Raw genomic sequence first — 43,743 nt, forward strand, 5'->3', positions numbered from 1 at the left:
GTCATGGCACTTACCCTTCCACGGGAATCGGTGATCGCAACGTCACCAGCGTGCCATGGCCGCCCCTCGCCTCAGAGTAAGGGCTGCACTCTCTCCAGAGCTTTTTGCAGAACCTTCAGGACACTATCGGGCATTGTTCGTTTCTCCATCGGCCAATCAAGGCCCAAGGAGAACGGAAATGGGTACTCTCAATACGATCCTGCAATTCAAGGACGCGCTGCTTGGAATGCCGGAAAGTCAGTAGGCACGAAGCGGCCTTTCACACAAAAGCAAATCTGGGCGATCCGCTTCTTCCTCGATCGCGAAGGACGCCTTCGTGACAGGCCGCTGCTGTCACGCGATCGAACTGAACGCAGCCTATGTCGATGTCGCGGGGCTGCGTTGGCAGGACTTCACCGGCCAGGCAGCAGTGCTGGAGGGCGACGAACCGACCTTCGCCGAGATCGCTGCGGCAGAGCTGGAGGAGTGGCATGACCAGGAGGGAGCTTGCCCGGGTTTGGCCACCGACTCGCGATGCTGCTGGCCTTGCCGGCCATAAGCCAATGAGCCCGGTCGAAGCGATTCGACGCGAGTGCCTGGACTGCTCATGGCCAGCATCTGGACGAGGTAAAGCTCTGCGAGACGGTGACCTGTCCGCTCTGGCCATTCAGAGCCGGCCGCCATCCCTACACCAGAAAGTGCCTCCTGGAGGTCAATTCTGAGCAACGGCCCTTTCACCGGCACTCCGGTGGCCCAAAATCGCTCTTCGTCGGGAATTGACCTCCAGCAGCATGATTGCCGGGAAGGCGAGGCCAAGGCAGGCTAGGCGGTGAGTGTGGTACCTGGTGAGGCAGGCTGATGGCCCACCCCAGCCATCAGCCCGATGCTTTTCATCGCCGTCAGGTAGAGGCGCTGGCAGGCTAGGGGCAAGGTTGCACGCCGGCTCAGCCGGTTGACCCAGGTCCGCAGATTGAACACGTCGACTGAACGGCATCAGCCGAACACCCCGACTACGAAGGTGATCGCGGATCCGCGGAGAAGGTTGGATTTCAGGTCCTCTCCCTCCGCCAACTCGTCACATTTCGCATTCCATCGACACCAAGTACCCGGAAAACCGCGCGTATCGGGAGCGAAGCGATCATGACAGCGTTGGTTGATGCGCCTGTTCAGGGGGAACTAATATTGCCTCGGGGCGCGGCGGATCCGCGCCGCGTTCCGGATCCCGGCCGGACAAGCAGGGTCGCGTCCAGATACTCAAGGTCCACATGAAGAAGGCTAAGCTGGCGGCCGATGTCGATGCCGAAAAAGTCGCCGCGCTGACGCCGGGTTTTACCGGCGCCGATCTCGCCAACCTGGTCAATGAGGCAACCCTGCTCGCCACGCGCCGGAGGGCGGATGTCGTCACGATGGACGATTTCAACAATGCGGTCGAGCGCATCGTGGCCGGGCTCGAGAAGCGCAACCGACTGTTGAACCCGAGGGAACGCGAGGTCGTCGCCTATCACGAAATGGGCCATGCGTTGGTGGCCATGGCGCTGCCCGGAGTGGACCCCGTGCACAAAGTATCGATCATCCCGCGCGGCGCAGGCGCCTTGGGCTACACGATCCAGCGGCCGACCGAGGACCGCTTCCTCATGACGCGCGAGGAAGTGGAGAACAAGATGGCGGTGCTGCTCGGCGGCAGGGCGGCCGAGTGGATTGTGTTCGGGCATCTGTCCACGGGGGCCGCCGATGACCTGGCCAAAGTGACCGATATCGCCCGCGCCATGGTCACGCGTTACGGCATGTCGGAAAAGCTCGGCCATGTGGCGCTGGAAAAGGACCAGCGCTCCTTCCACTTGCCGGCGGTCCGCGCGAGCACGATTACGGCGAGGCCACCGCCGAGGCTATCGACGAGGAGGTTCGCAGCAGCGTCGACACAGCTTTCGCGCGAACGGTCGGGCTCCTCACCGAGCGACGGGACCTGCTGGAGAAGACGGCGCGCAAGCTGCTCGAGATCGAGACGCTCAGCGAGGCCGAGCTCGCATCGCTCGTCGGAAACGTCGCGGCACCGGATCGCACGGAGGCATCCGAACCGCAATCGGGGAAGCGACCGATACGACGAGGCAAGGCTGCGGCGACAAACGTCTCGCGCCGGGCCGAGTGACGGCCTTCCTGTCCCGACGTGGTCCGGAGTCGACTGCCGAAAGCCGCAGCCCCACATGAGAGATACGCACGTTGCAACAGGTAGGCCGATCAAAGTCGCCATCGGTCTTGTGGTTGAGCCGGCCGAAGGAGGACGCAATGACCGAAGAGAGCAACAACACGCAGCAAGTACCGCAATGCCTGACAACCGAGCACTTCGTGCTGCAGACCGCAGCGCAGCCGGCCCGCCCCTACGCCGGTTGCAGCTGCCTGCGGCGGGAAGGCGACCGCGGCAAGCAGAATCGCAATCCCTCATCAATCCATTGATTCATGCTGGTAAAGCTCATCCATGCTGAGCGTCGCCAGAGCGGCGAAAGGCGCCTGCTTTTTCACGCGACCGCCGCTGAGGATCACCACGTCGTCGCAGAATGAGATGGTGCTGTGATGATGACTGATCACTATGGTCGTGCGGCGGCCTGCCCTCGACTTCAAGGTCTCGACGATTGCCGCTTCCGACAGTCCGTCCACCGCATTGGTAGCTTCGTCCAGGATGAGGATATCGGGATCGCGCACCAATGCTCTCGCCAGTGCGATCCGCTGCCGCTGTCCCGCTGAAAGATTGACGCCCCTGTAGCCGACGACCGTCTGGTAGCCTTGCGGCAGATGTTCAATGAATTCATGCGCTTCGGCCAGCTTTGCAGCACGCTGAGCGTCGCCGGTCGAGGCTGCGTCCTGCCCGTAGATTATGTTCTCAAAAATGGTGCCATCCACCAGTTCCAAATCCTGGCTGGCAAGTGCGATATGCCTTCGCCATTGGCTGGGATCGATCTGGTCGAGGGGTGATCCATCGACGAGAATTCTACCGGCATCAGGCTCGACGAAGCGGCACAGGAGATTGACGATCGTCGTCTTGCCCGCGCCTGAGCGGCCGATGAGCGCCGTCGAGCGGCCGCTGCGGATCTCGAATGCCGCCGAATGCAGCACCACGGCACGCTGGTCCTTGCCGGAATAGGTAAAGGTCACGTCATCGAACTTGATCCCTTGCGCCAAGCCCTGGAACGGTCGGTGTCCTCGCGGAGGTTCGGGCTTGTCGCTCGGGTCCAGCATCCAGACCACCTCTTCAAGCGATCCGCTCAAGCCTTGCAGCTGGCTCCAGGCCATTTGCAAGGCCCGCATATACGGCTGCAGCCTGTAGAGCAGGATGACGAACGCGACGATCAGCGGGAAACTCACGCCCACGAACCAGGCTCCGATCACTACCGCCAGAAACAGCATCGCGTGGAGAATCTCGGTCAGCGGCGGCAACGCGCCCTGACGCGTAAGCAGGACGAAAGCAGCCCGGCGAACCGCGTCCGACGCCTGATCGAATGTCGCCTTCTCGCGGCTCTCCTGTCCGAAAATGCGGATCAGACGCCCGGCATGCACGAGGTGGAGCATCTGCGATGCAAGATCGCTGTTGCGCGAGGCGACGCTGCGGCTGGGCGCCTTCAAATTGGCTGACAGCACGGCGTGCGCGATCTGAACGACGACCAACCCCAGCGTGACCAACAGTGTCATCTGCCATGAAAGCAGCAGCAGAAAAGCCAGCAGAATGATTGCGGCCGATGCGCTGACGATGGCCGTCAGCATGATCTGGATCGCATCCGATGCCCGCCAGGATTCGTTGGAGATGATGTTGAGCAGCCGTCCGGGACTTTGCTGCAGGAAGAATGGATAACCGACTCGCAGCAACTGCTCCGACAGTGCGCTGCGGATCGAATGGCTGGCCTTGCCATAGATTAAGGTCGTCAGCAGCGTGTTTGCGAAGGCGAAGACGTTCTTCAGGACGATCGAGCCGAGAATGGCGGCCGAGATGACGATCAGCCGTTCGCGCTCGCTCAGGTCAGATCCGAAATGCTGGAGCACGGCAGAAAAGCCGGCCATTCCGGTTTGATCCCCCTGGCCCATGATGATGCCCAGCAAGGGGATGATCAGGCCTATGCCGAAGCCTTCAAGAGCCGCGCTGACAAGACCCAGCATCACCACGGCAGGAAGCAGCCGCAGTTGCTCCCTTCCAAGCGCGCGGCGCAGCATCGGCAGGCTCGGCGGTACCAGTCGCATTATGGCGTATTCACCCTCGCCTCGGCATTTGCCTGTTGATCCTGTGCTTGTTGATCCTGCCGCACTTGCGGCGCCTCTGGCCGTCTCGCCAACGAAAGAACCGCGAACTTGGCCGCGCCGAGCAGATTCATGACGACGATCGGCCAGTGCGACAGCTTGAGTTCGCAATCGAACCGAGGCCCCTTCACCAATTCCCGGAAAGCCGATCGCACGGCCCAGTAGAAATGGCGAAGCAGCCAAGGCGCATGGCGAACATGTTTCAGGCACAGCCCGCCATTGCCTAAGCAGTAGTCGCGGTGGAGCTTTTCGATGGCCTTGTGATCTCGCCGGCCGTGATGGTGGAAAATCGTCATGTCGGGCACATATTCGACTGGGATTCCGAGCAGCACCGCTCGCACAAGATAGTCCGTATCTTCCGCGGAGCGCAGCGGGCCGCCTGCGCCGAACCGCTCGTCGAAAAGGCCGATACGGGCAGCAGCATCGCGGTGCATCGTCATGTTGCAGCCGAGCACAAAGCCGCCGGGATGAACATCCGATGTAAGCCGCTCGCGGACCAGCGATCGCTTGATCGTGAACGGCAGATCCCTGGCATCGCCGATCTCGACGCGGCCTCCCCGGACGACCCGTTCCCCGGTCCCATAGTGTCGCTGCAAATCACTGAGGTAGTCGCCATGGACCTGGCAATCATCATCGACGAAGACCAGCACACGGCCCCGTGCGCGCGCCAGACCGGCGTTGCGGGCCGCCGCCAATCCGCGTCGTGGCTCGCAAACAGCCGTAAATGGCATGTCCGACAGTTCGGCGATGCTGGCCAGGCGTTCTGCCGTGCGGTCGGTCGAGCCGTTGTCGACAACCACGAGTTCGGCCGCGAAGGCAGGATGGGCACGGCACGCGGCCTGGATCGACTTGATGCAAGGCTCGAGCACCGCAACGCGGTTGCGCGTGCAGACGATGAAGCTGACCTCCGGCGCCGGGCCGTGCTGCGGCCGGGGATCGGCCGAAATGGGCGCAAGCATACTCGAGCGACTGTGCTCCAGAGGCTGGTGGGATTTGACTGTCATTCTAGCTCGACCCAAGGGAAGGCAGAACCGCCGCGGCCGGCACGGATTGCAAGTACCGCGACAAGGCGTCTACCTGCCTGGTCGCCGACATCGAGACGAGACTGAACCGCGGCGCGTAGGCGCCGGCACGCAATGCGTACCGCTCGCGACGCCGAATGCGGTCCCATTTGGCAGTCCGCGTCAGGAACTCATGCGTCAACAGCGGTTGCATCTCATCGCCTACGAGTTGGTAGAGGAAATAAAACAGGTTCAGCGTGCCGGCCTCATAGCTCGGCCTCGTTTCCGCCGGCAGTCCGGAAATCCTCTCCTGCAGCGCAAGCATCCAATCGGCGGCACGGCGGACCGTGTCCATTGAGGCAGTATCACCGATGTCGCGGAGGTCCCGCGCGTTTGGCGCGAGGCCTTCCCGCTCAAGGGTTTCGGCCACGATCTTCAAATGCGTCCTTCGCAGCTCCCGCTTGTGCCGGTTCGTCACGCTGTCGCCATGGATACGATAGGCGATCAGGTTTTCGGGGATCATAGCCGCCGGGTAACGGTCGGTGAGCCGTCTGAAGAGATCGAAATCTTCGGCATGGGTATAGCTCTCGTTGTAATATAGATCGCCGTCCTTTATGGCGTTCCTATTAAAAACTACCGTAGGATGCATGAATATCGTGAAGAACATTGATAATATGCCCAAGATATTTTCCTGAAGAACTGGATCAGGCAGGCCTTTGACGATGCGTTTGCCAAGCAGGAAATCGACACCTGCGCCGCACAGGGCGAGGTCGGGCCGCTGGTTGAAGAGTGCGACCTGACGCGATAGGCGCCAGGGATAGGCGATATCGTCGGCGTCCATCCTGGCGACCAGATCACCCCGAGCCACCGCCAGCCCTTCATTCAGGGTTGCGATGAGGCCCCGGTTTTCGCGTGAGACGATGGAGATGCGGTTGTCAGATCTGCGGAAATTCTGCAGGATCTGCAGGGAATTATCCGTCGATCCGTCATCGGTCGCGATGATCTCCAGGCGATCGTAATCCTGCCGCAGGATGCTGGCGAGCGCGGCAGCCAGATAAGGTCCGGCATTATAGATCGGCAGCAGAACGGACACCAAGGGAGCAGCCATGGTCAGCTCCGATCCGTTCGCGGGAGGTCGCGTGCCAGGGATGCTTTGCGGCCATCGAGCGGGCCGCTGAAATAAGCTCCTGTTGTCCTTCCAAGCCACCCGGCGTCATTCGTTTTGGCACCTGCCAGGATGACGGCGCCAGTTCCTGGAGCAACATAGGGGAAGTAGCGCTTGAGGCTGTTGAGCGGCTTTTCGAAAAGCAGCCATGAGACCGAAGCCACGATGATGGTCGCCGCTCCCGCAACCAGGAATCGCCCCGGCCCTTGCTCAGAGACGTTGAACGGGATCCAGGGCTGGGACATGACCGCGAGCGACAGGACGATGGGATGGTAGAGATAAACGCCGTAGCTGATGCGGCCGAGGGCCAGCAGCGGTGGCAGGTTGAGAAACTTCCCCCGATAACCGTCAATGCCGGAGGAACAGCTCGCAACGACCACGACCAGCGGCGCGAGAGGCAGGACTTCCAAGAGCAGCCAGCGGCCCCATTCCTGCACGGAATTTGCCGGCGTCGGAGCAAACCACTGCAGGACGAAAAAGGCGGCCGCGAGCGCCGGCCAGCCAAATCGCAGCCACTGAGGCAAGACAGCGGTTCTGGTTCGGTAGACTGCAAGCAGCGCACCTGACGCCAGCGCGTCCATCGATGCTGGCGGAAGCAGGTCGCGCGCGAGGTCGGGACTTCCGGTGATCGGCCAATAAAAGCGATACGACAACGACAGCAGGATGACGCCGATACAGATCGACTGAAGACGCCGGAGCGGCGCCAGCAAAACGATCAATGGCCAGACGATATAGAACTGCTCCTCGATGCTCAGGCTCCAAAGATGGGCGAGCACCCAAGGCGTCCATTCGTTGCGCAGCGCGAACCAGAAATTCGACAGATAAAGCGCATGCCAGACCAGCGATCCCCTCGACTGCTCCAGGTCGACCAGCCAAACGAGAGTCAACACGGCAAAGTAGGGAGGGAATATACGCAGCGCCCGCCTGATGTAGAAGGATTTGAGTGCGGGCGCGGTTTCGAATTCAGCGGACGCGCGCGCGTCCAGAAGAAGCCGCGTGATCAGAAAGCCGCTCAACACGAAGAACAATCGCACGCCGATGTGGCCCCAGAAGGAGGACCCTCCCGCCGCAAAGAAATGCGAATACATTACCATCGTCACCGCGATGGCCCTCAGCGCGTCCAATTGCGTGGCGCGTCTCATCGGCCGCTTCCGCCAGTTGGATGTCTCCGATGACATCGTTGCCGCGGGTCGCCGCTGCTCACTCTGCGGACATCGGCGCCAGCGCAATGCGGCTGATCGTTTTCGCTCAAAGCGCTGCGTCTCGCGCGGGCTGCGGAGGTTCGGGCGGAGCGACCAAATGGCTCTGCGCCATCCCCCGCCAGTGGGCCCACCAGATTGCAGATTGCCTAAACACCACGGAATCTCTTCACGCCATCGAATGCCCAGCGCGACGATAGGAAAAAAATGCTGCGTCGCAACACAAAATGTTAACGCGTTTGAAATAGTCGCGTGAGGCACGGCCTGAGAAATGCGCGAAATCCGCCCGAATCTGGCTATTTTGACAGTTTTTGACCGAAGCTCGGACTTATTCACAGTTCATGTTGGCGCGGATGTGCTGCATTGCAGCATGATCGATCGATAATAGGGATGACGTAATACTCGCCTAGGAATATGAATACACCCGGTTTGATGCGCTCGCCTGGCTGGCGCGCCGTATGCACATTCCCCTCTATGCGACCTTCCAGGGCGGCGACCGCACATTGTACTGGATCGAGGCGATCGCACGGCAGGCATCGCTTCGCGCTTGCAGCGGCCTGATCGTCGCATCGGCTGCTGAGCGCGAACGGCTCAGCAAAGCCTACCCGCGCATTGCACTCGACATGGCCAATATCGCCAACCCGATCGACGATGAGGAATGGAAAGCGATCGCGCGCCCGCAAGCGCGGAAGAGCCTCGGCTTGCGGAGCGAGACATTTGTCGTCGTCAATCACGGGCGCATCGACATTCGCCGGAAAGGACTCGATGTGCTGCTGAAAGCCTGGCCCTTGTTTTCCGCAGACGCATCATCGGAACTGGTGATCATCGGCTCAGGTCAGGATCGGAACGAATTTGCCGGGCCTTTGCGCGAAGCCGGACTGGCCAACGTGAAATGGCTTTCCGCCTATACCACGGATCGGTCGCTGATCCGGCGCTGGCTTTCGGCGGCAGATGCCTACGTCACCACGTCGCGCATCGAAGGCATGCCGGTAGCACCGCTGGAGGCGATGGCTTGCGGCCTGCCCGTCGTCGCTACCGACGCACAGGGGCTCCCCGACATTCTGGCAAACGGCGAAGCGTCGGGTGGGCTGATGGTGCGAAAGGACCAGCCGGAGGAAATCGCGCGCGCCCTGCAAAGACTGAAGGACAATCTGCACTTGCGGGAACGCCTCGGTCAGGCATCGCGAAAACGGATAGAGGAAAATTTCTCGCTTGCCGCAGTGGCCGCCGCTCTCGATTGTTTATTGACCAGGCGCTAGGGCTCTTCCGCAAAAAAAGATCGTCACAACCGGCGGCGATACCAGGCCAGCGCCGTTTCGACGATCCGGTCAATTCCGGATTGCTCAGGCATCCAGCCGAGTTCCCGGCTCGCCTTCCCGGCCGCGGCTACAAGCGCAGGCGGGTCACCCGCCCTGCGCGGACCGTAGGCTACGGGAAGGCGCGTTCCCGAAACCCGGCTCACCGCATCGACCAACTCGTTCACCGTCGTCCCGGTTCCGGTGCCGAGATTGTAGACGTGGACTCCCGGATCGCGCAGAAGCTTCTCCCCCGCCAGAACGTGCGCACGGGCGAGATCGCTGACGTGGACATAGTCCCGCACCGCGGTTCCGTCCCTTGTGTCGAAGTCGGTGCCATTAATGGTAAAAATCCGGCCCGACCTGACCGCCGCCTCGATGGCGAGCGGAATGACATGCGTTTCCGGTTCATGCCGCTCACCGACCTCGCCGTCCGGATCACATCCGGCCGCGTTGAAATACCGAAGCACAACCGCGTTGAGGCCATGGGCATCCGAAAGATTGTCCACCATTCGTTCTACAATGAATTTCGACCATCCATAGGGATTGATGGGCGACTGCGGATGCGTTTCGTCAATCGGGGAACGAATCGGAACGCCGTAAGACGCGCAGGTGCTCGACAAGATCAGCTTGTCGACGCCGATCTTCAGCATTTCCTCGAGCAAGACCAGCGTCCCAAAACTGTTGTTTCGGTAGTAGAGTTCCGGGCGCTCGACGGACTCGCCGACATAGGCGTAAGCGGCTAAATGCGCCACCACATCCGGCCGATACTGGTGCAGCGCTGCTGCCACCGCTACGCGATCGCAAATATCGCCCTCGACAAGCGGTCCCCATTTGACCGCATCGCGCCAGCCGCGCGAGAGGTTGTCATAGGCAATGACCGACCAACCGGATTCGGCGAATGCCTTGCAGCAGTGTGAGCCGATATAGCCCGCCCCGCCAGTGACCAAGACTGTTTTCATTCGGCTGCAGCGGACCGAGCATATCCCGACGAGACCAAGCCTTCGAAATAGGCAATAGTCGTGGCGAGACCGTCGCGCAATGCGATTTTTGGCTTCCAATTGAGCTCGCGCAAGGCGCACCCGATATCAGGCTGTCGCTGCCTTGGGTCATCGACGGGCAAAGGTAAAAACCTAATCTCGGATCGGCTTCCGGTAAGTTCGATCACGAGATTGGCGAGTTCGAGCATCGTGAATTCGACCGGGTTGCCGAGATTGATCGGGCCGGTAATATCGTCGGCCGTGTTCATCAGGCGAACCAGACCGTCGATGAGATCGTCGACGTAGCAAAATGAGCGTGTCTGCTCGCCGGTGCCGTACACGGTTATCGGCTTGTTTTGCAGTGCCTGCACGATGAAGTTGGAAATGACACGGCCGTCGTCCGGACGCATCCTCGGACCGTAAGTGTTGAAGATGCGCGCTACCTTGATCCGCAGCCTGTCTTGCCGCCAATAGTCGAAAAACAGGGTTTCGGCACACCGCTTGCCTTCGTCGTAACAGGAACGGGGACCTATCGGGTTTACCCTGCCCCAATAGTCCTCGGTCTGCGGGTGAATCTCGGGATTTCCGTAGACTTCAGACGTGGACGCCTGAAGGATCTTTGCGCGAACCCGCTTGGCGAGTCCCAGCATATTGATCGCCCCATGGACGTTGGTCTTTGTCGTCTGGACCGGATCGAACTGATAGTGGACCGGGCTTGCCGGGCAAGCAAGGTTGTATATTTCATCAACTTCTACGTAGAGCGGAAATGTCACGTCGTGGCGAATGATCTCAAAGGATCTGTTGTCGAGCAAATGCGAGACGTTTCTCCGACTTCCTGTGAAGAAATTGTCGACGCATACAAGCTCGTGGCCTTCAGCAAGCAACCGCTCGCATAAGAACGATCCCAGAAAACCTGCGCCCCCCGTCACCAAGACTCGCTTTGCCTGCGGCATTTTTGGGATCCTCACGCCAGTTCTTCACGCAATCGAATGCGCAAAGCCCTGGGCGGAGGATAGGAAAAAAATGCTGCGCCGAAAACACAAAATGTTAACGGACCTGAAATAGTCGCGTGAGTGCGCGGCGCACGATCCATGAAAAAGCCCTTTTGCCATTCTTTGACGGTTTTCGTCCGAACCTCAGCCTACCGGCAATCGACATTTGGACGTGAATGCGCTGCGTTGCATCATGATCGTAATAAAGGGAGATGGATCCTGCACAGTCTTGACCCGGCTCCTATCGCTGCCGATGAACGCCTCGCAGCTTGGGGGTCAAAAGCTGACATAGCCGATGTCCACGTTCGACCCCCTGCGTCCTCTCTTCACCAACCCTACGCCGGTTGCAATTCCCTGCGCGGCAGCCGCGGGAAGGCGACCGCCACCGCCACCGCGCCGAGCCCTACAAGGGCCGAGCCGATGAACAGCCAGGAATAGCTGGCATAGGCATCGAACACCATGCCGCCGGCGAGCGGGCCGAAGGCCATGCCGATGCTGGACAGCATGGTGGCGGCACCAAACACCGTGCCGAGGATGCGCTGGCCGAAATATTCGCGCGCCAGCACCGCATAGAGCGGCATCACGCCGCCATAGGTGGCGCCGAAGATGACGGCGAGCGTGTAGAATTGACCAAGCTCGCTGACCGCAAGATAGGCTGCGATGACCACGGACTGTATCGCCAGACCGGTAATCAGCACCGGCTTGACCCCCAGCCGGTCGGCAAGCACGCCGTATAGAAGCCTGCCGCCTAAGCCCGCCAGGCCCTCGATGCTGTAGATGCTGACCGCCGCCATCGGCGCTATGCCGCACAGCATGGCATAGCTGACCATGTGAAAGATCGGTCCGGAATGCGCCGCGCAGCAGGCAAAGAAGGTCAGTGCCAAAACGATGAATTGCGGCGAGCGCAGCGCCTGTGGAACCGACATGCCGGTATCGTTGGCGGCAATATCGGCGGCGGCGTCTTCAGCGGCAGGCTTGGGCGGCTGGCGCACCAGCAATGCGGCCGGCACCAGCAGCGCCCATGCCGCGACGCCGATGACGAACATGGCGGTGCGCCAGTCATAGGCCGTGATCAGCCATTGCGCGAAGGGCGAGATTGTCATCGGCGCCACGCCCATGCCCGCCGAGACCAGGGAAACGGCCAAGCTGCGATTGGTGTCGAACCAAGCGGCGGTCAGCGCGATCATCGGCGCGAAGAAGGCGCTTGCCGCGAGGCCGACGAGCACGCCATAGGTGATCTGGAAGACAAGCAGCGAGCCGGTGCGGCTGGCCAGCACCAGCGCCAGCCCGAGCAGCAACGCACCTGTCATCACCACGATGCGGGCGCCGTAGCGATCGTAAATGGCGCCCCAGGCGAAGCCGCCGAGGCCCATTACCAGGAAGTTCAGCGTCATAGCGCTCGATATGCCGGCGCGCGACCAATCTGTGTCGAGCGCCATCGGTTCGAGGAAGATCGCCAGCGAGAACATCGCCCCGAGGGCGACACAGGTCATCACAGCACCTGCCGCGACGATGACCCAACGATAGGAAAGGCTCATATTTTTCTCCCGAGATCGTTTGGACGCGGCGCGACTTCTTTCAAGCTTCGTCACACCGCTTGCGTCCGAAGGACGATGACGACATTTCGAATCCTACAATCCGGTTGCATCTTTTATCCAGTCAGGAAATCGCGCCATTCAATTGCTCCATTGCATTGACCGTGCACCGTCCTGAGCTAGATTTCCAACCTGGCGATCAGGAGCTGTCAGGCATGGAACTTCATCGCGGCCGTCTCATCGACCACGTCCAGCTGGTGGTCAGGGATCTCAAGGCCAGCCGCCGCTTCTACGAGGCGGTTTTCAAGGTGCTCGATTTTCCGATCGGCGGCAGCGCCGAGGATTATTTCTGGGCCGACGAGCTGTTCGTCTCCACCATCGACAGCCGGGCGGCCAGCGGGCAACTGACGGGGCGCCACCACCTTGCCTTCCAGGCAAAGGACCGCGCGATGGTCGACGCCTTCTACACGGCCGGCCTCGATGGCGGCGGCACGGACAATGGCGCACCCGGCGAGCGGCAGCACTACCATCCCGGCTACTATGCCGCCTTCCTGCTCGATCCCGACGGCAACAACATCGAGGCCGTCTTTCACGGGCCGGCCAACCGCAGCGCCGCTTCGGTGGAGATTACGTTTTAGCTCGATGACAGGTATTCTCGTTACGTCGCGCCGCGCCAACGCTTAATATTCAACTTCAACGCAGCGACGCTCAAAGGCTACCGCATGGCCATCGACGAAGCGCCGCTGTCTTTGCCACGGAGCTCCCGCCCTATCGCGTCAGCACCGCCATCCGGCCCGCCAGGAACTCAACGAACAGCCGGGCGCGGACCGGTAGCTGTCGCCCATACGCATGGACGATGTGCACCGGCATAGTCGGCATCGCCACCTCGGGTAGAATGCGGACCAGACGGCCGGTGTCGAGATCCGTCCTGCACGGCAAACTGCATCAGATGCGCGATGCCGGCTCCGGCCAGCGCCGCTTGCCGGATGGCGCCGCCGTCGTCCGTATCGAGCCGCCCGTTCGGCACGATCACCGCGCCGTCGGCGAAGGTGACCGGATAAGGCCGCCCGGCCATCTGATAGCGGACGGAGTCGTGGCTCTGCAACGCCTCGACCGATGCCGGCCGGCCGCGCCGTTCGACATAGGCCGGCGAGGCCACCAGCACGATCGGCAGATTGGCGATTTTGCGCGCGATGAGCCCGGTGTCCGACAGCGTCCCCATGCGCACCGCTACATCATAACCTTCGCGGATCAGGTCGGCGTGACGGTCGGTGACGCTGAGCTCGAGTTTCAGTTCGCCGTGCTGCGCCAGGAATGCTTGTGCCCATGAGGCAATCAGGCCGCGCCCGAGTTCGACGGATGCCGTGACGCGCAGCAGGCCGCGCGCGGTATCCGCCATCTGGACGATGTCCTCGGCATCGTCCAGCGCTCTGAGCAAAGGCGCGACCCGCTCGTAATAGGCGAGGCCTTCGCTGGTCAGTGCCAGCCGGCGCGTCGAGCGCTGGATCAGCCGCACGCCCAGCCGCCGCTCGAGCCGCGCCACGCTCTTCGACACCGCCGACGGGCTGGAGCCGACGAGCCGGCTGGCGGCATGGAACGAGCCGGCATCGACCGTGCGCACGAAGGCGACGAGACCGGCGGTCCTTTCGAGGATGGTGGTCATTCAAGAATTCCAGGCACGAAAGAACCGATCGAGGTGACCCTTAATACGCTATCCGATCACCATTAAATACCGCTCATCATCGACAAAGGAGAGATTGATGAGCAAGCTGAACGGCAAGGTCGCCATCGTCACCGGCGCCTCCAAGGGTATCGGCGCCGGCATCGCCAAGGGTCTTGCGGCGGCCGGTGCCGCCGTGGTCGTCAACTATGCCTCGTCGAGGGAAGGTGCGGACCGCGTCGTTGCCGAGATCAAGGACGCAGGCGGCCGAGCCGTTGCCGTCCATGGCGACGTGTCGCAAGTGGCCGACGTGCGCCGCCTGTTCGAGGCCGCCAAATCGTCGTTCGGCGCGGTGGACATCCTGGTCAACAATGCCGGCGTCTTCGCATTCGAGCCGCTGGAAGCGGTGACCGAGGCCGAATTCCACCGTGAGTTCGACACCGATGTGCTGGGCACCATCCTGACCATCCGGGAAGCGGTGAACCATTTCGGCGCCGGAGGCGGCAGCGTCATCAACATCAGCTCGGTCGCCAGCCTCAACCCGCAGCCGAACTCGCTGGTCTACGCCGCCACCAAGGGCGCAGTGGATTCGATCACGCTCTCCATGTCGAGAGAGCTCGGCGCCCGCAACATCCGCGTCAACGCCATCGCGCCTGGCGGCGTCGACACCGAAGGCCTGCAGCGGATCGGCATCGTCGGCAGCGAGTTCGAGAAGCAGGTCATCGCCATGACCCCGCTCGGCCGCTTCGGCCAGCCCGACGACATCGCCCGCATCGCGGTGTTCCTCGCCTCCGACGACGCATCCTGGCTGACCGGCGAGCGCATCACCGCCTCGGGCGGTTGGAGATAGGCGTAGAGCGCGCGGACCTGCCGTTTCACGGACCATCCCACCCAGCGTGACGTCGATAAAACCCTGCAATCGATGACGAGAGCGATCTGAGCCCTATGTTGCGGCGATGGAGGAGCGCCGTGCGGTATCGATGACGGCGAGAAGCCAGGGAGACAACGGATGACGGACGACGAAAGAGCAATCGAAAGCTGGTCGAGACGTGGATGGATGCGAGCAAGCGTGGAGACACCGCGACCGTCCTCGGCTTGATGACGGACGACGCGATCTTCATGGTTCCCGGCCGGGAGCCCTTCGACAAGGAGATCTTCGCGGCAGCCGCGCAGGAGATGGCCGGCGTTCATGTCGACGGCACGAACGAGATCGTTGAACTACAGCTTCTTGGCAACTGGGCCTTCATGCGCGGTCGTATCGATATGACCGCAACGCCGCCGAACGGGAAGCCGGGGCGTCAATCGGGATATACGCTGACGCTCCTGCGCAAGGAGGCTGATGGTGCGTGGCGGCTGGCCCGCGATGCGAACCTGCTGACCGCGCAAGGCTAGAGCCGGTCTCCGGCATCTCTGCACCGGAAGGCGCGCCAGGGAGCGACAGGATGGCGAAGATGCGTGCAGGTCGTCCTGAACAGCGTTCCCCTCCTCCACTGATCACACCGGCAAGAGGGCGTTCGGCTTGACATCGGCGATGGAGGCGAAGGTGTGCGTTTCGCGCACGCCGGGCAGTGGCAGGATGACCCGCTGCAGGAAATCCTTGAACACCGCCATATCGGCGATCCGCGCCTTCACCAGATAATCGAAACCGCCAACCACCATATGGCACTCCAGAACCTCCGGAGCCTTCGCCACGGCTTCGGCGAAACGGTCAAAGACATGCGGCGCCGTGTGGTCAAGCCGGACCTCGATGAACACCAGCGTTCCCCGGCCGACCTTGCGCGGATCGAGCACCGCCCTGACCGCGGTGATGAACCCGTCGCGGAACAGGCGCTTCACCCGCTGGCTGGCTCCGGTCGGCGACAGCCCGACACGCCCGGCAAGATCAAGCGTCGTCCGGCGCCCATCCTCCTGCAGCAGCCGGAGCAGGCTGCGGTCTATCTGGTCGAGGTCCATTTTCACAATCCACTCTATCTCAGGGATTTGTGTGCTGATTTCACGCAGAGATATCAAAATCAACGTATTTCATCACATAAAAGCTCGCAATAGCCTGCGCTTCCCTCACCCACTCAAAGCAAACGTGGTGAGCCGATTTCGACAAACAAAAGGAGTGCAAGATGACCAAGGAAGCGTTCAGCCCAGCCGGCAGGAGTGCGGCGGAAATCAGCAAGGGAGCGACCGAGATCCTGGTGCTGAGCGAAGTCGACGTGATGGCGTGCATCGATCTCAGCCAGCTTCTCGATGTTCTGGAAGACGGCTTCAAGGCGCTGTCACAAGGCAAGGTCGTCAATCCACCCCGACCACAGCTCAACATCCCAGGGGCCGGCTACAGCCTCGCCATGCCGGCCTGGATGGAGGGCATGAACCTGACCGTCAAGGTCGTCAACGTCTTCGAAGGCAATTTGGCCAAGAACCTGCCCAGCCACCTCGCCACCATCAGCCTGTTCGATCCGCTGTCCGGCCTGCCGGTCTGCATCATGGACGGCACCTTCATAACCGCGGTGCGAACCTCCGGCTCCGCCGTGCTGTCGGTGCGCGCGCTCGCGCGCCGGGACGCCAGGATAGCGACAGTGGTCGGCGCCGGCGTGCAGGCCAACCAGCACCTGCATCTGTTGCCGCTGGTGCGCGACTTTGCCGAAATCCGGGTCGCTTCGAAGAGCTTCGACGATGCGGCAGCGCTTGCCCGGCTGCATCCGTCGGTGGTGGCGGTCGCCGACCTCGAGGCGGCAGTGCGCAGTTCCGACGTGGTGTGCCTGGCGACGCATTCCTACGAGCCGGTGATCGAGGCAGACTGGGTTCGGCCGGGCACGCACGTCTCGTCGGTCGGGGTGGCACCACCCGGCGGTGAACTGCCGATCGAGCTCATCGGCAAATCCAGTCTTTTTGTCGAGACCAGGGATGCGTTCGAACCGACCCCGGTCGGTTCTTGCGAGCTTGCCGGCTTCGACCCGGATTTCGGCACTGAGCTTGGCGCCATGCTGCTCGACCGCGCGCCGGGCCGTGTTTCGGATCAACAGATCACCACCTACAAGGCGATGGGCATTGCCATGGAAGACATGGTCGCCGCCGATCTCGCCTATCGTTGCGCCAAGCGTCTGCACAAGGGAAAGCTCATCGTGCTGTAGGCGTGCCGCGAGCCAGGCGGGATCGACGTTGCTGACAATGGCGCTTTCGCGGAAGCGGCCGGGCTAAAGGGCGGGCCCTCAGGCCGGCTCGCGCTTCAGCGCCTGCGCCATGCAGTGAATGCCGCCGCCGGTCTTCGAGATCTCGCTCATGTCGACCGCCGCGACCTCGAAGCCGCGCGCCTTGAGCTGGCCGATCAGCGTCTGGCTCGAGGTCGGCGCGATCACCCGGTCCTTGCCCAGCGACATGAAATTGCAGCCGAGCGCGATCGTGTCCTGGAACGGCACGTCGATGATCTCGTGGCCCTTGCCCTTCAGCCAGTCGACGACGCCGGGCTCCGTGCAGGCAAGGCAGACGGCGGTCAGCTTCTCGGCGATCGGCACCACCATCAGGTCGATATGGACATAATATTCGTCGATAAAGGCGATGCGGGTCTCCCAGCCCTCCTTGTCGAACCAGGCCTGGACCTGGCGCGCGCCCTCCTCCTGCGTGCGGGCGCCGCCGCAGCCGATCAGCACCACGCCGTCCTCGATGACGTTGAAGTCACCGCCTTCGAAGGTTCCTGCCGTGACCATGTCGTAGATCGGGATGCCGAGCCTCTCATAGGTGCGGATCGCCGCATAGTTCTCGCCGCGCCGCCACCAGTTGGCCATCGCGGTGATGATGACGCCGTACGGCGTCATGACGCTGGAATCGCGTGAATAGACCTGCATCGGCAGTTTCGGCGTCGGCTCGTGCCAATGGATGTTGACGCCGAAATGTTCGTAAGCAGCGACCAGATCCTTGTGCTGCGCCTGCGCGATCTGGACGTTGCACGGCGCCTCGCGCAGATGTTTGCGCGACAACGAGCTGGTCGAGAGGTGGCGCAGGAAATTCGGCGAGCCGAGCAGCACGTCGGTCAGGACATCGGTCTCGTTGGCAAAGCCCCAGGCGGTCAGCGGCTTGGTGCCGCCGGCCGGATTGCGGCGCTGCAGTGAAAACGGTTCTGCTACGATGCGGTCATGAACGGTCATGGGGTTCTCCTGGCTTGGGTGATCACGCGGCTTGCGGGTTACTTGGTATCCACCAGTCCCGTCCGCGCGGGGTGGTGACATATTCCGGCCAGCGGAAATGGATCGGCGGGTCATAGTCGCAAAGCGGCGCCAGCCAAGTGCTGCCACCAATGCCGCCGCCGGTGCGGGCGACGAATTCGTCCATCGCCGCGTCGCGGGCCGCCTTGTCTTCGAGCAGGCGAAGTGCTGCCAACGCGATCGTCTTCGCGGCGCAGGTAACCATCGGATCGATGGTGGCGGAAATGCCGCCCAGCGCATTCATCGCCCAGGACGGATACGCCTGGCCGTTCTCGGACCGCAGCGCCGGCCGGGCGACATAGAACCGCGCCGTCGGCGTCTGCCACGACATGTCGGTGTAATCGTCGGAGGTGGAATTGAGCTGCGACGGCGGCAAGTCGCGGCGCAGCAACGCCTCCGCCTCGTCAGGCGCAATCAGCTGCTCCAACTCGGCGATGAACGGCTCGCCGCTCGCCGCGCCGCCGGCATTGACCTGGATTTCGCGGGCAATCGCCTTGGCCGCCTCGGCCCAGCGCGGCGCCCCGACCGTCGACAGCGCATCGTAGGCAATACCGGCCATGGCATGATTGGCAAGCCCCGGCCGCGACTTCGACACCCAGTGCCGCTCATGGCGGCAGCCGCTCATCTTCGCGGCGGCCTCCGCGTTGCGGTCGAGCACGGCGGTGACCCGCTCGGCCATGGCAATCGTCGGCACGCGGATCATGTACTGGATCTCGGCCAGACCCGCCGGCAGATTGTCAGCGGTCGCCTGCCCCGCGGTCAGGATCGCCTCGCTGATCGACCAGCCGCCCTGATGCGGCAGCATGGAATCACGCAGCGCCTTGGACGCCATGTACATCATGACAAGTGCGTCGTTGGCGCCGGGCGCCCTGACCGCCGAATGCGCCTGCGGAATCGGTGGACCATCGCTTGCGCGAACCCAATTTTCGGGTTCGTCGCACACAAAGCGATAGATCATCGCATAGGCCGCGCCGCAATGCGTGTCCCAGCGCGCCGTGTTGCAGAGCGGCAGCATGTAAAAGGGATGGAAGGAGATCATGCCGGCGAGGCCATCGTAGTAGCCTTTTGCGGCATGGATCGGCTTCGACCCCCGCACCTTCTCCGCCGGCTCGCCGGTGAAGCGCAGCGTGCCCGATATGCCGTGGCGCTGCATCGCCGCCTTGGTCGCCAAAAGCCCGCCCAAGCTGGCAACACCGAGACCGGAGTGCGGATCGGTGTGGCCGCCGGCCTCAGCGCCGAGCCCAGGGCGCGGTCGCTTGACGGTCGCCGCGTCCTGGCAATTGCCCGGCACCGCGTCATACTCGGCATACATGCCGAGCGTCGGCCCGGCGCCGTTGGTCCAGTGGGCGCAAAAGGCGGTCGGCATCCCGCCGGAGCCTTCCTCGACCGAAAAGCCCTCGTGCTTCAGACGCTCGACATACCAGGCGGCCGACTGGTATTCGCGCCAGGCGGTCTCGCCGAAATCGAAGATCGTCCGCGTCCATGCCGACAGCGACGGCTGGATGTCGTCCAGACAGGCAAGCGCGGTCGCTTGAGCCGAGTTCGTCACCGGATCCTCCATCGGTCAAAGAAAGCAGTGAAGCGCCTCGCCAAAAAGTGATATGTTTTCCCGGCTCATGCAAATTCGGTTCACCTCTTGAGAATTCCCTCGACTCAGGCGCTGCGCGCCCTCGACAGTTTCGCCCGCCACGGCAGCGTCTGGCGCGCCGCCGACGAACTGCATCTGACCCGCAGCGCGGTCAGTCATCAATTGCGGCTGCTCGAACGCGATCTCGGCTTCGACCTGCTCGAGCGCATCGGCAAGGGCGTGGCGCTGACGCCGCGCGGCCAGCGTTACGCCAGCGACGTACGCAAGGCGCTGACGGTGCTCGGCGATGCGGTAACGCGCCATGCCGGCACCGGCGTCGGCGGCTCGTTCAGCGTCAGCTGCACGCCGGGCTTCGCCTCGCTGTTCCTGTGCACGCACATCGGCGAATTCCGGCAGATGTACCCCGATGTCGCGCTGCGCATCCTGACGCCGCGGCGGCTGGACGACGTCAGCAATGCCGACGCCGACGCCTTCATCGCCTTCGGCGTCGGCAACTGGCCGAACCGGGCGGTCGAGCTGTTGTGCGAGATCTCGTTCACGCCGCTGTGCAGCCCGACGCTGCTCAACAAGATCGGCGGCTTTTCCAAGCCGGCCGACGTGCTGCGCGCCAATCTCCTGCATCTCGGCGACACCGAGGACTGGGCGCGTTGGCTGGCGCTGTCGAAGGTCGAGAATCCCGACACCGAGGGCGGCATCTTCTTTTCCGACATGAACCTGGTTTTTTCGGCCGCCATCGCCGGCCAGGGCATCGCCATGGGCGACGAACTGACCAGCCGCCGGGCGCTGAGCGAAGGTCGGCTGGTGCGCCCATTCGACATCGCAATCAGTTCGCCACGCTCGTATTTTCTCGTTTCCGAACATGCCAAGGCGGCGCATCCGGTGCTGGAGGCGTTTGGGAGGTGGCTGAGGTCGAAACTGTCGGAGATTAGCTAATCTCCCCCCTCGAGGGGAGATGTCGCCGAAGGCGACAGAGGGGGTCGCCGCGCGTGAAGCCCCAGCCTCCATCTGCAGCAGCAGGCCGAGCCCAGTCGGACCGACCCCCTCTGGCCGCTTTGCGGCCATCTCCCCCTCGAGGGGGGAGATTGGCGCCATAGATGAATCAAATTTGCCGATGCGGCGAAAACTATTCGGTTGCGGTGAGCCGCGGGCCTGCCTACGATTTCAATCACATTGAGGACAAGGCAGGATGCAGCAACCCGGCCGTGCCGCAGAGATCAAGGCAATCGGGATCGGCAAGAGCTTCGGCTCGTTCCGTGCGCTGGACGATCTGACGCTCGATATCGGCCGCGGTGAGTTCCTGACCCTGCTCGGGCCGTCGGGTTCGGGCAAGACCACCTTCCTGATGATCCTTGCCGGTTTCGTGCAGCCGACCGACGGCCGCCTTTACAGCGACGGCGTCGATATCACCGAGCGGCCGGCCGAGCAGCGCGCTGCTGGCATGGTGTTCCAGGGCTATGCCCTGTTCCCGCACATGAGCGTCGAGGCCAACATCGCCTTCCCGCTCAAGGTGCGCAAGAAGTCGGCGGCCGAGATCAAGCGTCGCGTCGGTGAGATGGTCGAGCGCGTCGGGCTGAAGGGCCACGAGAAGAAACTGCCGTCGCAATTGTCCGGCGGCCAGCAGCAGCGCGTGGCGCTGGCCCGCGCGCTGGTGTTCGAGCCGGGTGTGCTTTTGCTCGACGAGCCGTTCTCGGCGCTCGACAAGGGCCTGCGCGGCCAGATGCAGGCCGAGATGAAGCGGCTGCACCAGGAAACCGGCACCACCTTCGTCTTCGTCACCCATGACCAGAGCGAGGCGCTGGCGCTGTCGTCGCGCGTCGCCATCTTCAACCACGGCAAGTTACTGCAGGTCGGGGCGCCTGACGAGGTCTACGACCGGCCGGCCAACCGCTTCGTCGCCGAGTTCCTCGGCGAGATCAACATGCTGCCGCTGAAGGGCGTTCGCAACGCCGACAACGGCGCCACCGGCCTGTGCGAAGACCGCACCATCACCCTGCGCGGCAATGCAAGCGCCGTCGGCAGCAACGCCATCCTGGCGATCCGGCCCGAATACATGTCGATCGCCCCCGAAGCGACAGCCGGCGAGAACGGCATCGCCGCGACTGCGGTCGCCTCGACCTATCTCGGCGCTGCGACGCGGCTCGATCTCACGACGCGCCAAGGTGCCAAGGTGACGGTCTCGGTGCCGAACGAGGTCGCCGCTTCGGCACTCAGCAAGGGCAATTCCGTATGGCTGACATGGCCTGCGGAAAAAGGTTTCCTCCTTCCGGACGGAGGACAATGACGATCGGCGTGGCGAAGCTGAAATTCGCCAGGCCGGCTTTCGGGAAATATCAACGACAAAAAGGGGAACTGACATGACAAACAATTCAGAGATGAGCGAAACCAGGAAACACGCCATCGAGACACTGTCCGCCAGGGCGGTGCGCGGCGAGATCTCGCGCCGGCGGTTCACGCAGCTGGCTGCGCTCGTGCTGGCCGGCACTCCGATGCTGCTGCGCTCGACCGGCGCCTTCGCGCAAGCCAAGGAACTGGTGCTGGTCAACTGGGGCGGCGACGCCATCACCGCCTATGACGCGGCCTATGGCCAGGCCTTCACCAAGGAGACCGGCATCACCGTCAAGATGGACGGCTCCGGTCCGACCGAGGGTGCGATCGCCGCACAATTCAAGAGCGGCGCCCCGACCTGGGACCTGGTCGACGTCGACCCGTTCTCGGCGATCACACTCGGCGCGCAGGGCATGCTCGAGCCGATCGACTATTCGATCGTCGACAAGAACAAGATGCGGCCTGGCTTCGGCTGGGAGCACGCCGCCTCGACCTATTTCTTCTCCTATGTCATCGCCTACGATTCCGAGAAATTCGGCAGCCAGGCACCGACCGGCATGGCCGACTTCTTCGACGTGGCAAAATTCCCCGGCAAGCGCTCCCTCTACAAATGGGGCGTGTCGAGCTGGGAAGCGGCACTGCTCGCCGACGGCATCGCGCCGGCCTCGCTCTATCCGCTCGATCTCAAGCGCGCGCATGACAAGATCGCCGCCTTCAAGGAGAATGTCGTGGCCTATTGGGGCGGCGGCGCCGAAAGCCAGAGCGTGCTGCTCGACGGCGAGGCTTCGATGGCGATCGTCTGGTCGACCCGAGCCTCGCTGATCGAGCAGGATTCCGGCGGCAAGATCAAGTTCATCTGGGACCAGGGCCTGATCTCGCCCGGCGCGCTCGCCGTGCTCAAGGGCAATCCCGGCGGCAAGGACGCAGCGATGAAGTTCATCGCCAGCGCCCAGGATCCGCAAAAGCAGCTGATCATGTTCGACAAGCTCGGCCAGGGCCCGGCCAATCCGGCCACCGACGCGCTGATCCCCGCCGACAAGAAGCGCATCAACCCGGTCGACCCCGAAAACATGAAGAAGCAGATCCCGCTCGACATGGAGTGGTACGCCAAGAACTACGGGGCCGCACTCGACGAATACACGAAGATCATCTCCGCCTGATAGACCGGGATAACCGGGGCCGAGATGAAAGCATATCTCTCCGACAGGATGGGCGCGGCGCTGTTGATGGCGCCGCTGCTGTTGTTCCTTGGCGCCGCCTATGCCTGGCCATTCTTCGGCGTCGTCAATTGGAGCTTCACCCTGCCCGAGCCGGGGCTCGGGCAATATGGCACACTGCTTAGCGACCCGCTGGTACAGTCGGTGTTTGTCCGCACGCTGCGCATCGCTGCGATCGTCACGATCGTTTCGGTTGCCGCCGCCTACGCCATCACCGTGGTGTGGGTGCGCGGCACGCCGGCGCAGCGGGTGATCGCCGAGTTCTGCATCCTGGTGCCGTTCTGGATCTCGGTGCTGACGCGCGCCTTCGGCTGGGTGGCGCTGCTTTCCAATCGCGGCCTGTTCAACACCTGGCTGCAAGCGATCGGCTTCATCTCGGAACCGCTGACGCTGGTGCGCAACGAATTCGGCGTCATCGTCGGCATGACGCATTTCCTCATTCCCTTCGCCGTGTTTCCGCTGGCGTCTTCGATGCGCAGCCTCGACGACCGCGTGCTGCTGGCGGCGCGCGGGCTCGGCTCCAGCCGCATGCGCACCTTCTGGTCGGTGTTCGTGCCGATGACCCGCTCCGGCATCATCGGCTCGGCGCTCATCGTCTTTGTGTTTTCGCTCGGCTTCTTCGTGACGCCGGCGATCCTTGGCGGCGGCCGCAGCGTGATGGTCGCCGAGCTGATCTATCTGCGCATCTTCCAGAGCCCGGATTGGGGGCTGGGGGCGGCGATCAGCGTCGTGCTGGTGCTGTTCGTCGGTACGCTGATGGCGCTGCTGTTCCGCTATGTCAGACCGAAGCAGCTGATCTGATGCCGACCTACCGCCCCGGCCCCGTCTCGCTGATCCTCGCTGCACTGGTGGCGCTGTTCCTGCTGTTGCCGCTGCTCGCCGTCATCCCGGTGTCGCTGACGCCGACCCGCATGCTGGCGATGCCGTCCGGCGAATTGTCGCTGCGACACTACCGGGCGCTGATCGAGGATCCGCGCTGGATCAATTCGATCCTGCTCTCGATCAGGATCGGCGTCGTCAGCAGCGCCTTTTCCACCGTGCTGGCCCTGTGCTTCAGCCTCGGTGTGTGGATGTTCCAGCCGCGCTTCACCGCCGCGCTGGTCGGCTTCGTGCTGCTGCCGATGGTGGTGCCGCCGGTGGTCTCGGCGATCACGCTCTACTTCCTGCTGACCTCGATCTCCGGCGTCTCTTCGTTCTTCGGCTACGACACCTGGCTCGGTGTCGCCATGGCGCATGCGGTGATGACGGTGCCCTTCGCCACGGTGCTGATCCTGGTGTCGCTCAGCCAGCTCGACCGGCGCATCGACCTTGCCGCGCGCGGTCTCGGCGCCACCGTGTGGGAACGCGCCACCCGCATCATCATGCCCAACATCAAATTCGGCATCGTCACTGCCGCCCTGCTGTCCTTCGTGCTGTCCTGGGAAGAGATCGGCGTCACCCTGTTCATCACCTCGGTCAACGCGATCACCCTGCCCAGGCTGATGTGGATGGGCCTGCGCGACAACATCGACCCGGCGATCGCCGCCCTCTCGGTGATCCTGATCATCATCACGGTGCTGGTGCTGGCGGCGCGCAGTGCCGTGGTCAGGCTGCGCGCGGGGCAGTGAGGCGCGAAGCGGAAAACAGATCAAGTCAAAGGTGGGCAATCCTTCGCGCCCCCCTCTGTCCTACCGGACATCTCCCCCACTTGGGGAGAGATTGGCCGTCATCTCCGCTTTCGCCAATCACTACCGCCGAAGAAAGGAGCCGTCGCCGAAGCTGCCGATCTCCCCCCAAGTGGGGGAGATGGCCGGCAGGCCAGAGGGGGGCGCTGTCCCGCCAACTGTCGAGCGGATACGCGCTCCGCTTCGGGCGACGGTCTTCTACCCCATTGCGTGGCGAATGGTCTTGGACAGACGGCTCAGGAATGCCGGTCTAGACGATGCGTCGAGCTTCCACGACAGCACCGCCGTCGCCAGTTTCCGCGGCAGCACCCCGACCGACAGGAACCAGGCGGCAAGGACGGCGCGCCGGCGCAGCGACGCGGTCATTTCGAGGCTGGCGACGACGCCCGCCGCCCCAAGCGCCAGCCGGGAATCATTGGCCACGGGGTGCCGGCGCCTGTCCGCGCACAGCGACGCCAGCCGCTCTTCCAGGTGGACCGGATCGTGGCGGACAGCCTCCGACGGGACGATGGTCAGGCCGATCCCGGAGGCTTGGTCCGACAGCGCCTGCATGCGGCGGAAGTCGTGGGTTACCCGCCAGCGTGCCCGCTCGGCGAGCTTTTCACCGAACACCGAATGGTTGGCGCCGTGGATCCGGTAGGCGCCGACGCATTCGTCGATCGACTGGACGTGTCCGTACATGGGCGCCAGCGTTACAAGGTAGCCATCCGCGCCCTGGCGGAACTCCGCCTCCGGTATAGGCATGATCGATTCGAGGGTTGTGCGATCAAAGGCCAGCCCGCTGGTCACAGTCGTCTGATAGCGGCCCTTGTGCAGGAGTTTCGGCATGACGTCACCGCTGTCAAAGGGCAGTTCGGGCGGCGGAAAGACGTCCTTGATGCGTTGTCGTTCGTCGACGATATGCAGCCTTGACTGCACCTGGGCAGTTGCCGCATCCCAGGTGTCGACGATCCTGGAAACGGCGGTCGGATAAAGAAAATCGTCGGCGTCGAGGAACAGGACGATCTTGCCCGAGCTTGCCGCGAACCCGGTGTTGAACGCCGCCGCATGCCCGCCATTTTGCGCGCGCGGGCAGGCGAGGATCCTGTCCCCATATGATTTCATGATTGTCGTGGAATTGTCCTGCGAGGCATCATCGACGACGATGACTTCGACATCCGCGTAGTCCTGCTCGAGGGCGCTATCGATGCTGCGTTTGAGGAAACGCGCGTAATTGTAGTTCGGAATGATGATAGATACCGGAATCCTCGGGACAGACTGCATCGCATTTGACCTCGCATCTTGCTTTGGTTTCAGCAAACCCGCGCGCGGGCCTGGTTCCTCCTCAAGCGCGTCCCACGAATTCCTGGGAGAAGGCTCGTGCCTTTCGTCAGGACGGGTCACGTCTCTTGCTTTGCGACTTCATGCTGAGGCCGCCATTGCCTTCAAGAGCTGCCGCCGAGATCATGGTCGACGGCAGCAAGGGCTCCTACGGTTCGGCTCGGATGACACGACAACCGAGCCTGACGGAAAGGCTTGGGTCGCGATCAGGTCGGGACCGCAGCGGACAGGCACCTTGAAGGCATGGCGGATACTGGCCTTCAAATGCGGCTGGAGCAAGCCCCACGCCAAGACCAAAGGCTCACAAGCCTGTTACGTCTCAGGCGGCATGCAGCGTTGGAATGGCGCTGACATCCACTTCGCGCTCCGCGTGCCAGGCATCATACGCGGCCTGCATCCTGAGCCAGATCGCGGCGCCGTCGCCGAACATCTTCCCAAGGCGGGCGGCGACGGCCGGCGACACCGGCTTCTTCTCGCGGATGATGTCGTAAAGCTGCTGGCGCGAGATTCCGAGCAGATTGGCGATTTCCACCTTGGTCTTTCCGGTTGCCGGGATAATGTCGTCAAGCAGCGCTCCAGGGTGGGTTGGGCAGCGCTCCATCGGACGAATCGGCTCATACACGCTCATATCCGACTTCTCCAATCTGACCGCCTCAATGGTATTGTTCGAAATCGACGCGGGCGACATCAGTGCCGTCGAACTCGAATGTGATGCACCACGGCCCGTTGACATGCACCGTGTAGCGGGTCGGGCTGAAACCTTTCAAAGCGTGGAAGTCGAAGCCCGGCATGTTCATGTCTTCCGGCCTTTCCGCGACTCCAGACGGTCAAGCCGGACAAGGATGCGCTTGTGCATCTTGGCGTCGATCTTTCCGGTTCCTCCGGTTTGAAAGAGGTCCGCCAGCGCCTTGTGTTTGAACGATTTGATCATGCAAAACGTAAGCACATTGCTTACGCAAGTCAACTGAGTGTAAGCAAATGATTTACGGGATGGTCTGTTATCAGCCGCTATTGCGCGGCAACCGGCAGGAGACGACCTGCGACCATCGGCTTACAAGGCCGGTGGTCTTTCCCGGAGCCGGCGAACCGGCTCCGGGCCGTATGGTGGCAGGCCTGAACAGTCACGCAGCCTGCAGCCCCGGTAGCGACAGATCGGCTTCCTCAGGCAAGTCGCCGGCCATCGCGGCAGCGAGCCTGGTCTGGTCGAGTTCCCCTTCCCAGCGCGCCACGACCACGGTCGCCACCGCATTGCCGATGAAGTTGGTCAGCGCCCGGCATTCCGACATGAAGCGGTCGACGCCGAGGATCAGCGCCATGCCGGCGACCGGCACTGCGGGCACGACCGAGAGCGTCGCGGCCAGCGTGATGAAGCCGGCGCCGGTGATGCCGGCGGCGCCCTTGGAGCTCAGCATGGCGACGGCGAGCAGCAGGATCTGGTCGCCGAGGGTGAGCGGCGTGTCGGTCGCCTGGGCGATGAACAGCGCGGCCAGCGTCATGTAGATGTTGGTGCCGTCGAGGTTGAAGGAATAGCCGGTTGGAACGACCAGCCCGACCACCGAGCGGTTGCAGCCGGCGCGCTCCATCTTGGCCATCAGGCCCGGCAGTGCCGCTTCCGAGGACGAGGTGCCGAGCACCAGCAGCAGCTCTTCCTTGACGTAGCGGATCAGCGCCAGGATCGAGAAGCCGTTGTAGCGGGCGACCGCGCCCAGCACCACCAGCACGAACAGCAGCGATGTCAGGTAGAATGTGCCGATCAGCATGGCGAGGTTGGCGATCGAGCCGATGCCGTATTTGCCGATGGTGAAGGCCATGGCGCCGAAAGCGCCGATCGGCGCGGCCTTCATCAGGATGGCGACGAGGCGGAAGATCGGCGTGGTCAATGCCTGCAGGAAATCGACGACCGGGCGGCCGCGATCGCCGACCGCCGCAAGAGCGAGCCCGAACAGCACCGAAAAGAACAGCACCTGCAGGATGTCGCCCTTTGCGAAAGCGCCGATGATCGTGTCGGGGATGATATTCATCAGGAAGCCGACGATGCTGGTGTCGTGCGCTTTTTCGGTGTAGGTCGCCACTTTTGTGGCATCGAGCGTGGCCGGATCGATATGCATGCCGGCGCCCGGCTGGACGACGTTCGAGACGACGAGGCCGACGACCAGCGCCAGCGTCGAGAATGCCAGGAAGTAGATCATCGCCTTGCCGGCGACGCGGCCCACCTTCTGCAGGTCGGAAACGCCGGCGATGCCGGTCGCCACCGTCAGGAAGATCACCGGCGCGATCACCATCTTCACCAGCTTGATGAAAGCGTCGCCGAACGGCTTCATCGCCTCACCGATTTCGGGATAGAAGTGGCCGAGCAGCACGCCGGCGGCGATCGCCGCCAGCACCTGCACATAGAGATGCCGGTAGAACGGAAGTTTGCCGCGCGGCGCGGCGGCAGCGAATGCTGTCTGCATGACGTCCTCCATTGTGCTCCGATCGAAAGCTCGACCTCCCGGAGCGTTTGCATTTGACCCCCAGCAGCCTCACGACCACTGAAGTCGTGTTTGCAACTGCCGTGCCAGACTGCGCTTAAGAGGCTATCGATTTGATTTTGTTGGATATCCTCGAACTCAAGCTTTTGGCTTTGCCCACACAAAGTGCGGATGTTCGCATGGTCGAATTGTGCTTTGTGCGAAATCATGCACAAATGGGCGATGCTGCAACGACCCGCCGCTGCCTTGCCGTCGACGCCCGAGCAACTCGGCAGGCGAGCGCGCCGTGCCTGGCTGCTGTTTGCGGTAATCGCCCTTGCGACGGCCACGGCCGCACTTTACGGCGCCGGTCTCTATGGCCGCATCACGGAGCTCGGGACACTGACGGCGCAGGGCCGCACCGACGCCAATCTGAAGGTCGCGCTATTGCGCGCCGTTCTGGAAAGCCCGCGCGCCCTGCCCCTGCTTTTGTCGGAAGACCAGCAGGTGCGCGACGCGCTGGCGCAGAAAAGTGCTGCTGCAATCGATGTGCTGAATCGCAAGCTTGAAGGGCTGGTCTCCGGCACCAAGGCCTCGGTGCTCTATGTCATCGGCAGCGACGGACTGGCGATCGCCTCCAGCAACTGGCGCGACCCGATCAGCTTTGTCGGCAACGACTACCGGTTCCGCGACTATTTCTCCGCAGCGATGCAATCCGGAACCGCCGAATATTTCGCGCTCGGCAATGTCAGCAAACGCCCAGGCCTCTACATCTCGCGACGCGTCGGCGATGCTGCCGCACCGCTCGGCGTCGTCGTCGTCAAGGCGGAGTTCGATCAGCTCGAAGCCGACTGGCACGAGGTGAACCGCCCGGCCTATGTTAGCGACGAGCGTGGTATCGTCCTGATCACCAGCGTGCGGTCCTGGCGCTTCATGACGACGGCGCCGCTTGCCGCGTCTGATCGTGCCGCCATCCAGAACAGCCAGCAGTTCGGCGACGCACCGCTGATGCCGTTGCCGATCACGCGCCCGCAGGCGCTCAGCCCGGACACATCCATGGTCCACGCGGTGACGCCCGGCGGCAGCGACGCGGAATATCTCCGGCTTTCAGCCCCGGCTGCTTCGACCCCCTGGCGGCTCGACTATCTCGTCCCGGCCGAGGCTCCGATCGCCGCCGCGGCCCGTGAAATGCGGCTCCTTGCGCTCGGCGTCTTGGTCCCGTTGCTCGGCCTTGCTGCGTATCTGTTGTGGCGCCGGCAGTCGGGACAAATGCGGATCGCCGCCGAACAGGCGGCGCGCACCGAACTCGAGCGCCGCGTCGTCGAACGAACCGAGGATCTGAGCCGTGCCCGCGATCGGCTGCAGGCGGAGATATCAGACCATCGCAGCACGGAAGCCAAGCTGCAGGTGGTGCAGCAGGATCTGGTCCAGGCCAACCGCCTCGCCATCCTCGGCCAGGTCGCCGCCGGCGTCGCCCATGAGATCAACCAGCCGGTTGCCACCATACGCGCCTATGCCGACAACGCCCGCGTCTTCCTCGACAGGAAGCAGACCGCGCCCGCCGAGGAAAACCTCGGCGCCATCGCAGCATTGACCGAGCGCATAGGCACCATCACCGAAGAATTGAAGGCCTTTGCCCGCAAGGGCCGCACCGCCGCCGAGCCTGTCGCATTGCGCGGTGTCATCGAGGGCGCCGTCGTGCTGTTGAGAAGCCGCTTTGCCGGCCGGCTCGACGCACTGGCGATCGACCTGCCACCGCCGAGCCTCAAGGTCATGGGCAACCGGGTCCGGCTCGAACAGGTGCTGATCAACCTCTTCCAGAACGCGCTTGAAGCGCTGGACGGCCGCAACGACGCTCATGTGCGGGTTTCGGTCGAGGAGACCGCGGACGGCGTGATGGTCGGCGTGTCCGATAACGGACCTGGCATTCCGCCAGGGATTCTCAAATCGCTGTTCACGCCGTTCAATACATCCAAGGAAAAAGGCCTCGGTCTTGGCCTTGTCATCTCGAAGGATATCGTCGCCGACTACGGCGGACGCATCGAGGTTTCGAGCGACGGCAGCGGCACCCGCTTCGCCATCCATCTCTTGAAAGCAGCATAGTGGCCAAGGCAGCATGACGAACGACGACGCAGCGCCGGTCATCTTGGTCGATGACGACAGCGATCTCCTCAAGGCCACCGCGCAGACGCTCGAGCTTGCCGGCTTTTCGGTCTCGGCTTTTTCGGTGGCGGCCGAGGCGCTGGCCAGGCTCGACACCGGTTTTGCCGGCGTGGTGGTGTCGGATATCCGCATGCCTGAGATTGACGGCTTGCAGCTTTTCAACCGCATCCTGCGGCTGGACCCGGACATCCCGGTCATCCTCGTCACCGGGCATGGCGACATCGCGGTTGCCGTCAAGGCGATCAAGGACGGCGCCTACGACTTCATCACAAAACCCTTCGCCGCCGACCGGCTGGTGCAGAGCGTGCGCCGCGCCGCGGAAAAGCGCCGCCTGGTGATGGAGAACCGCGCCTTGCGCGAGGCGGCCGGAGAGGCGCAGGACGGCCTGCCGCTGATCGGCCAGACGCCGGCGATGGAAAGGCTGCGCCGCACGCTGCGCCAGATCGCCGACACCGATGTCGACGTGCTGGTGACCGGCGAAACCGGTTCCGGCAAGGAAGTGGTGGCCAGCCTTTTGCATCGCTGGAGTCGCCGCGCCAAGGGCAATTTCGTCGCGCTGAATTGCGGCACGCTGCCCGAGACGGTCATCGAGAGCGAATTGTTCGGCCACGAGGCCGGCGCCTTCACCGGGGCGCAGAAGAAGCGGATCGGCCGTATCGAGCATGCCAGCGGCGGCACGCTGTTCCTCGACGAGATCGAAAGCATGCCGGTCTCGACACAGGTGCAGATGCTGCGCGTGCTGGAAATGCGCGAGGTCACCCCGCTTGGCACCAACGAAATGCGGCCGGTCGACCTGCGCGTCGTTGCGGCCGCCAAGGTCGATCTCGGCGATCCGCGCCAGCGCGGCGCTTTCCGCGAGGATCTTTATTACCGGCTCAACGTGGTGACGATCTCCATTCCGCCGCTGCGCGAGCGCCGCGACGACGTCGCACTGCTGTTCTTCTACTTCGCCGAGCGCGCCGCCGCCCGCTTCCGGCGTCCGCTGCCGGCGGTGCCGGCCGCGGTGCACCGCCATCTCAGGGAGCATGACTGGCCTGGCAATGTACGCGAGCTCGCGCATTTCGCCGAACGCTTCGTGCTTGGACTGGAGGAAGACGCCGGAGTGGCATCCCCTGCCCCAGCCCAGCCGGATGCCGCCATGAAACTGCCGGAACGGCTGGAGCGCTACGAGGCCGACATCATCCGCGAGACGCTTAACCGCAACGAGGGCGACGTCAGGCGCACCATCGAAGCGCTGGGGATTCCGCGCAAGACCTTTTATGACAAGCTGCAGCGCCACGGCATCGTGCGCAGCGAGTTTTCGAGGTAGAGGGGCCAATGTCGGCGCTGCCCCTCATTGCCCTGCCAGGCATTTCTCCCCGTAGAACCGGGAGAAAGAAGCCTTCGCCGAGATTTCGCCAAAAACCAACGTTGCAGAAAGAGCGCCCGAGGTTGCAGCCAGCCCCTTCTCCCCGTTCTACTGGGAGAAGGTCCCGGCAGGGGGATGAGGGGCAGCGCCAACGTCTGCAAACGTCCCTCCCGCAGCAACTCTCCTGACGCGAACCGATTCCGGTTTTCGCCATCCTGCGCTACACTTGGTCCACTTCAACCGGACCACTCTCATGATTGTCCAGACCTGCATCAATGGCGCGCGCAGCGCCGATTTCCATCCGCAGCTGCCGCTTGACGCGGACGCCATGGCGCGTGACGGCGCGTCCTGCGTGGCCGCCGGTGCGGCCGAGCTGCATGTCCATGCACGCGGGCTCGACGGCCGCGAAAGCCTTGCCCCGGCGACAATAGACCGTACCATCCTGACGCTGCGCCGAGCCTGCCCGGGCACGCTGATCGGCGTGTCGACCGGCGCCTGGATCGAGAACGATGACGAGCGCACACTTGACGCGATCGCCGGCTGGAGCGAATTGCCTGACTACGCCTCGGTCAATCTGAGCGAGAAGGCCGCGCCCGAGGTCATGCAAAGCCTGCGGCAGCGCGGCATCGGTATCGAGGCCGGGCTCGCCTCCGTCGCTGATGCCGAGCGCCTGGTCCGCCTCGACCATGGCAACCAGGTGCTGCGCATCCTGATCGAGATTTCCGAGCAGGCGCTGGACGCGGCGCTGGAAGCCTGCGACGGCATCGCCGCCGTGCTCGACCGCGCCGGACTGCGTCGCGCCATCCTGCTGCACGGTGCCGACGCCATGGTGTGGCCGTTCGTGCACCGGGCGGCGGAGCGGCGCTGGTCGACGCGTGTCGGGCTGGAGGACGGCAAGGCGCTTCCGGACGGCACTACGGCATCAGGCAATGCCGCGCTGACGGCTGCTGCGGTTGCGATCTTCCGGGCCGGTCGTTGATTCATCCCGTAGGCTTCGGGCGCCTTGCCCGATCTTCTCGGGATGCTGCGTCAGGCCACGTCCCGCAAAGTCGAATGCGGCGTCGCCGATTTCGCGGTTGCGCGATCCTGGTGAAGCGCGAACCCTGCGGCGCCCGGGTCGCCCAGTTCAGAGCGGAGCTGCATGCTCGGGATGTGATAGTCGCCGCCATTCTGCTGCCGATAGGGAATCGGTCGGGTTGTCTCGAGCGTCCGCATCCTTTCGCGCAGGCGCTCCGCGACAGGCTCGAAATCGGCCTCGCCAAAACGATCCACTCTGTAGACGACGAACGGCGGCAGCACGTCATAGCCCGGATAGTAAAGGATCCCGTGATTGATCGGGAACAGCAGGTCGTCGATTGGGCCGTTGACGCCGCGGGCGGAGTAATGCTCCTCCCAGCCGCCGGCGGTCACGATCAGCATAGCGCGCTTGCCGGCGAGCGTTCCCTCGCCAAAGCGGTCACCCCACCGCTTGTCGCTATGCTCGCCGACACCATAGGCGAAGCCGTAGGCGTACACCCGGTCGACCCAGCCCTTGAGGATTGCCGGCATGGCATACCACCACAGCGGGAACTGGAGGATCAGCGTGTCGGCCCACAGCAGCTTGTCGATCTCTGCTTTAACATCTTCGGTTAGCGTGTTGGTCGCAAAAGCCTTTTTGGATGCCCCAGCCGGCAGGAAGCGCGCTTCGGGCGGCCACGACGGAAAGTCGGCACGGTCCACCTCGGCTTTCCAGCCATCGGCATAGAGGTCCGATATCAGCACCTCGTGGCCCTGGGCCTCGAGTTCCCTGATGGCGACGTCGCGCAGTGCGCCGTTGAGCGAACGCGGTTCAGGATGAGCAAAAACAAGCAGGACTTTCATGGGTCAACTCCGAAGAAGGACGATAGACGCTGAAGGTAGCCAGCCCCGGGATTATCCGCTACATCTGAGCAATGCATAAGATTATGCCGAATAATGGATAGGTCTGACGTGACACTCGAGCGCATGCGCACCTTCGTTCGCGTCGCCGAGCGCGGCAGCCTCTCGGCGGTGGCGCGCGAACTCGGAGTTGGGCAGTCGACGGTCACACGGCATCTGCGCGAGCTCGAGGAGGCTATCGGCGTGCCCTTGCTCAGCAGGACCACCCGGCGTGTCACGATGACCGATGAAGGCAGCCGTTACTATGCCGACGCCGTCCAGATCCTGCGCCTCGTTGAGCAGGCCGGCGATGAGGCACGGGGCACCCGCGGCGCTTCGGCCGGCACGATCCGGATATCCTGCACGGCGGCGCTCGGGGTCTTGCACGTCAGCCGCCTGATCTTCGCCTTTCAGGACCGCTATCCCGACATCGGGATCGATCTCAACCTCACCGACGAGCGCATCGACCTTGTGCGGGAGGGAGTCGACATCGCACTTCGCCTCGGTCCGCTCACCGACAGCTCGATGAAGCTGCGGGCGCTCGGCCAGTCCCGGCGCCTGCTGGTGGCGTCGCCGGCCTATCTGGCGGTGCGGGGCAGACCGGCTGTCCCGCAGGACCTGCCTGGCCATGAAGGCATCCGGATGTCGAAGATCGCAGGAAGCGACACGCTCGCCCTGCAGGGGCCGGGCGGCGAACGCCATGCGGTGCCTTTCGGCGGCCGATTTCGGATCGATCATGGGCTTGCAGCGCGCGAAGCGCTCGTCGCCGGGCGCGGCATCGCACCTGCCCATCACTGGCTTGTCGACGATCTCCTGGCGGCCGGCCGGCTGGAAGTGATCCTGCCGGACTACGCCCCGCCTCCCATTCCGCTGAGCATGCTGATCGTTCCGGAGCGCGCGGGCATTGCCAGGGTCCGGCTGCTGGTCGACTTTCTCGCCGAGCGGATCGGCGGCATTCCGGGGATTGGGAAGCCGCGTTAGCCGGCGTGTCCTCGGTCGGCTGCGGCACCGGCAAAACCCTCCGTCTTCCGGGATACACCGTCCGGCCTTGTTGACAGACGGCCGAACGCTCTTGCGATTTCAAAAGATACACCCTAAGCTGTTTTCATATCAGAAAGAAAACTCCATCATTTCTTTTCATTTATGAAAGTTTGAACGCTGCGGGAACATCTCGATCAGACCGACCGGCGACTGGTCAAGCTGCTGTCGCAGGATGCGCAGCTTGGCGTCAATCGCCTCGCCGAGAAGATGGCCGTCTCGGTGCCGACGGTGCGCATGCGGTTGCGCAACCTGCTCGACCGCAACCTGCTCAAGATCGTCGGGCTGCTCAACCTGACCGAGCGCCCAGAATTGATCTCGGCGATCGTCGGCATCAATGCGCAGGGGCGCGGCCGCGCTCGGGAACTGGCGCAGCGCATCGCCGAACTGCCTTTCGTGAACTCGGCCTCCGTCGTCACCGGACGCTTCGACATCATCGTCGACGTGACGGTGGCCGGCGATGTCGCCGATCTCTATCGCGTCACCAGCGAGCTGATCCCCGGCGCGGGCGAGCCCGGCGAAGTCGTGCGCAGCGAGACGTTCGTCGTCATGGCCTCCTGCAACAAATGGGTCAGCCTGCCCGAAGGCTGCTGGTCGGACGAGACCAAGCGCGACGAAACTGGGCGCGACGAACCTGGGCGAAAGGAAATACCATGAAGATCGCGGTTCTCGGCGGCCTCGGCCTGCAAGGCCGGGCGGCGATCGCCGATCTCATCGCCAGCGCCGATGTCGAAGAGGTCGTCTGCGTCGATACCGTGCCGGATGGCGCAGCCCGACTTGGCGGCCTGACCGACCTTACCCGCGTGCGTTTCGTCGTGCCCGACGGCGCGATCGCCCCTGTGTTGGCGAATGTGCTGGCAGGTGTCGACGCCGCCATAGATCTGTTGCCGCAGCCGCTGATGCGCGAGGCGGTGCAGGCCGCGATCGCGACGCGCACGCCGCTGGTCACCACCAATTACGGCAAGACGATCGCCGACCTTGCCCCCGCAGCGGAAGCGGCCGGCGTTTCGATCATGACCGAATGCGGGCTCGACCCCGGCATCGACCTTGTGCTCTACGCGCGCGCCGCCCGTCAGTTCGACGCCATCACGGCGATCGATTCCTATTGCGGCGGTATCCCCGAGCCGAAGGCGATGGCCAAGCCGCTGTGCTACAAGGTGAGCTGGAACTTCGACATGGTTCTGATGAGCCAGAACCGCGACAGCGTGCTGGTCGAGGATGGCCAACGGGTCGATGTGCCGGCCGGCCGCCAGCACGACAATCCGTTCATCCATCAGATCGAGGTCGAGGGGCTGGGCAGACTGGAAGCCTTCCCCAATGGCGATGCACCGCATTACGCCGGCATGCTTGCCGCCGCCAAGGGGCTGCAGCGCTCCGGCCGCTATTCGCTGCGCTGGCCGGGCTGGTCGGCGTTCTGGGCGCCCCTGAAGGAGCTCGGCTTCCTCTCCGAAGACAAGGTGCCCGGCGTTGGCGCCAGCCCACGCGAATTTCTCGGCCGGCTGCTCGGCCCGCAACTGAAATATGGCGCCGACGAGAAGGACCTGTGCGTGATGCGCAATGTCTTCTCAGGCACCCAAGGCGGCCGCCGCAAGACGGTGACCTTGGACCTGATCATCGAACGCGATCTCGCCTCCGGCCTGTTCGGCATGAGCCTAGGTGTCGGCTATCCCGCCAGCATCGTGGCGCAGATGCTGGTGCGGGGCGAAATTACCGAGCCCGGCCTGCTCAATCCACTGTTGCATGTGCCCGACGGCCGCTTCCTCGACGAACTGGCGAGACGCGGTATACGCGTATCCGAAACGATCGACCGGGACTGAAGGATTTTCGAACGGTGGTTCGCCGCCGGCAACGGCGCTGCCGCTCAAAAAGCACCCCCAAGGGGTGGAACAACAAAGTGAAAATAACAAACGACAACAAGGAGGAATGCCCAATGAAGATTGCCAAGCTTTTCATAGCAAGCCTTGCGCTCGCCGGCCTCACTGCCGCCGCCAGTGCCGGAACCCTCGACGAGATCACCAAGCGCGGCGAGTTGCGCGTCGCCGTGCAGACGCAGGGACCGCCCTTCTCGCTGGTCGGCGCTGCCGGCGAGCGCACCGGCAGTTCGGTCGAGCTTGCCGAACTGATGGCCAAGGAAATGGGCGTGAAGATCACCTTTTTGGATTTCGATTGGGACGGCCTGATCCCGGCGCTGCTGTCGGGCAAGGCCGATCTTCTGGTCGCCGACATGACGCCGACGCTGGCGCGGGCGATGAAGGTCGCCTTCACCAAGCCTTACATGTACACCGGCAGCACCGTCTTCACCAAAGCCGACGGCAAGTTCAAATCCACCGAGGATTGCAAGGCCAAGGGCACCAAGATCGCCGTGCTGCTCGGCGCCACCGGCGAGAAGGAGGCCAAGAAGGCTTTCCCGGACGCCGACATCAAGAGCTACAAGGGCGGCGGCCCGCTGCTGCTTGACGCCGTCAACAACGGCCAGGCCGATTGCGGCGTCAACGACGTCTCGGCGGTCAAGGGCCAGTCGACCGCCTACCCGGCGGGCAGCTTCACCATCATGCCGGAGATGCTGTCGAAGGAGCCGCTGGCCTTCGCCACGCGCTATGACGAGCAGGACCTGCTGACCTGGATGAACCTGTTCCTCGATCAGGTCAGCCTCGACGGCCGCCTGCAGAAGAACCTCGACTACTGGGTTAATTCCGACGACTGGAAGAAGGATCACTGAGTAGAGTGAATAGTGAATAGTGAGTAGTAAATCGCTACTCACTACTCGCTATTCGCTATTCGCTAATCCCTATTCACCATTCACTACTCCCTATTTCAATATTCGCCATTCACCATTTACCGCCCAGCGATGCTCGAAAATTTCAGCTTCCGCACCATTGTCGAATATCTGCCCCTGTTCGGGCAGGGCCTCGTCACGACCGTGTGGCTGTCTGTCCTCGCCTTTGCCGGGGCGCTCGCCGTCGGCATCGTGCTCGCCGCCATGAACCTTCAGCGCGCCCGGCTGTTCCGCATGCCGGCCAAGGCCTATATCGACGCGGTGCGCGCCACGCCCTTGCTGGCGCAGCTTTATTTCCTCTATTTCGGCCTGCCGCGGCTCGGCATCATCCTGCCTGAGCTCGTCGTCGGCATCCTCGCTCTGTCGCTGAACAGCGGCGCCTATGTCGCCGAGATCATCCGCGCCGGCATCCTGTCGATCCCGCGCGGCCAGGTCGAGGCCGGCGTCGCTTCGGGGATGACCTATGTCCAGCGCATGCGACTGGTCATCCTGCCGCAGGCGTTCAAGGTGACGATCCCGCCGCTGCTCGGCCAGGCGATCGTGCTGGTCAAGGATTCCGCCCTGCTGTCGCTGATCGCGGTCGCCGAACTGACGCGCGCCGGGCAATTGCTCGCCTCCGACCGCTTCATGCCGGCGGAAGGTTTCATCACCATCGCCGCCTTCTACCTGCTGCTCTATTACGGGCTGAAGGGACTGGCGGCGCTGTCCGGGCGCTGGCTCGGCCTGGCGGGGGCACGGACATGATCTGGCAGCAGCTGCAAAGCATAGCCGGCAGCTATCCCCTCGCCCTGCGCGGCCTCGGCATGACCGTGATGCTGTCGCTGGTCAGCCTGGTGCTCGGCACGCTGATCGGCTTTGGCCTCGGCATCCTGCGGACCGGCGGCAACCGGCTGATCAGCGGCGTGATCGGCGCCTGGGTCGACCTGATCCGCGGCACGCCGTTCCTGGTGCAGATTTTCCTGATCTTCTTCATCCTGCCGGAACTCGGCATCGAGCTCGACGCCTTCACCGCCGGCATCATCGCGCTGACCAATCTGGCCGCCTGCTTCATCTGCGAGATCGTCGTCGCCGGCATCCGCTCGGTGCCGACCGGCCAGGTCGAGGCGGCGCTGGCGTCCGGTCTGTCGCGCTGGCAGCGCATGCGCCAGGTGGTGCTGCCGCAGGCAATGCGCATCGTGCTGCCGCCGCTGGTCGGGCAATATGTGCTGTTGATCAAGGATTCCTCCGTCGTTTCGGCTATCGGGCTCACCGACCTCACCCGCGTCGGCTGGCTGGTTGTGCAACGCGTGCCGAACGGCCTGCTGGTCTTCTTCCTCGTCGGCCTCGGCTATTTCATCGTCTGTTATCCGCTGATCCTGCTGGCGAGCCGGCTTGAGCAGCGCATGGGTGCGGCCCATGGCGAGGTGCAGTTGTGACGTTGAACCTCAGCAAAAATGGCACCGGTATGATCGAGTTTCGCGGCGTCAACAAATGGTTCGGCGCGCTCAATGTGCTCAAGGACATCACGCTCAGCGTCGAGCCGCGCGAAGTGGTCGTCGTCTGCGGGCCGAGCGGTTCGGGCAAGAGCACGCTGATCCGCTGCATCAACGGGCTGGAGACGATCCGCGACGGCGACCTGGTGGTCGACAGCCAGCGCCTCGGCGACCCCGCCACCAACATGACGCGGCTGCGCACCGAGATTGGCTTCGTCTTCCAGTCCTTCAACCTCTATCCGCACAAGACGGCGCTCGAGAACGTGACGCTGGCGCCGATCCATGTGCGTAAGATCCCGCGCGCTGAAGCCGAGAAGGCCGGGCGCGAGCTGCTCGCCAAGGTCGGTCTTGCCGACAAGGTGAACGCCTATCCGGCGCAACTCTCCGGCGGTCAGCAGCAGCGCGTGGCGATCGCCCGCTGCCTCGGCATGCGCCCCAAGATCATGCTGTTCGACGAGCCGACCTCGGCGCTCGATCCAGAGATGATCTCGGAGGTGCTCGACGTCATGGTCGCGGTGGCAGAGGAAGGCATGACCATGATGGTGGTGACCCACGAAATGGGCTTTGCCCGCAAAGTCGCCCAGCGCGTGGTGTTCATGGATGCCGGCGCCATCGTCGAAAGCGGCACGCCGGATGAATTCTTCTCGCACCCCAAGACCGACCGCAGCCGCGCCTTCCTGAGCAAGATTCTGCGGCATTAGAGTCAAAACTCAACCAGCTGGCTGTCGCCAACGGCCGAGACGGGTGGAATGTTGCCATTCGTCTCGTCGATGGTAACGAGCAATTAGCGCCAGAAGCGGTCACTCCGTAGCAAGCCCTTGAATGACCGCAATGGGGCCGACAGCGGACTGGCAGCTTTGGCCCTCGAATCTTCAACAGCTGACCTTCAAGTCGGTGCGAGTAACGTCGTGACGTGACCCTAGTCGGAAATTCCCGGCTTAAATTTGCTCTCGGCAAGCGGACCTTCACCGCAACCAGCAGATTTGACCCCTTGCTGACCTTCTTGAGCCGTGCTCTTGCCAGAAAGCACACATAGGCCGCGACCAGTGCTGATCCGTTACTGACCTTCCTACGAGGTAGGCCGGGGTCGGGCTGATAGACTCGTTCACGAAGCGTCGGTACACTGCCGGACTGCTTTCAAATGAGAGCAATCGCCGCACATGACCGACGAACGCATCCAGCGTCGACTCGCCGCCGTAATGGCGGCCGATGTCGTTGGCTACAGCCGCCTCATGGAAACGGATGAGGCCGGCACGCTGGCCGCGCTCAAGTATCGACGTAAGCAAGTGCTGCAGCCGTTGCTCGCCAGGCACCATGGCCGGGTCTTTAAGGTGACTGGCGACGGCGTGATGGTGGAGTTCGCCAGCGCCGTCAATGCTTTGCAATGCGCCATAGACGTGCAGCATGCGATGGCTGCGGCCAATGCCGCTCTGCCTGAGAAGCTCCGTATTGTGCTGCGCATTGGCGTCAATTTGGGTGATGTGATGGTCGAGGGCAGTGACCTTTATGGCGATGGCGTCAACATCGCTGCGCGACTGGAAACCACCGCCGAGCCAGGCGGCATCCTCATCTCTGGAACGATCTACGACCACGTCCGAAATAAGATCGAGGTTGGTTTCGAGGATCTCGGGGCCCAGACCGTGAAAAACATTGCCCTGCCAGTTCGCATCTACCGCGTTTCCGGCACGCCGCCTGTTGTGACTTCCACATCCAAGGCCATCACCGACAAGCCTTCGATTGCCGTTCTGCCATTCACGAACATGAGCAGCGATCCCGAGCAGGAGTACTTCGCTGACGGTCTGGCGGAAGACCTGATCACTGACTTGTCGAAAGTGCCTGGTCTGTTGGTGATCGCACGCAACTCCACATTCGCTTACAAGGGGAGGTCAGTCGATGTCCGCTCCGTCGCCAGGGAGCTGAGGGTGCGCTATGTGCTTGAAGGTAGTGTCCGCAGGGAGAAGGCGAGGGTGCGGATCAATGCCCAGCTAATCGACGCGACGGACAGCAGTCACCTCTGGGCTGATCGCTTCGATCGCGACTTGGCGGACGTTTTCCTGTTGCAGGACGAGGTCGTCAGCACGATTGTAAGTGCCCTGTCCGGCGTGTTGCCGGCCGCGGTGACCACCAGCACACGTAGGACAGCAAGTCTCGAAGCGTATGACCTCTTCGTCCGCGGCCGCATGCTGGTGGTTCAGTCGCCCGAAAGCAACAGGGCCGCTCCCGTGCTCTTGGAAAGGGCCATCGAACTTGATCCTGGCTTCGCCGATGCTCATGCTTGGCTTGCGATGAGCCACCATTTTGCCTGGGCGTATTGGCTGGATGCTCCAGAGCGCCATCATTCGCTGGCTCTGGCGGCAGCCCGGCGCGCCGTATCGCTTGATCCGGAAAATGCCGTGGCCCATGCAATCCTCGGCGACGTGCTGATCTACGATGGCAAGCCGGATGAAGGCGCGGCGGAGCTGGCCACTGCCCTTCGGGTCAACCCCAATCATGCTGATGCCTGGGCATTCCTGGGGCAACTGAAGGCATTCGAGGGAAAGGCTATCGAGGGCATCGGACATTTGCGCCACGCCATTCGCCTCAATCCGCACCCGCCGGGGTGGTACTATTGGCTTCTCGGGCTCGCCCAATACGCAGCGGGTCAATACGCCGATGCCGTCGAAACACTCCGGCATGAGGCAACGCACCGGCTCGGCTCGCAACGTATCTTGGCTGCAAGTCTGGCACGGCTGGGGCATATGGAAGAGGCCAGGGAAGAAGCAAGGCAATTCCTCGCCTCGAATCAGGATTTCTCGATACAGCACTGGGCCAGCACACAACCGTTCCTGCACGAGGCTGATCGACAGCATTTCATCGATGGCTATGAAGACGCCGGCCTGCCACAGTAGGGCCGGACGTGGCCGCAACCCCATCCGTGCAAATTTGGATATCTAGCCTTGCTGACCATTCGCACAGCCACACTTGCCGACGCAGACGCCATTTGGAGCATACTCGAGCCCATCTTGCGGGCAGGCGAAACCTACGCGTTGCCGCCTGACTGGAGCCGATCCGACGCGCTGTCATACTGGTTTTCCCCGGATCACGAGGTGTTCGTCGCAGAGACGGACGAACTGGTGATGGGAACTTATTATCTGCACGCGAACCAACGGGGCGGCGGTGCCCACGTCGCCAACTGCGGTTATATAACCGCGCCGGACTCGGTCGGCCGGGGTATTGCAACGGCGATGTGCCAGCACTCTCTGGGTCGCGCGGCTGCGCGAGGCTTCCGGGCCATGCAGTTCAACTGTGTTGTCAGTACCAACGAACGCGCGGTCAAGCTTTGGCGTCATCTTGGATTCGACGTGGTCGGAACCATTCCGCAAGGTTTCGAGCATCCGGTTCTGGGGTTCGTGGACACGCTGGTAATGCACCGATCGCTCTGACTGCCTTGCGCAGGCGCATAGCAGCCCTAACACGCTGGTCAGATCGCGTCATGCAACGCTCGCAACTGAATGACCGCAAAAGGGTCGAACTCGGTCGTTCAGAGTGATTTGGGTTTTGGGGATGAGAGCGGCCGGCCATGAGAACTTCCCGAAATGTGAACGAGGGTGTCGGTAGCGCGCGCCTGATAGGGGCCACAAGCCACCCCACCCCCGCCACCGACGAACCCGGGCGGGGCGGGTGCCGGGGGCTACCAGCGCGACCCGAGCGGTGTCCGCGTTGCGGGCTCAGCGGCCTCTTGTTGCAGTTCTGCGGCGATTGGTTCGAACGTCGACGATGATGATTTGGCGTCGACCTTTCGTGGCGTGGTGCGCTTACTTCTCCTTGATACCAGCATCCGCGAGACGGCAGTGGGCGTGTAAGGCTTTCCGGCACTCGACAGATATCCCGCCCCAGCCAGCGCCTTAGCGACGTCGGCCAGGGTGCGTTGGCGGCCATTGACTGGATACCGATGCAGCTTCTTTGCGAGCGCAATCAGCTCAAGTCCGCCATCGAGTTAGCGGGAACTCCCGAGAATCGACGGAGGACATCTGAGCCATCCCGGGGACGCATTCGCTCCGATAATTGTATCCCGTACCGCTCGTGTTTGCAGCGTCGCGCGCGGTTGGCAAAGCAAGGCGCGATCCGAGCCGAATTACTGCAACGTTGCCGCCTGGAGCCGTCTATGGATCAAAATTCTGATGTGCCGACCTTATGCCAAGCATTGGTTCACTGTGGCGTCCGCGAGGC

General features: G+C 63.1%; 39 protein-coding genes and 2 pseudogenes. 25 read left to right on the forward strand and 16 right to left on the reverse strand.

Annotation, left to right across the window (positions count from 1 at the left end; translation table 11 throughout):
* Positions 1 to 316 precede the first annotated feature (316 nt).
* From AC0L3O_RS32705 to AC0L3O_RS32715, 3 genes and pseudogenes are all read left to right on the forward strand, one after another.
* Entirely contained in the window at positions 317 to 538 is a 222-nt protein-coding gene (locus AC0L3O_RS32705; protein WP_287238574.1) for a hypothetical protein, read from the forward strand.
* A gap of 664 nt (positions 539 to 1,202) precedes the next feature.
* Positions 1,203 to 2,125, forward strand: a pseudogene (locus tag AC0L3O_RS32710) (ATP-dependent metallopeptidase FtsH/Yme1/Tma family protein); the annotation flags it as partial.
* A gap of 137 nt (positions 2,126 to 2,262) precedes the next feature.
* On the forward strand, positions 2,263 to 2,430 hold the full coding sequence (locus AC0L3O_RS32715; RefSeq protein ID WP_287238575.1) for a hypothetical protein: 168 nt from the start codon (positions 2,263 to 2,265) through the stop codon (positions 2,428 to 2,430).
* On the opposite strand, the gene AC0L3O_RS32720 is transcribed toward AC0L3O_RS32715, so the two are convergent.
* Genes AC0L3O_RS32720 through AC0L3O_RS32735 form a run of 4 tightly spaced genes read right to left on the reverse strand, consistent with a single transcriptional unit; the run spans position 2,419 to position 7,568 of the window.
* Complete coding sequence (locus AC0L3O_RS32720) at positions 2,419 to 4,203, reverse strand: ABC transporter ATP-binding protein (protein ID WP_473617733.1); 1,785 nt, start codon at positions 4,201 to 4,203, stop codon at positions 2,419 to 2,421. The two genes, AC0L3O_RS32715 and AC0L3O_RS32720, sit on opposite strands and share 12 nt — an antisense overlap.
* Positions 4,203 to 5,219, reverse strand: coding sequence for a glycosyltransferase family 2 protein (locus tag AC0L3O_RS32725; RefSeq protein WP_287238775.1), 1,017 nt, complete (start codon positions 5,217 to 5,219; stop codon positions 4,203 to 4,205). Before AC0L3O_RS32725 ends, AC0L3O_RS32720 begins: the two co-directional genes overlap by 1 nt.
* A gap of 46 nt (positions 5,220 to 5,265) precedes the next feature.
* Positions 5,266 to 6,369: a glycosyltransferase family 2 protein gene (locus AC0L3O_RS32730; RefSeq protein WP_287238576.1), complete on the reverse strand. Its 1,104-nt coding sequence runs from the start codon at positions 6,367 to 6,369 to the stop codon at positions 5,266 to 5,268.
* A 2-nt stretch (positions 6,370 to 6,371) separates the two neighbouring features.
* Complete coding sequence (locus AC0L3O_RS32735) at positions 6,372 to 7,568, reverse strand: acyltransferase family protein (protein ID WP_473617755.1); 1,197 nt, start codon at positions 7,566 to 7,568, stop codon at positions 6,372 to 6,374.
* Positions 7,569 to 8,083: 515 nt separating this feature from the next.
* Here AC0L3O_RS32735 and AC0L3O_RS32740 point away from each other — a divergent pair.
* The gene (locus tag AC0L3O_RS32740; protein ID WP_473617734.1) at positions 8,084 to 8,884 is read left to right on the forward strand and encodes a glycosyltransferase family 4 protein; all 801 of its coding nucleotides are present in this window, start codon (positions 8,084 to 8,086) and stop codon (positions 8,882 to 8,884) included.
* 23 nt (positions 8,885 to 8,907) lie between these two features.
* On the opposite strand, the gene galE is transcribed toward AC0L3O_RS32740, so the two are convergent.
* The 3 genes from galE to AC0L3O_RS32755 all read right to left on the reverse strand — a co-directional run bounded on the left by galE (position 8,908) and on the right by AC0L3O_RS32755 (position 12,430).
* The gene (gene galE, locus AC0L3O_RS32745) at positions 8,908 to 9,882 is read right to left on the reverse strand and encodes a UDP-glucose 4-epimerase GalE (RefSeq protein WP_473524778.1); all 975 of its coding nucleotides are present in this window, start codon (positions 9,880 to 9,882) and stop codon (positions 8,908 to 8,910) included.
* Positions 9,879 to 10,853 carry a UDP-glucuronic acid decarboxylase family protein gene (locus AC0L3O_RS32750; RefSeq protein ID WP_473617735.1) on the reverse strand — a complete coding sequence of 325 codons (975 nt, stop codon included), beginning with the start codon at positions 10,851 to 10,853 and terminating at the stop codon, positions 9,879 to 9,881. Before AC0L3O_RS32750 ends, galE begins: the two co-directional genes overlap by 4 nt.
* 374 nt (positions 10,854 to 11,227) lie before the next feature.
* Complete coding sequence (locus AC0L3O_RS32755) at positions 11,228 to 12,430, reverse strand: MFS transporter (RefSeq protein ID WP_473617737.1); 1,203 nt, start codon at positions 12,428 to 12,430, stop codon at positions 11,228 to 11,230.
* A gap of 203 nt (positions 12,431 to 12,633) precedes the next feature.
* On the opposite strand from AC0L3O_RS32755, the gene AC0L3O_RS32760 reads away from it, so the two are divergent.
* A complete protein-coding gene (locus tag AC0L3O_RS32760; RefSeq protein WP_473617757.1) occupies positions 12,634 to 13,065 on the forward strand; it encodes a VOC family protein in 432 nt (143 codons plus the stop codon).
* 167 nt (positions 13,066 to 13,232) lie between these two features.
* On the opposite strand, the gene AC0L3O_RS32765 is transcribed toward AC0L3O_RS32760, so the two are convergent.
* The gene (locus tag AC0L3O_RS32765) at positions 13,233 to 14,090 is read right to left on the reverse strand and encodes a LysR family transcriptional regulator (protein WP_473617738.1); all 858 of its coding nucleotides are present in this window, start codon (positions 14,088 to 14,090) and stop codon (positions 13,233 to 13,235) included.
* A 97-nt stretch (positions 14,091 to 14,187) separates the two neighbouring features.
* Here AC0L3O_RS32765 and AC0L3O_RS32770 point away from each other — a divergent pair, with 97 nt between their 5' ends.
* Positions 14,188 to 14,937: an SDR family NAD(P)-dependent oxidoreductase gene (locus tag AC0L3O_RS32770; protein ID WP_473617739.1), complete on the forward strand. Its 750-nt coding sequence runs from the start codon at positions 14,188 to 14,190 to the stop codon at positions 14,935 to 14,937.
* Between the two features lie 203 nt (positions 14,938 to 15,140).
* Positions 15,141 to 15,479, forward strand: a complete 339-nt coding sequence (locus AC0L3O_RS32775) for a YybH family protein (RefSeq protein WP_473617741.1) — start codon at positions 15,141 to 15,143, stop codon at positions 15,477 to 15,479.
* Positions 15,480 to 15,581: 102 nt separating this feature from the next.
* Here the strand turns inward: AC0L3O_RS32775 and AC0L3O_RS32780 are convergent, their stop codons facing one another.
* Positions 15,582 to 16,040, reverse strand: a complete 459-nt coding sequence (locus tag AC0L3O_RS32780) for an Lrp/AsnC family transcriptional regulator (protein WP_473617742.1) — start codon at positions 16,038 to 16,040, stop codon at positions 15,582 to 15,584.
* 161 nt (positions 16,041 to 16,201) lie between these two features.
* Between AC0L3O_RS32780 and AC0L3O_RS32785 the strand changes: the two genes are divergently transcribed.
* On the forward strand, positions 16,202 to 17,209 hold the full coding sequence (locus AC0L3O_RS32785) for an ornithine cyclodeaminase family protein (protein ID WP_473617743.1): 1,008 nt from the start codon (positions 16,202 to 16,204) through the stop codon (positions 17,207 to 17,209).
* A 78-nt stretch (positions 17,210 to 17,287) separates the two neighbouring features.
* Here the strand turns inward: AC0L3O_RS32785 and AC0L3O_RS32790 are convergent, their stop codons facing one another.
* Positions 17,288 to 18,220 (reverse strand): dimethylarginine dimethylaminohydrolase family protein, encoded by a 933-nt coding sequence (locus AC0L3O_RS32790; RefSeq protein WP_473617744.1) that lies wholly within the window; start codon positions 18,218 to 18,220, stop codon positions 17,288 to 17,290.
* 22 nt (positions 18,221 to 18,242) lie between these two features.
* Positions 18,243 to 19,838, reverse strand: coding sequence for a zinc-binding metallopeptidase family protein (locus AC0L3O_RS32795; RefSeq protein WP_473617746.1), 1,596 nt, complete (start codon positions 19,836 to 19,838; stop codon positions 18,243 to 18,245).
* A gap of 75 nt (positions 19,839 to 19,913) precedes the next feature.
* On the opposite strand from AC0L3O_RS32795, the gene AC0L3O_RS32800 reads away from it, so the two are divergent.
* The 5 genes from AC0L3O_RS32800 (at position 19,914) to AC0L3O_RS32820 (ending at position 25,014) form a co-directional block, all read left to right on the forward strand.
* Positions 19,914 to 20,798 (forward strand): LysR substrate-binding domain-containing protein, encoded by an 885-nt coding sequence (locus AC0L3O_RS32800; RefSeq protein ID WP_287230080.1) that lies wholly within the window; start codon positions 19,914 to 19,916, stop codon positions 20,796 to 20,798.
* A 253-nt stretch (positions 20,799 to 21,051) separates the two neighbouring features.
* The gene (locus AC0L3O_RS32805) at positions 21,052 to 22,146 is read left to right on the forward strand and encodes an ABC transporter ATP-binding protein (RefSeq protein WP_128170907.1); all 1,095 of its coding nucleotides are present in this window, start codon (positions 21,052 to 21,054) and stop codon (positions 22,144 to 22,146) included.
* Between the two features lie 91 nt (positions 22,147 to 22,237).
* A complete protein-coding gene (locus AC0L3O_RS32810) occupies positions 22,238 to 23,350 on the forward strand; it encodes an ABC transporter substrate-binding protein (protein ID WP_473617758.1) in 1,113 nt (370 codons plus the stop codon).
* 24 nt (positions 23,351 to 23,374) lie between these two features.
* A complete protein-coding gene (locus AC0L3O_RS32815) occupies positions 23,375 to 24,208 on the forward strand; it encodes an ABC transporter permease (RefSeq protein ID WP_023799168.1) in 834 nt (277 codons plus the stop codon).
* Positions 24,208 to 25,014, forward strand: a complete 807-nt coding sequence (locus AC0L3O_RS32820; protein WP_023799169.1) for an ABC transporter permease — start codon at positions 24,208 to 24,210, stop codon at positions 25,012 to 25,014. Before AC0L3O_RS32815 ends, AC0L3O_RS32820 begins: the two co-directional genes overlap by 1 nt.
* 255 nt (positions 25,015 to 25,269) lie before the next feature.
* Here the strand turns inward: AC0L3O_RS32820 and AC0L3O_RS32825 are convergent, their stop codons facing one another.
* The 4 genes and pseudogenes from AC0L3O_RS32825 to AC0L3O_RS32840 form a co-directional block, all read right to left on the reverse strand.
* Positions 25,270 to 26,334: a glycosyltransferase family 2 protein gene (locus AC0L3O_RS32825; protein ID WP_023799170.1), complete on the reverse strand. Its 1,065-nt coding sequence runs from the start codon at positions 26,332 to 26,334 to the stop codon at positions 25,270 to 25,272.
* A 376-nt stretch (positions 26,335 to 26,710) separates the two neighbouring features.
* Positions 26,711 to 27,019, reverse strand: coding sequence for a HigA family addiction module antitoxin (locus AC0L3O_RS32830; protein ID WP_023799171.1), 309 nt, complete (start codon positions 27,017 to 27,019; stop codon positions 26,711 to 26,713).
* Positions 27,020 to 27,044: 25 nt separating this feature from the next.
* Positions 27,045 to 27,322: pseudogene (locus AC0L3O_RS32835) on the reverse strand (type II toxin-antitoxin system RelE/ParE family toxin).
* 190 nt (positions 27,323 to 27,512) lie between these two features.
* Complete coding sequence (locus AC0L3O_RS32840; RefSeq protein WP_023799173.1) at positions 27,513 to 28,844, reverse strand: dicarboxylate/amino acid:cation symporter; 1,332 nt, start codon at positions 28,842 to 28,844, stop codon at positions 27,513 to 27,515.
* Between the two features lie 240 nt (positions 28,845 to 29,084).
* Between AC0L3O_RS32840 and AC0L3O_RS32845 the strand changes: the two genes are divergently transcribed.
* From AC0L3O_RS32845 to AC0L3O_RS32855, 3 genes are all read left to right on the forward strand, one after another.
* A complete protein-coding gene (locus AC0L3O_RS32845; protein ID WP_473617747.1) occupies positions 29,085 to 30,944 on the forward strand; it encodes a sensor histidine kinase in 1,860 nt (619 codons plus the stop codon).
* Between the two features lie 13 nt (positions 30,945 to 30,957).
* Positions 30,958 to 32,313: a sigma-54-dependent transcriptional regulator gene (locus tag AC0L3O_RS32850; RefSeq protein ID WP_091599375.1), complete on the forward strand. Its 1,356-nt coding sequence runs from the start codon at positions 30,958 to 30,960 to the stop codon at positions 32,311 to 32,313.
* Between the two features lie 292 nt (positions 32,314 to 32,605).
* Positions 32,606 to 33,331, forward strand: coding sequence for a 3-keto-5-aminohexanoate cleavage protein (locus AC0L3O_RS32855; RefSeq protein ID WP_473617749.1), 726 nt, complete (start codon positions 32,606 to 32,608; stop codon positions 33,329 to 33,331).
* Positions 33,332 to 33,381: 50 nt separating this feature from the next.
* Here AC0L3O_RS32855 and AC0L3O_RS32860 read toward each other — a convergent pair whose 3' ends face one another.
* Positions 33,382 to 34,212: an NAD(P)H-dependent oxidoreductase gene (locus AC0L3O_RS32860; RefSeq protein ID WP_473617750.1), complete on the reverse strand. Its 831-nt coding sequence runs from the start codon at positions 34,210 to 34,212 to the stop codon at positions 33,382 to 33,384.
* Positions 34,213 to 34,305: 93 nt separating this feature from the next.
* Between AC0L3O_RS32860 and AC0L3O_RS32865 the strand changes: the two genes are divergently transcribed.
* The 9 genes from AC0L3O_RS32865 (at position 34,306) to AC0L3O_RS32905 (ending at position 42,956) form a co-directional block, all read left to right on the forward strand.
* Positions 34,306 to 35,229 carry a LysR family transcriptional regulator gene (locus AC0L3O_RS32865; protein ID WP_473617751.1) on the forward strand — a complete coding sequence of 308 codons (924 nt, stop codon included), beginning with the start codon at positions 34,306 to 34,308 and terminating at the stop codon, positions 35,227 to 35,229.
* A 177-nt stretch (positions 35,230 to 35,406) separates the two neighbouring features.
* On the forward strand, positions 35,407 to 35,943 hold the full coding sequence (locus tag AC0L3O_RS32870) for an Lrp/AsnC family transcriptional regulator (protein WP_128170918.1): 537 nt from the start codon (positions 35,407 to 35,409) through the stop codon (positions 35,941 to 35,943).
* Positions 35,940 to 37,103: a saccharopine dehydrogenase family protein gene (locus AC0L3O_RS32875; RefSeq protein ID WP_473481369.1), complete on the forward strand. Its 1,164-nt coding sequence runs from the start codon at positions 35,940 to 35,942 to the stop codon at positions 37,101 to 37,103. Before AC0L3O_RS32870 ends, AC0L3O_RS32875 begins: the two co-directional genes overlap by 4 nt.
* A 113-nt stretch (positions 37,104 to 37,216) precedes the next feature.
* Positions 37,217 to 38,005 (forward strand): ABC transporter substrate-binding protein, encoded by a 789-nt coding sequence (locus AC0L3O_RS32880; RefSeq protein ID WP_128170920.1) that lies wholly within the window; start codon positions 37,217 to 37,219, stop codon positions 38,003 to 38,005.
* A gap of 129 nt (positions 38,006 to 38,134) precedes the next feature.
* Positions 38,135 to 38,806, forward strand: coding sequence for an amino acid ABC transporter permease (locus AC0L3O_RS32885; RefSeq protein ID WP_473617753.1), 672 nt, complete (start codon positions 38,135 to 38,137; stop codon positions 38,804 to 38,806).
* Entirely contained in the window at positions 38,803 to 39,477 is a 675-nt protein-coding gene (locus AC0L3O_RS32890; RefSeq protein WP_473617754.1) for an amino acid ABC transporter permease, read from the forward strand. The genes AC0L3O_RS32885 and AC0L3O_RS32890 overlap by 4 nt, the downstream gene beginning before the upstream one ends.
* A gap of 29 nt (positions 39,478 to 39,506) precedes the next feature.
* Positions 39,507 to 40,235: an amino acid ABC transporter ATP-binding protein gene (locus AC0L3O_RS32895; protein ID WP_128170924.1), complete on the forward strand. Its 729-nt coding sequence runs from the start codon at positions 39,507 to 39,509 to the stop codon at positions 40,233 to 40,235.
* Between the two features lie 459 nt (positions 40,236 to 40,694).
* Positions 40,695 to 42,422 carry an adenylate/guanylate cyclase domain-containing protein gene (locus tag AC0L3O_RS32900; protein WP_128173088.1) on the forward strand — a complete coding sequence of 576 codons (1,728 nt, stop codon included), beginning with the start codon at positions 40,695 to 40,697 and terminating at the stop codon, positions 42,420 to 42,422.
* A 51-nt stretch (positions 42,423 to 42,473) separates the two neighbouring features.
* Complete coding sequence (locus AC0L3O_RS32905) at positions 42,474 to 42,956, forward strand: GNAT family N-acetyltransferase (protein ID WP_031254455.1); 483 nt, start codon at positions 42,474 to 42,476, stop codon at positions 42,954 to 42,956.
* Positions 42,957 to 43,743: the final 787 nt, after the last annotated feature.

It is taken from the genome of Mesorhizobium sp. WSM4810 (assembly GCF_055811235.1).

Excerpts from the sequence above, each read along its gene's own strand:
- galE (WP_473524778.1), bottom strand. The coding sequence starts at position 9,882 with ATGAAAACAGTCTTGGTCACTGGCGGGGCGGGCTATATCGGCTCACAC.
- AC0L3O_RS32755 (WP_473617737.1), bottom strand. The coding sequence starts at position 12,430 with ATGAGCCTTTCCTATCGTTGGGTCATCGTCGCGGCAGGTGCTGTGATG.
- AC0L3O_RS32895 (WP_128170924.1), top strand. The coding sequence starts at position 39,507 with ATGATCGAGTTTCGCGGCGTCAACAAATGGTTCGGCGCGCTCAATGTG.
- AC0L3O_RS32810 (WP_473617758.1), top strand. The coding sequence starts at position 22,238 with ATGAGCGAAACCAGGAAACACGCCATCGAGACACTGTCCGCCAGGGCG.
- AC0L3O_RS32900 (WP_128173088.1), top strand. The coding sequence starts at position 40,695 with ATGACCGACGAACGCATCCAGCGTCGACTCGCCGCCGTAATGGCGGCC.
- AC0L3O_RS32890 (WP_473617754.1), top strand. The coding sequence starts at position 38,803 with ATGATCTGGCAGCAGCTGCAAAGCATAGCCGGCAGCTATCCCCTCGCC.
- AC0L3O_RS32730 (WP_287238576.1), bottom strand. The coding sequence starts at position 6,369 with ATGGCTGCTCCCTTGGTGTCCGTTCTGCTGCCGATCTATAATGCCGGA.
- AC0L3O_RS32850 (WP_091599375.1), top strand. The coding sequence starts at position 30,958 with ATGACGAACGACGACGCAGCGCCGGTCATCTTGGTCGATGACGACAGC.
- AC0L3O_RS32845 (WP_473617747.1), top strand. The coding sequence starts at position 29,085 with ATGCTGCAACGACCCGCCGCTGCCTTGCCGTCGACGCCCGAGCAACTC.
- AC0L3O_RS32715 (WP_287238575.1), top strand. The coding sequence starts at position 2,263 with ATGACCGAAGAGAGCAACAACACGCAGCAAGTACCGCAATGCCTGACA.
- AC0L3O_RS32740 (WP_473617734.1), top strand. The coding sequence starts at position 8,084 with ATGCACATTCCCCTCTATGCGACCTTCCAGGGCGGCGACCGCACATTG.
- AC0L3O_RS32855 (WP_473617749.1), top strand. The coding sequence starts at position 32,606 with ATGATTGTCCAGACCTGCATCAATGGCGCGCGCAGCGCCGATTTCCAT.
- AC0L3O_RS32765 (WP_473617738.1), bottom strand. The coding sequence starts at position 14,090 with ATGACCACCATCCTCGAAAGGACCGCCGGTCTCGTCGCCTTCGTGCGC.
- AC0L3O_RS32875 (WP_473481369.1), top strand. The coding sequence starts at position 35,940 with ATGAAGATCGCGGTTCTCGGCGGCCTCGGCCTGCAAGGCCGGGCGGCG.
- AC0L3O_RS32825 (WP_023799170.1), bottom strand. The coding sequence starts at position 26,334 with ATGCAGTCTGTCCCGAGGATTCCGGTATCTATCATCATTCCGAACTAC.
- AC0L3O_RS32885 (WP_473617753.1), top strand. The coding sequence starts at position 38,135 with ATGCTCGAAAATTTCAGCTTCCGCACCATTGTCGAATATCTGCCCCTG.
- AC0L3O_RS32780 (WP_473617742.1), bottom strand. The coding sequence starts at position 16,040 with ATGGACCTCGACCAGATAGACCGCAGCCTGCTCCGGCTGCTGCAGGAG.
- AC0L3O_RS32725 (WP_287238775.1), bottom strand. The coding sequence starts at position 5,219 with ATGCTTGCGCCCATTTCGGCCGATCCCCGGCCGCAGCACGGCCCGGCG.
- AC0L3O_RS32785 (WP_473617743.1), top strand. The coding sequence starts at position 16,202 with ATGACCAAGGAAGCGTTCAGCCCAGCCGGCAGGAGTGCGGCGGAAATC.
- AC0L3O_RS32830 (WP_023799171.1), bottom strand. The coding sequence starts at position 27,019 with ATGAGCGTGTATGAGCCGATTCGTCCGATGGAGCGCTGCCCAACCCAC.
- AC0L3O_RS32840 (WP_023799173.1), bottom strand. The coding sequence starts at position 28,844 with ATGCAGACAGCATTCGCTGCCGCCGCGCCGCGCGGCAAACTTCCGTTC.
- AC0L3O_RS32720 (WP_473617733.1), bottom strand. The coding sequence starts at position 4,203 with ATGCGACTGGTACCGCCGAGCCTGCCGATGCTGCGCCGCGCGCTTGGA.
- AC0L3O_RS32775 (WP_473617741.1), top strand. The coding sequence starts at position 15,141 with ATGGATGCGAGCAAGCGTGGAGACACCGCGACCGTCCTCGGCTTGATG.
- AC0L3O_RS32865 (WP_473617751.1), top strand. The coding sequence starts at position 34,306 with ATGGATAGGTCTGACGTGACACTCGAGCGCATGCGCACCTTCGTTCGC.
- AC0L3O_RS32815 (WP_023799168.1), top strand. The coding sequence starts at position 23,375 with ATGAAAGCATATCTCTCCGACAGGATGGGCGCGGCGCTGTTGATGGCG.
- AC0L3O_RS32805 (WP_128170907.1), top strand. The coding sequence starts at position 21,052 with ATGCAGCAACCCGGCCGTGCCGCAGAGATCAAGGCAATCGGGATCGGC.
- AC0L3O_RS32735 (WP_473617755.1), bottom strand. The coding sequence starts at position 7,568 with ATGAGACGCGCCACGCAATTGGACGCGCTGAGGGCCATCGCGGTGACG.
- AC0L3O_RS32750 (WP_473617735.1), bottom strand. The coding sequence starts at position 10,853 with ATGCCGCAGGCAAAGCGAGTCTTGGTGACGGGGGGCGCAGGTTTTCTG.
- AC0L3O_RS32795 (WP_473617746.1), bottom strand. The coding sequence starts at position 19,838 with ATGGAGGATCCGGTGACGAACTCGGCTCAAGCGACCGCGCTTGCCTGT.
- AC0L3O_RS32790 (WP_473617744.1), bottom strand. The coding sequence starts at position 18,220 with ATGACCGTTCATGACCGCATCGTAGCAGAACCGTTTTCACTGCAGCGC.
- AC0L3O_RS32770 (WP_473617739.1), top strand. The coding sequence starts at position 14,188 with ATGAGCAAGCTGAACGGCAAGGTCGCCATCGTCACCGGCGCCTCCAAG.
- AC0L3O_RS32820 (WP_023799169.1), top strand. The coding sequence starts at position 24,208 with ATGCCGACCTACCGCCCCGGCCCCGTCTCGCTGATCCTCGCTGCACTG.
- AC0L3O_RS32880 (WP_128170920.1), top strand. The coding sequence starts at position 37,217 with ATGAAGATTGCCAAGCTTTTCATAGCAAGCCTTGCGCTCGCCGGCCTC.
- AC0L3O_RS32860 (WP_473617750.1), bottom strand. The coding sequence starts at position 34,212 with ATGAAAGTCCTGCTTGTTTTTGCTCATCCTGAACCGCGTTCGCTCAAC.